This is a genomic window from Halorubrum aethiopicum (assembly GCF_001542905.1).
Taxonomy (GTDB): Archaea; Halobacteriota; Halobacteria; order Halobacteriales; family Haloferacaceae; genus Halorubrum; species Halorubrum aethiopicum.
Genome location: NZ_LOAJ01000001.1, coordinates 2,969,661 through 3,024,579, shown reverse-complemented (window position 1 = coordinate 3,024,579; position 54,919 = coordinate 2,969,661). Strand labels below are relative to the sequence as shown.

Sequence of the window (54,919 nt, the reverse complement as noted above, 5' to 3'; positions counted from 1 at the left end):
GACGCCGTCCGTGGGGATCCGCTCGCCGGGGCGGACCTTCATCCGGTCGCCGACCGCGACGTCCTCGAGGGGGACCTCCTCCTCGTTTCCGTCCTCGTCGACGACCGTGGCGGTGTCAGCCTCCATCTCCAGCAGCTTCCGGAGCGCCTCGCCGGCCTGCCCCTTCGAGCGGGCCTCGAGGTAGTTGCCGAGCGTGATGAACACGAGGATGAACGCCGCCGTGTCGAAGTAGACCTCGCCGGCGATGACCTGGAACAGAACCGCCACGGAGTAGACGTACGCGGTCGACGAGCCCAGCGCGATCAGCACGTCCATGTTGGCGCGGCCGTTCGTGACGAGCGCCTTGTAGGAGTTCTCGTAGAACGGCTTGCCGAGCACCGCCTGGACCGGCGTCGCCAGCGCGAACGCGACCCAGGGAGTCGGGATCCCGGCGACGGAGTCGCCGACGAGTCCGAGCCCCAGCAGGTGGTCGACCATGAACGCCAGAAGCGGGAGGGAGAGCGCGGCCCCGAACAGCGTCAAGCGAAGCTGTCGACGGATCTCGCCCTGGCGAGCGGCCTCGCGGGCGTCGCCCCCCGAGCCGTCGTCGGTTTCGGTCCCGGTTCCGGCGTCCTCCCGAACGGGCGAGTAGCCGGCCTCCTCGATCGCCTCGTAGAGGTCTCGGCGGTTCGCCTCGGCGGGGTTGTACGTCACCTGGGCCTCGTCGGTGGCGTAGTTGGCGTCGGCGTCGACGACCCCCGGCGTCCGCTCGAGCGCGTCCTCGATCGTCTCCGAGCAGTTCGCACACGACATGTCGGTGACCGCGATCGTGACCGACTCCGTCACTGGTTCGTAGCCGGCTTCCTCGATCGCGTCGAACACTTCCCCGAGCGAGACCCTCTCGGGGTCGTACGCGACCGACCCCTCGTCGGTGGCGAAGTTGACGTTCGCCTCCGAGACGCCCTCGAGCGACTCGACGGCCTCGGCGACGGTCTGTGAACAGTTCGCACAGCTCATCCCCTGAATGCTGATCTGGCTTCGATGCTGGCTCATTACCTATACGTACGGGGTCCGTACTTAGTGGAGTTTCCCTTTCGAAGGTTCGGCGATCGACGGTCGAAACTTTCGGATCCGAAGCGTTGCGGGGCGTGGAGTCCGCTCACTCGGTCCCCTCTCGGAGCCGTTCGTACTTCTCCGCGAACCGGCTCTCGCACGACGGACAACAGAACTGGTACAACTCGCCGTCGATGCGGGTCGCCGTCCCCTCGCTGTCGACCGTGTTTCCGCACTGCGCACAGGAGAGGGCGAACTCCGTTCCGCCCAGGTCGGGCGACCAGTCCGCCCCCGCGAGCAGCGTCACCTCGAGGTCGCCGATCGCGTCGTCCACATCCATCCCGTCGTCGACCGCGCCGCCGTCGAGGGTATCCGAGAGCCAGCCGGCGACGTCGTTGTCCGGAACCCTGGCGTAGAGTATCAGGTCGGCCTCGGCCGTGGTGAACGCGTGCTCGACCGCGCTCTCGTCCAGGAGGTGCTCCCTGATCGACGCGACGCTCGCGTCCCCGACGTCGAGCGTGATCAACACCGGGATGCCGCCGCGCAGCTGTGACCGATCGACGTCGAGCGTGAACCGGTTGATGACGCCCGCCTCCCGGAGCCTCGTCACCCGATCCGACACGGCCGGGGCCGAGAGCCCCACGGCGTCCGCGATGTCGCTGTACGGTCGGCGGGCGTTCGACAGCAGGAGCCGGAGGATCTCGAGGTCGGTCTCGTCCAGATCGCGCATGGCGGAGCGTGGAAGCGGAGAGAGTAAAGCACACCGGCGAACCGGCTTTCGATTCCACGGTTCGGATGCCCCTCCGGTCGAACGATCGAAGGCGAAACCCGCTAAAGCGCGGGGGACGTACGGACGCCCGTATGACGACGACCATCGACGTCGAGGGGATGTCCTGCGAGCACTGTGAACGAACGGTCGAGGAGGCGCTTCGGGACGTGTCCGGCGTGACCGACGCGACCGCCGACCGGGAGGGCGGACGGGCGAGCGTCGAGGGCGACGCCGACGCCGCGGCCCTCGTGGCGGCCGTCGAGGACGCCGGCTACACCGCCCACGGCGGGTAGCGGTCGAGGAACGCGACGCGGGGAAGCCACCGGACTTCGGCGGGCCGACCGTCCGTGACGGGCGTCACCCGGTGTTCTTCATCCCGGCGGCGATCCCGTTGACGGTGAGCCGGAGCGTCCGCTCCTCGTCGTCGGTCCGGTCGTCCCGCCCGAGCAGGTCGACCTGGAGCAGGTTGAGCGGGTCAACGTAGGGGTTCCGCCGGTCGAGGCTCTCGGCGAGCCAGTCGCGCCGGATGAGCTCGTCGCGACCGCTGACCGCGAGCACGAGCTCGCGCCCGCGCTCGTACTCCCCGACGAGCCGCGGGAAGAAGCGTTCGCGGAGGTCGTCGTCGGCCAGGTCGGCGTACTCGGCCGCGATCTCCGGCTCGGTCCGCGCGAGCGCGAGCGCGGCGTTGTCGAGGGTCGTCCGGAAGAACGGCCACTCGTCGTACATCTCCCGGAGCGTCGCGAGCCCCGCCTCCTCGCCCGCCTCCTCGAGGTAGGCGTCGAGTCCGGACCCCAGCGCGTACCAGCCGGGGAGGATGAGACGGGTCTGCGTCCACGAGAACACCCACGGGATCGCCCGGAGGTCCTCGACCGTGCGCTCCCCGCTGCGGGAGGCGGGCCGGGAGCCGAGGTTGAGGTCCTCGACGACGGCGATCGGCGTCGCCTGTCCGAAGTACGAGACGAACCCGTCGGCGCTCAACAGGTCGCGGTACTCGCTTCGGGCCGCCGGCACCATCGTCTCCATCGCGTCGACCCACTCCTCCGGGACGTCCTCCGTCGGCTCCTCGTTCGCCTCGTGGCGGGCGCGGATCTGCGCGTCGAGCATCTGCTCGAGCTCGCGCTCGGCGATGCGGCGGTTGGCGTACTTCTCGGCTATCGCCTCGCCCTGCTCCGTGAACTTCACCTGTCCGGTGACGGTCTCGTTCGGGAGCGCGAGCAGCGCCTCGTTCATCGGCCCGCCGCCCCGGGAGATGGAGCCGCCGCGACCGTGGAACAGCCGGAGGGTGACGCCCTCCTCGCGACAGAAGCTCGCGAGCCGGCGCTGGTTCTTGTAGAGGTCCCAGTTGGCCGCGAGGAAGCCGTTCTCCTTGTTCGAGTCGGAGTAGCCGAGCATGACCTCCTGGACCCCGCCGCGGGTCTCGAGGGCCGTCCCGTACGCCTCGTTCTCGAAGAGCGTCCCGAGGATCCGTTCGGCCCCGTTGAGCGCTGACTCGGTCTCGAGTAGGGGGACGACGTCGATCCCGCAGTGATCGGGCAGGGAGACGACGCCGACCTGGTCGGCGAGGAAGAGCACCTCGAGGACGTGGCTCGGCTCCTCGGTCATCGAGATACAGTAGGTGTCTATCGCCTGCGTGCCGTACTCCGCCTGCCAGTCGGCGAGCTCGCGGAAGCGGCGGAACACGCGCTCCGTCGTCTCCGAGACGTCGCCGGGGTCCTCCGCGTCGACGATCGGATCCCCCTGGAGGATCGCCTCGGTGAGGAACTCGGCCCGCGCCGCCTCGTCCATCCCGCGGTAGTCGACGCCCTCGGCCGCGACCGCCTCGGCGACCGCCTCGGTGTGGTTCTCGCGGTGGTCCCGGAGGTCGAGCGACGCGAGGACGAACCCGAACGTGTCGACCTGTCGGCGGAGCGGATCGATGAACGACGTCCGGACCACGTCGTTGCGGTCGACCGAGAGCGACTCGGCGATGACCTCGAGGTCCGCGAGGAACGCGTCGCCGTCGGGATACCCGCCCGGACGTACGTCGTCGACGCGGTCGAGCCGCTCGCGCATCAGCTTCAGCTTCTGGCGGTACGGCTCGTCGGGGTACCGCTCGCGGGCCTCCTCGACCACCGTCGGGAACCGCTCGGCGTCCGCCGCCAGCGACTCCCGGAGGGGACCGTCGACCGCGTACCGCTCGCCGTCCTGGCTCAACACCGCCGAGAGCCGCTTACACCGGTCGCGGTACTTCTCGACGGCTATCTCGCGCTGCCGTTCGAGCGTCTTCGTCGTCACCTCCGGCGTGACGAACGGGTTGCCGTCGCGGTCGGAGCCCGCCCACGAGCGGAACTCGAAGAGCTTGGGACAGTCCGCGTCCGGGTACTCGCTCGAGATGGTCTCCTCGAACTCCTCGTAGGCGTCGCCGACCACGTCGAACAGCGTGTTCTCGAGGTACCACTGGACGTTTCGCGCCTCGTCTTCCGGCTCCGGCCGGCGCTGGCGGACCTGTCTGGTCCCCCAGAGGCTCGTCACCTCGGCGGTGACGTCGCGCCAGACGGCGTTCCGCTCGCGGTCGGTCATGTCGCATTCGTCCAGCTCCTCGAGGTGGGTCGCGATCGACCGGAGCTTCGCCTTGACCGTCGCCCGCCGCGCCTCCGTGGGGTGGGCGGTGAACGTCGGCTCGATGAGCACGTCCGCGAGCAGCTCCTCGAACTCGTCGGCTCCGACGCCGGCCTCGGCCAGCTCCCCGACCGTCTCCTCGAGGGAGTCGTGGAGGGACCCGTCGGCGTCGGCGTTTCTGACGGCGCGGACGCGCTCGCGCTCCTCGGCGAGGTTGATCAGCTCGAAGTACGTCGTGAACGCCCGCGCGACGACGTCCTCGCGGGCGTCCGAGAGCCCCCCGATCGTCTCCTCGAGGGCGTCGCGGCTCGCCGCGTCGCCCCGTCGGTACTCGATCGCGGCGGTCCGGAGGTCCTCGACCGTCTCGTAGGCCGCCGTCGAGGTCTGTGCCGCGAGCACGTCGCCGAGCAGCGCGCCGAGCTCGCGGACGTCCGTCCGCACGCTTCGATTGTGTAACTCCATACCACACACGCTGCGGTGGGTTCCGGTTAAAACCGCCGTATCCCCGAACGTTTGCCTCGGCTCCGAGTGAATGTTCGTGACGGTTCGGGGACGCCGACGCGTCCCGATCGAGCGGGTCGGTGCGTCGACTCGGAGGGAACCGGCGGGTTCGTCACCCTTTTTACCGGTCCATCCCGAACCGATCGTATGAGCATGTCCGACAAGTACCCGGCTGAGTCCGGGCGGCGGCGCTTCGTCAAGGGCGTCGTCGGCGGCGCGGCGCTCGCGGGGGTCGGCGCGACCGGGTCGGTGACGGTAAACACCCTGACGACCGCCGGCGGCGTCGGCGGCGGGCAGACCACGGCGATGACCATCGCCAAGGTGACCGGCCCGGCCCCGCGCGGCCTCCCGCAGATCCCGGTGCGCGTCACCGACGAGGGGTACATCGAGGGGATCTGGCCCGAGGTCCAGACGATCGAACAGGGCGGCCAGGAGATCGAGGTGGCCCAACAGCAGCTCGGCGGACGCACGTACTCGGGCGCGTGGTTCCAGTACTGCGGCGTGGAGTCACAGGAGAACATCGCCCCGAACTTCGAGTCGGACAACCTCTTCCGGGCGGAGACCGGGCAGTACGAGTGGCAGGACAACACCTACTCCGGGGGCGACCGGATCCATATCGACGACTTCCAGAACTACGACACGTGGGGGAACGGCGTCGGCAACGACGGCGTCGGGAAGCCCGCGGCCGTGACGTGGCGCTCGGAGGACGCCGACTCGTCGCTCAACGCGACCGTCATCCGCTCGACGCGGATCGAGGAGGCCGCCCAGGAGGACGAGTGGGTCGAGGCGTCGACCGACCAGGGGTTCATGGCGTACCTCAACGTCTGTACGCACTTCTGTTGTATCCCCGGCTACAAACAGCTCGAGGAGTCCTCCCGCTACGGCGTCGGCGACGGGACCTACTGCGTCTGTCACCAGTCCGGCTACGACCCGTTCACGCTCGAGCAGGCGCTGTTCGTCGCGCGGCCGCGCCCGGAAGACTAGACGGTCGATCCGCCGCGTTCTCTCCCCGACGTGTCACGGTCCTTCACCGATCCGTCGTCGGATCCTCGAACGACGCGGAGCGCGGCGTTTTTCCCTCGTTCACCCGAACTCCGTCCATGAGCAACCACGACGAGCCCTCCGAGGGACGCGACGGCGGGGACGATCGAGACGGCGACGAGCGCGACGAGTTCGCCGTCGAACTCGAGCGCGCCCGCGACCTCCTCGACGACGACGGGATCGAGGCGGTCCACGTCGGCGTCGTCCGCGACGGCGAGGTGGACACAACGTTCGCGCAGCGGACCGCCGACGATCCCGAATCCGAGGGGCTGCGCGCGCTCGCGCTGCTCGCGGCGCACGTCCAACTGGTCGCCGACGAGGCCGGCGTCGAGGCGTCGACCGTCGCCGGCGACGCCGCGACGCTCGCGGGACGGGTCGAACGGATCCCCGCCAGCACCGAGGACCTGCCCGAGGAGTAGCCCGGCCGCCGGTCGCTTACCGGTCGGCGTCCTCCGACGTGTGTCGCCCCTCCGTTCGACTCGGCTCCGGCTCCTCCTCGTCGCCGGCGCGGATCCGACGGAGTTGGTGGGTCACGCCCGCGAGCGCGACGAACAGCACCGCGAGGTTGAACGCCGCGAGCGCGATCGGGTGGTAGGCCGGATCGAGCCACGTCCGGATCGCGCGCCCGGTCTGGCCGTAGAAGCTCCATCCCGCGATCAGCGCGAGCAACACCAGGGCGGCGAGCCCGATCCGGTCGAGCAGCCCGCGGAGGTCATCAGAGGAGAGCCGGGAGAGCCGAGAGTCGCTCTCCTCGGGCGGTTCGGCGTCCTCTCCCGCCGAGCCGTCTCCCGCGGTGCCTCCGTCGGTCGCGGTCGCCGGTTCGGTTGCCGATTCGGTCATCGAAGCGGTCGTGGGGGCGGTCGTCGTCGAGGCGGTTTCCGTTTCGTCCGGTGTGTCGGTCATGGCGTCGGTGTTCCGTGGGTCGACGGTCCGTGGGTCGGTAGTGTCGTTCGTCGCGTTCGTCGCGTCGTCGGCCGGCGTCGAGGGGCGATCGTCGCTCATGACGCCCTCCGTGCGAGAAGCGCCGCGGCGAGGAGTCCGGCGACCGCGACGACGACGCCGAAGCCCGGCGTCGCGTCGTCGGTGCTCCCGTCGCCGCGGTCCGGCGCGCCGCCGTCGCTCCCGCCGTCGAGGTCCTCGCCGGTCTCCTCGGAGAAGTCCTCGACCTCGAAGGCGACGTCCCGAACCGTCTCGTTCGCGCTGATCGTCTCCTGCGGGTCGAGGTTGGCCACGCCCTGCGTCTCGTCTATCAGCACGTCGTCGTCGAAGAGCGCGGCGTCGACGTAGTAGTTGTACCCGTCCGGGGCCTCGAGCGTCGTCGTCACGGTGTCGGTCCGACCGGGCCGCACCGACCCGACCGTCTCGGTCGCCCGATCGGCGATCACGTTGGACTCCGCCTGCCGGAGCAGCAGCCGGAGCTCGATCTCGTCGGAGGCGTCGTCGCCGCGGTTCGTGACCGACACGGAGACCGACAGCGTCGCGGTCTCCTCCGTCGTCTCGGCCACGCTCACGGCGACGGTCGGCCAGACGTTCCCGTCGGCGAACCCGACCGGCGAGTCGGCGTACGACGGCGTGAGCGCCGAGACGCCGGCGACTCGCGTGGTCCGTTCGCTCCGACGCTCGCCGTCGACGTACACCACCGTTTCGAGTCGATACCCGCCCTCGCGTTCCACGTCGAGGCTGCCGTTCACGGTCGTCTCCCCCTCGCGGTCGACGGTGCCGACGTCGACGGTCGTCTCGTCGACGAGCAGCCCGGAGTCCGCGTCGATGGCGCGGTGGCGGACCGTGACGTTCTCCACGGTCGACCCGTGGTGTTCGAGGTCGACGAGCAGGTCGAGCGTCGCCGTCTCCCCGCGGACCTCGCCGGGGGCGACGACGACGTCGACGAGGCCGACCTGTCCGGGACGGTCGGCCTCCGCTCGCGGGTCGTCGACGGCGTCGGGGACCGCGACGATCCCGACCGCGCCCGCGAGCACGACCGCGGCGGCGATCGCCAGGAGGGTGGTTCGCGTGTCCATACGCCGCGATCCTATCCCGGAGGTAAGTGTCTTGTCCGATCCGGACCGGAGCGTCGGCGAGTCACAGCGCCCGGTACCGCCCCTGCGACTCCGACAGCTCCCCGCGACGGGTCAGCTTCTCCAGGAGGTCGCGGGCCGCGTCGGCCGGGACGCCGTGCTCGGTCGCGTACGCGACGATCTCCTCCTCGGTCGGCTCCGCCGCCTCCTCGACCGCGTCCCGGACGATCTCCTCCCGCGACCGCGTCGATCCCGCGTTCCCCTCCGCGCGCGACCCGGCCTCGAACACCGCGTCGGCGTCGAGCCCGGAGGCCTCGAGGTACTCGCAGTCGTCGACGCCGGCGTCCTCGACGGCGCGTTCGAGGTCCGCGACGTGGTCGACCGCCGCGAAGGCCTCCGAGTCGCCGCGCTTCTTCGCGAGCAGGGCCGCCCGCGCCTCGCGGGCCGCGTCGCGGTCCTCGGACTCGAAGAGGCGTTTGAGCTTCGCGGTCCGGTGGGTCCTCTCACACCGCGAACAGCGGGCCGTCTCGCTCGCCCGCGGGTCGCGAACGAGCCAGAGGTTCCCGCACCCGTTACAGCCGACGACCGCGTACATGTCCGCGTGTTCGCCCGGCCCCGATTTGAACCCTCGGCTCCCGGCGTCGACGCCGCTCCGGGATGGGCAGGACGGAACGGGCCGAAACGGGACGGGACGAAACGGAACGGGCGGATCAGGTCCCGTCGCCGTCGGCGGAATCCTCTGAACCGTTCGGACCGTCCGGACCGCTCGCGTCGGACGCGTCGTCGGGCAGCGAGATCAGGTTCTCCCGGCCGAGCCGGAGCTTCTCGACGCGTCCCTCGTCGGCCATCGCCGAGAGGAGCTGGGACACCTTCGCGTCCGACCACCCCGTCTCGGCGACGATGTCCGCCTGGCGCATTCGCCCGCCGTTTCGGCCGAGAAGGCGCTCGACGCGCTCCTCGTCGGACAGCAGCGAGAGGTCCTCCTCGGGCTCGTCGCCCGCGCCGCCGGCGAGGTCGTCGTCGGCCCCCTCCCCAACGGTCTCGTCCTCGTCGACCGTCCGCGTCTCAGAGCCGGTTCCCGGTCCGGGTCGGTCCGGTTCGGTCGCCGTCGTTCCGTCGCCGGACCCGTACCGGCGGTACCCGACGAGTCCGCCGGCGATGACGACGGCCGCGAGGACGATCGCGCCGGCGAGAAGCGTCCACGGCGGCGTCTCCCCGGCCGGCGTGGTCGGTGTCGGCGCGTACACGACCGCCACGCGGTCGCCGTCGGCGAACACGCGCGGCCCCTGGATGACCACGGCGTTGTCCTCCAGTCGCACGTTCGCTCCCGGCGTCCCCGAGATGGAGTACCCATCCGGGGTGGTCACCTCGATCGTCTGACCGGACTCGAGCGATCGGAGCCAAGTCCCGTTGTTCGCCGTCGTCAGCGCGTCACCCAACACGAGGTCCTCGCCGTCCTCCGCCAGGAACTCCGTCCAGACGAAGGTCAATCGAAGCTCCCCCGCGGCGGCTATCTCCCCGGACTCGCCCGTCTCCGCGGCTCCCGCTCCCGACGAGTCGCCGCCGTCCGTGCCGTTTCCCGCGGTTTCGGGGTCCTCGATGACGACGTACTCGCGCTCGACGTTCACCACCGACATCTCGCGGTCGGTGTTCCGGCTCGCCTCCTCGGCGAACCGCTCGAACAGCGCGGGCGTCGGCCCGACCTCCCCCTCCACGAACCGCTCCCCGACCGTCTCGAACGCGGCCGTTCGGTTCGGGTCGGCGAACTCGTACCGGACGACCACTTCCCACCGCGCGTCCCGGTTCGACCGTAAGTCGATCCGGATCCGCGTCTCGCCCGTCGGCACGGCCGTCCCGTCGACCTGCGGTGACGCGGCGGTCCCTATCGAACTCGTCGGCGTCGACTCCGGCGGTGACGGGTGAGTGGAGGGGGCGACCTCCCCGACGGCGACCCCCGCGCCGGCCACGAGGGCAACGGCGAGGAACGCGACGAGGAGAACGCGGATCGCGGGGTTCCGCATGTAGTTCGGGGGCTCTCGCGCCCCGGGCAAAACGCTTTCTATACACCGCCTCTCCGTCCACGAAAGTCTCCGATCGCGACGGACTCGGCGTCGGCGACCGGGATTCCGCGTCGACCGCCGCGGATCCCGCGTCGTCGCCGGCGACACGGCGTTCACCTCCGCGGCCGTCGAGTTGGGGTGGGTTTTTGACCCTTGCCGGAGAAGCGGGCGACGATGAGAGCCCTCTCGGTCTTCGTCGCCGCCCTCCTCCTCGTCTCGCCGGTCGTCGCGGGGATCGGTCCCGCGGGCGCGACGGCCGACGCCCGGTCCGCGTCGTCCGTCCCCGATCCCGTGTCGCAGCCGAGCGTCTCCGATCCCGTCCCGTCCGCGATCGGCTCGGTCGGTCCGGGGACGGGGCCGGCCTCGACGCACGGGGAGAACTTCACCCTCCGCGTGTTGTCGACGCCGCCCGGCGTCGAACCGCGGCTCTCGAGCCACCGGCGCGGCGTCAATCTCGGTACCTCGCTCGGGCTCGCGGTCGGCGATTCGGACGCGGCCCTCCGGACGGAAGCCGCGATACGGCGGATCGAGTCCGCCGAGACGAACGCCGAGCGGCAACGCCGGATCCTCGCCGCGATAAACCAGGTGGAACAGGACGAGGTGAGCCTCGACAGCCGACAGACGGCGGTTATCAACGCGCACGCATCGGGGGAGCTGACCGACCGCGAACTCCTCGACGAGCTGGTCCGGATCGCGGCGATCGCGCGCGAGTACGACGGCCGGCTCGAGACGCTCGCCGAGCTCGCCGAGGAGACGGACGGGTTCAGCACGCCGGACCGCGTCAGCACGCTCCAGGTCCAGCTCCTGGTGTACGAGGGCCCCGTCCGGGAGATCGCCCTCGAGACGGTTCGCGGCGAGCGGATGGGAACCGAGATCCACGTCCAGTCGAGCCCGAACTCGCTGGTCCTCGCGACGATCGTCGACGGCCAGTACGTCAGAGAGTCGCTCCGTCGCGACCGGTGGGACCGCGGTGCCGACGACCTCGGGAGCGAGGCCGCGATAAACGCGACGATCGAGGCGTATCCGGAGACTGCCAACCTCACCGCACCGGACGCGCTCGGCGCGGGGACGGTCCAGCGGATCACCGTCGACCACGACTTCGGAACCCTCCGGACGTTCGTCAGCGGCGGGACCGAACGGGTGTTCCTCGAACACCAGCGGGTGGCGCTCTCGACGTTCCCCGACGCGAACTCCGTCTCCACCTCGGAGGACGGATTCAACGTCACCGTCAACCGGACGTACCCCGGCGGCCCCGTGACCGTCACCGTCCTCGATTCGGCCACCGGCGACCCGCTCGAGGGGATCACGGTGACGAAAAGCGCCGGCGGCACCCCGAGCGAGACCATCGGGACCACCGACGAGAACGGCGTGGTCCGAACGCTCTCGCCGGCCGATCCGTACCGGATCACCGTCGTCGACGAGCCGCGAGTCGCCGTCATCGACGACATCGATCCGATCGCGACGCCTCGAGTGACGACCGACATCGGGGACGAGAGCGGGACGGACGGGGGCGGCTGACCGAGACGAGACCCGCCGATACCCGAGGAACCCGCCGCTGCGACGCGGCGTCGGAGCGCTCCCGTCGGCGATCCCTTTTACCGGATGACGGCCCAGACGGGCCGTGTCGTCACGAACTCCCTCACGCCCGCCGAACGCGTCCGACGCGCCGAACACGCCGATCCCGCGGCGCTCGACGCGTGCGCTCGCCCCGCTCGCCGGTCTGCTGCTCGTCGCGGTGACGGTCCTCCTCGCAGTCGGCGTCACGGCGGCGACGACGCTTGATTCCCCCGCCGAGCCGTCGCCGACCACGATGATATCGATGGAGGTCGAGGGGGACCGGATCACGGTCACCCACGACGGCGGCGACCCGATCCCCGTCGACGAGATGGCGGTCCGCGTCGGGGTGAACGGCGAGCCGCTGGCGCGTCAACCGCCGGTCCCGTTCTTCTCGGCGGCCGGGTTCAAGCCCGGTCCAACCGGCGCGTTCAACGCGGCGAGCGACGGCGAGTGGGTCGTCGGCGGGTCCGCGTCGTTCCGGATCGCGGGGACGAACGAGCCGCTCATCGAGCCGGGCGACCGGGTCGAGCTTCGGCTCTCGGTCCGCGAGCAGCCGATCGCGACGCTGGAGGCGACCGCGCGTCCGGGGTGAAAGCGCCTGGCGTCTCCTCGGCCGCCTCGCGGCCCGTCGCGTCTCCCCGTCCCCCGACTCGACCTACTCCTCGGGGACCCGCGCGACGGTCGTGATGGCCCGCGGGCTCCGCGGGGTCGCACGCTGGATGTGGTGTTCGAACTCCTCGTAGCCCGCCGCCTCGAACATCCGGTCGGCCTCGTCCTCGTCGTAAAAGAGCATGATCGCGTCGGCGACCCGCTGGAGGACGCGGTTGTGCGGGTAGTCCGGGCCGACGACGAGCACCTGCCCGCCCGGCTTCGCGACGCGCCGGAGCTCCCGGAGCCCCTCGACGGGGTTCGGCCAGTACTCGATCGAGCCGGACGACCAGACCACGTCGAACGCGTCGTCGCGGAACGGGAGTCGTTCGGCGTCGCCGCGGTAGAAGTTCACACGGTCGCGTTTCCCGAACTTCTCGAAGGCCTTCTCCATCTGGTGGACGCTCTGATCGAGTCCGTGGACGTCGTCGGCGTGTTCCAACAGTCCCTCCGTCCCGAACCCCGTTCCGCAGCCCACGTCGAGCACGCGGTCGTCCTCGCCGAACTCCAGCCACGAGAGCGCCTCCGCCCGCATCTCGTCGTTCCAGTTGAACCGGTTGACCCGGTCGTACACCTTCGAGAGGTACTTGTAGAACAGCCGGGCGTTCGACTTGTCCTCGAGGATCCCCATTGCTCGTCGGTTGGGGAGCCGACCCCATAACGACACGGATCCGGACCGAACCGTCGGTTTCGGCGACGGGTCCCACGGGCGGACCGGACCGATTCCGACCGCCTTATCCGCCGACCGTCCGTTCCGTCGGTATGAACCCGACGACGACCGGCCGGTTCCGCGTCCACGACCGCCGCCCGCGCCCCGTCGACGGCGGCGACGGCCCCGCCGAGTTCGTCCTCGTCGAACTGCCCGAGGAGCCGATCGACCCGACCGATCCGGACGCCGCGGAGGCGTACGACCCGCTGTACGCGACCGCGACCGGCTACGAGGGGGAACTCGCGGATCGGGTCGCCGGTCTCGATCCCGGAGCCGTCGTCGACGCGACGCTGGAGTGGACGGACGGCACCGCCCGGTTCGCCGAGGTGACGACCGTCCGCGAGAGTCGGTTCCGGTTCGCCGACGGGGTCGAGGGGATGTTCGAGGCCGCCGTCGACGCGTGGCAGGGGATCCGTGCCGAGGGAGAGGCGGTGGGATCGGTCACGACGCGCTCGACCGACGGGGAGCCGAACGGCGCGCTCTACCTGTTCGCCGACGCCCCCGGGACCGACACGTTCGAGGAGCTTCGCGCGGCCCGGATCCCCGTGGAGCCGCTCGTCGATCGGGTCAACGAGACGCGGGGGGACGACGCGCCCCGCGAGGTGTTCGTGCTCCGGCCGGCGGACCACGACTTCGTCGCCGTCTACGTCGTCTTCGAGCGCGACGGGGTGCTCGCGCGCACGATCCGGGACACCTACGGGCTCGGCGACGGGCTGGCCGCGGGACTGGAGTCGGCCGGCGTCGACACGATCGGGACGACCGGGGGCGAGGAGTCCGACGACGACCTCGACGCCGCCGCCGATGGCGAGAGCGACGCCGACGGCGAAAGCGACGCCGACGACGAGTTCGACCTCACCGACCGGCTGTGAGTCCGGCTCACAGCCAGTCCGCGTCGGGATCGACGCGGCCGTCGGGGACCTCGCCGTTGAGGACGGCGGCGACGTCGTCGGCGGCGCTCCGGTTCAGATCCTCGCGAGCGTCCTCGCTGTACCAGGCGGCGTGCGGCGTGACGACCGTGTCGTCGCGGCCGACGAGCGGGTCGTCGTCCGGCGGCTCCTCCGCGAGCACGTCGAGGCCCGCGGCCTTGATCGCGTCCGCCTCCAGCGCCTCCAGCAGCGCGTCGGCGTCGATCACCGGGCCGCGTCCCACGTTCACCACGACGGAGTGAGCCGACAGCCGGGAGAGCGCGTCGGCGTCGACGATCCCCCGGGTCGACTCGGTCAGCGGGGCGTACACCGCGACGTGGTCGCTCCGATCGAACAAGGCCTCGAATCCGACCTTCTCGACGCCGCGGTCGTCCATCCGGTCGCCGTCGACGAACGGGTCGTACGCGAGAAGCTCCGCGCCGAACCCCGAGAGCTGCTCCGCGGCCCGCCTCGCGATGGGTCCGAACGAGAGCAGCCCGACCGTGGACTCGCTCACCCGCCGGATCGGGCGTCCCACCTCCCATCTCCAGCGACCGTCGGCCACCGCGTCGTCGTACTCCGTCACGGACCGGAGGCAGGCGAAGAGCAGCGAGAGCGAGTGCGTCGCGACCTCCTTCGTACAGTACTCCGGCACCCGCGTCACCGTCACCCCGGCGTCGGCCGCGGCCGCGACGTCGACGTCGTCGACCCCGACCGCCGCGCGGACGATCGCGTCGAGGCTCCTCCCGAGCGCGTCGATCGCCTCGGCGGACACGGGGGTGTGTACGTCGACCACGACGGCGTCGAACCCCGAACCGTCCTCGAATCCCGATCCGGCCTCGATCAGTCGCTCCGTCGACCCGAGCCGAGCGACCTCGATCTCGACCGGCTCGTCGACGGCGTCCCTGAGGAGCGCCCGGAACGCGTCGGGATCGATCATCGAGGACGCCGAGAGAAGCACGCGTCTCATACCCCCCGATCGGTCGAGACCGCCTTAGTCCCGTTGGGTACGCGAATCGACACGGAGAAAATAAGACGATCGACGGTGACGTATCCGCCGTCCGGCCGCGGAGGGGTCACCGGCGGTTGGTCTGGATACGAAGTCGGCCGGCGGTCCCGAGCCGACCGGCGGCTCCGAGTCGATCGGCGGTCTCGAGTCAACCGGCGGTCCCGTTCCGACGGCTCTTTGCGAGTGTAGCGGTTACGGGAACGCGTGAGCGACGACACGACGGACAAGCCCCCGATGCTCGTCCTCCTCGAGTCTCTGGCGTTCTACCGGAACGTCCGCGTCGGACTCGCGGTCGGGGCGTCGCTGGCGGTCCTTTTGTACCTCACGCGCGCGCTGGAACTCCTCGGTCCGCTGGTGGAGGTCCGCGAGTACCCGGTGGTCGGGCCCGACGTCTGGTTCGGTCTCCTGGCGTTCGTGTTCGCGGCCACGTCGGCACTTCTGGTCGCGATAGCGCTCACGGCGTTCGAGGCGGTTCGGGGTGCCAGATCGGTCGGGAGGGAGGGGCGGCGTTAATCGGCCGTACAGGAGGCATCCCGCTCCTCGCTCGTGAACTCCTGGGCGGGCTCGGTGAGCTTGTAGAGGTTCTGTCGGGCGTCCGCGAAGTAGACGTCCTCGTCGACGACGTCGATCCCTTCGAGCCGTTCGAGCGCGTAGCGCACGGTCCGGGCCGACAGCATCGACTCCTGAACGATCCCTTTCTGTGTCAGCGGTCCGTTGTATTCGAGCACCTTGAAGACGAGTTTGGCGCTCGGCGGGAGGTCGTCGAGACCCTCCGTTTGGGTTCCAGCCATCGCTATGAACCGAAACCGCACACGGGCATAAATGTTGATACAACACCCCCGATCTCGTCCGTCTTATCGGCGTTTATTGCTGGTTCTCCGTCCAAGATCCGGACATTCATGCCGCAAACCCGCCGATGGACTGACCAGTCAGTCAGCGATCTCGCCTCGCGCGCGCTCGCCGCGCGGTAGGATATCTCCGATCCGACGGGCGGCGACCTCCGGATCGATCCCGGTTCGATCCGGCGTGCTCGTCGTCCCGATCGGAAAGTACGCGATCTGATACGTTCGGGACGGGTGTGGCGACGAACGGGGCGCGAGCGGACGGGCCCCCGGACGGGACGCGGTCGGATCGACGGCCGGAGGGACGTGAGCGGAACGAACGGTTTTTCACTGGCGATCGCGGATCCGTACGTATGAGCGACGAATCGGGGATCTCCGGGCACGCCCGGAGCGTGGTCGTCACCACGATCTGCTGTCTCGCGGGGATCGCCGCGGGCGTGGTGTCGGCCGTCTACGTCGGGACCGATCCCGCCGCCGCCGCCGACACGATGGCGCTCGTGGTGCTCGGCGCGTTCGTGTTCCTCCAGTACCCGGTGTACAGCGTCTTCGGCGTCGACATCGCCGACTTCGGCATCAAGGACAACTTCTACGTGGCGTTCATGACGTTCACGCTGTGGTTCATCAGCTACACGGTGCTTCTCACCTCGACGGTGACGTTCTGAGATGGCCGACGACAGCATCGCGGTCGTGGACCTGGATCGGTGCCAGCCCGACCGATGTAACTACGAGTGTGCGAACTACTGCCCGCCGAACCGGACGGGAAAGGAGTGTATCACCGAGCGCGGCGAGGACGCCGAGGAGGGCGACCCCGACCAGATCCGGATCTCCGAGGAGATCTGTCTCGGCGAGACCTGCGGCATCTGCGTCGAGAAGTGCCCCTTCGACGCGATAGAGATCATCAACCTCCCCTCCGAGCTCGAGGAGGACCCCGTCCACCGGTACGGCGAGAACGCGTTCGCGCTGTACGGGCTCCCGACCCCCGAGCCCGGAAAGGTCACCGGCATCCTGGGCCCCAACGGGATCGGGAAGTCGACGGCGGTCCACGCGCTCGCGGGCGAGCGGGTCCCGAACCTCGGCGACCACGAGACGGAGCCCGACTGGGAGCGCGTCCTCGACCGCTTCCGCGGGACGGGCCTCCAGAACTACCTCGCCGCGCTGGAGGCCGACGACGTGACGGTCTCGCGCAAGCCCCAGTACGTCGACCAGATCCCCAAGCAGTTCGACGGCAACACCCGTGACCTCCTCGAGCGCACCGACGAGCGCGGCGTGCTCGACGACCTCATCGACCGGCTCAACATCCGCCCGGTGATGGACCAGGACATCGACTCGATCTCCGGCGGCGAGCTCCAACGCGTCGCGATCGCGGCGTGTCTGGCGCGCGACGCCGACTTCTACTTCCTCGACGAGATCACGCCGTACCTCGACATCGGCCAGCGGATGGTCGCGGCGCGGCTGATCCAGGAGCTGGCGAACGACCCCGGATCCGAGCGGTCGATGCTCGTGGTCGAACACGACCTGGCGATCCTCGATCTGCTCGCCGACACCCTCCACGTCGCGTACGGGGAGCCGGGTGCGTACGGGGTCATCACGGACCCCAAGTCGGTCCGCAACGGGATCAACGAGTATCTCAAGGGATACCTCGAGAACGAGAACATGCGGATCCGCCCCTCCGCGATCACCTTCGAGGAACACGCCCCGCGCGTCTCCTCGAAGGGGACGCCGCTCGTGGAGTACCCGGACCTCGAGAAGTCCTACGGCGAGGGCGAGTTCGAACTCCACGTCGAGGGCGGAACGATCAACGAAGGGGAAGTGCTCGGGATCGTCGGTCCCAACGGGATCGGGAAGTCGACGCTCGCGAAGCTGTTCGCGGGCTCTCTGGAACCCGATGTCGGAGAGCTCGAGTTCGAACTCGACATCGCGTACAAGCCGCAGTACATCGAGATCGACCAGCCGATGCGGGTCGACGCGTTCCTCTCCTCGATCACCGACGAGTTCGGCAGCTCCTACTGGAACACGGAGGTCGCGGGACCGCTCCAGCTCGACCGGATCATGGAACAGGACCTCGTCGACCTCTCGGGCGGCGAGCGCCAGCGCGTCGCCATCGCGGCGTGTCTCTCGGAGGACGCCGACCTCTACCTGCTCGACGAGCCCTCCGCGCACCTCGACGTCGAACAGCGGGTGCGCGCGACCACCGCGATCCGCCGGTACGCGGAGAACCACGACGCGACCGTGCTGGTGATCGACCACGACATCTACATGATCGACCTGCTCGCGGACCGCCTCATGGTGTTCGACGGCGAGCCCGCCGAGCGCGGTCGCGCGACCCGCCCGCAGGAGATGCGCGAGGGGATGAACGAGTTCCTCGCCGACCTCGACATCACGTTCCGACGCGACGAGCGGACCGGCCGCCCGCGGATCAACAAGCCGGACTCACAGAAGGACCGGCAACAGAAGCGCGACGGCGAGTACTACTACGCGCCCTAGGGACGAGTCCGACCCGGGTCAGCGTTCGTCGTCGACGCCGACCACCAGCGTGGGGACCGAGCTGCCGCGTTGAACCCGCGTCGGGAGCGGTTCGGGGTGAACGAGCCGGTCGAGCCCGGTCCGGCGGGCCGAGCCGAGCACGATGAGATCCACCCCGTGAGCGTCGGCGAAGTCGAGCACCTCCTCGTGGGCGGTGCCGTAGCGGAACCGCTTCTCGACGTCGACGCCGCGTTCGCGACCGCGGGCCTCGGCTGCCTCCACGGCGGCCTCGCCCTCGCGCTCGCGGCGCTCGACCACCATGTCCCACGCCTCGGTCGTGTCGACGACGTACAGCGCGTCCACGGTCGCGCCGTGTGCGGCCGCGAGGTCGATCCCCGCCTCGACGGCCGCCTCGCCGACGTCGGTGCCGTCCGTGACGACCAGCACTCGCTCGAAGAGGCCGACGGCGGCCGGCCCCGCGGTCGGATCCGCGTCGGCGTCCGGCTCGTCGGCGGGGTCCGGGCGGCTCCCGCGCTCGTCGGCGTCGCGGTCGTGGTCGGCCGCGTCGATCCCCGTCCCGTCCGGGGTCCGAACGGTCGGCTCTGCTCCGTGGCGGCTCGCGTCGGGGTCGATGTCTGCTGACATGGTCGGTGGTCGACGGGCCGTCCGATGGACGCTCGCCCGTTCTATCGTAGGATCCGCTCCCGACTCACTTAACGATTTTCGACAGGATAGACGATTATCATTATCTATCCCCTCTCGAGACTGATCGATGATTGTGATCGGGAGATAATTGAACGTGCGATCTCTTTCGATCGCGATCGAACGACTCGTGATCGAACAATATACGACGCGGATACGCGTCGGGCGTCCGCCGCCGGGACGGGGTCGGTCACCCGACGGCGGATCGCTCGTACCGAAGCGATTAAGCGATGAACCCGCCAACCTCGGAGCATGCAACACCTCATCGTCCGCGGTGACCCCGGCATCCGTCGGGACGCGATCATCGAGTACGAGGGCGAGGAGCTGGTCTGTTTCGGGATCAGCACGCAGGGCGGGTGGCACGGCCCCGACGAGCCGCAGCTCTGGTGTACCGTCGGCACCCCCGACGAGCGCGAGGCCTACGAGAAACGCGAGTACGTCCCCCACTGGCTCGACGTCGACACCGTCGACGCCGAGGCGCTCGACGTGATCAAGGCGACGGGCGACCTCTCGGTGTAGCGGGCGGGCCACGCCGTCGATCCCCTTCTCGGCTCCCGTTCCGGTCGTCTCTCCCCCCGATCTCACACCGGCGGGTCCGCGAGCCACGCCTCGACCGCGCCGGCCATCGCGCCGCGTCGGTGTACCTCGCCGCGTTCGGGGTCGACGACCGTGCTCTCGGCGCCCGAGGTCTCGCCGCCGTCGATCACCGCCGCGGCCCGGTCGCGCACTCGCTCGTCGAGGTCCGCGACGCGGGTGACGCTGCCGGATCCGGAGACGTTCGCGCTGGTGGCGGTCAGCGGTCCCGTCTCCTCCAGGAGCGCGCGGGCGATCGGGTGATCGGGGACGCGAACGCCGACGCGGTCTCGGCCGCCGGTCAGCGCGTCGGGGACCGCGGGGTCCCGCTCGACGACGACCGTCACCGGTCCCGGCAGGAACGCCCGCAAGAACGCGGTCGCGAGCGCGGTCGGTCGGGTGTGGCCCAACGCGGCGTCGACGCTCGCGACGCCGAGCGAGAGCGGGTCGTCGCGGTCGCGTCCCTTCGTCTCGAAGACTCGCTCGACCGCGTTCGGGTCGAGGGCGTTCGCGCCCAGCCCGTACACCGTCTCCGTCGGGTAGACGACGAGCTCGCCGGCCGCGACCGCGTCGGCGGCCCGGCGGAGGGACTCGCGGTCCACGTCGGGGGATCCGTCGGCGTCGAGTCGTCGGTCCTCGGCACCCGTGTCGGCGTCGTCGGTCACGGATCGGCGTAGACGTTCGGATCGAAAAAGGATAGCGGGTCGGCTCGTTCGGGGGACTCCCGGAGCCGTGCGGGTCGGCTCTCAGTCGCGGAGGTCGTCGATCGCCGCCTCGACCGCGTCGTAGTCGGGGAAGGAGGGGTGTTCGCTCCCGACCCAGGCGTATCGGACGACGCGGTCGTCGTCGAGCAGGAAGACCGCCGGGCGCGTCTCCGTGATCCCCGCCATCCCGTCGATGTCGTGGGCGACGCCGTACGCCTCGATCACGTCCGCGCTCGGGTCCGAGAAGACTCGAACCCCGTCGCCGCGCTCGGCGAGCAGGTCCTTGTGCTCGTACGGCGAGGAGATCGAGACGCCGTACACGGAGAGCGCGTCGGCCCACCCGCGGTCGTCGATCTCGTTGTAGACGTACGTCGTCTGGAACGCGCCGTCCATCGGGTGGAAGACGAGCAGCGTCGGCCCGTCGACGACCGCCGACAGCGAGCGGTCCTCCCAGAACTCCTCGCCGACGAGCGGCCGGGTGAACTCGGGGGCGGTCTCGCCGGCCGTCACGTGGTCCGCCTCGGGGAGCTCGACGACGTCGAAGTCGGGCATCAGGCACCCCCCGCCGCGCCGGCGCCCTCGTAGGTGCCCTCGAGGTACTCCACGATGTTGGCGCTCTCGGACATGGTCACGCCCGTGTTCCGGTCGACGATCGCGGGAACGCTCCGCGCGCCGGAGACGCGCTTGACGACGTTCCGCTCGGAGTGCATCGGCTCGACGTACCGCGACCGGTACTCGAGGCCGAGGCGGTCGAGCGTTCGCACGACCCGCTCGCAGTACGGACACGCCTGTAGTCGGTACAGGGTGATCTGTGGGTCCGTCATACCACCCGCTTCGGCCGCGGGAGGGGTAATCGTGTCGGCCGCGGCACGCCTGGACGTTCGAAGGTAACCCTTTAACTGCGTGCCGACGGAACTGGGGCGATAATGGGCTTATCGTCAAGCGTGCTGACAGTCGGCCCGCTCCAGCTACCGGTGATGGGAGACACCACTGTGGCTCTCCTCGGCGCGCTCACGATCCTCGTGTTGATCGCGCTGTCGGCGTTCTTCTCCTCCTCGGAGATCGCGCTGTTCTCGCTCCCGCAACACCGGATCGACAGCCTGGTCGAGGACGGCATCCCCGGAGCGGAGACGGTACAGGCGCTGAAAAGCGACCCACACCGCCTGCTCATCACCATCCTCGTCGGGAACAACATGGTCAACGTCGCGATGTCGTCCATCTCGACGGGACTGCTCGTCTATCTCGGGTTCGGCCAGGGACAGGCCGTCACCATCGCCACGTTCGGGATCACGGCGCTCGTCCTCCTGTTCGGCGAGAGCGCACCGAAGTCGTACGCCGTCGAGAACACCGAGTCGTGGTCGCTCCGGATCGCCCGTCCGCTGAAGCTCTCGGAGTACGTCCTCTTCCCGCTCGTCGTCCTCTTCGACTACCTGACGCGCGTCGTCAACAAGGTCACCGGCGGCCGGTCGGCGATCGAGACCTCCTACGTCACCCGCGACGAGATCCAGGACATCATCGAGACGGGCGAGCGCGAGGGCGTCATCGAGGAGGAGGAACGCGAGATGCTCGACCGCATCTTCCGGTTCAACAACACCATCGCCAAGGAGGTGATGACGCCCAGACTCGACGTCACGGCGGTCGCGAAGGAGTCCAGCGTCGAGGAGGCGATCGAGACGTGTATCCACGCCGACCACGAGCGCGTTCCCGTCTTCGAGGGGAACCTCGACAACATCGTCGGCGTCGTCACGGTCCGCGACCTGGTCCGCGAGCTGCGCTACTCCGAGGGGGAGCCGTCGCTCGCGCGCGTCGTGAAGCCCACGCTTCACGTCCCCGAGTCGAAGAACGCCGACGAGCTGCTCGCGGAGATGCAGGAGAACCGCCTCCAGATGGTGACCGTCATCGACGAGTTCGGGACGACGGAGGGGATCATCACCTTGGAGGACATGGCCGAGGAGATCGTCGGCGAGATCCTGGAGGGCGACGAGGACGCCCCCGTCGAGTTCCTCGACGACAACGTCGCGCTCGTTCGGGGCGAGGTCAACATCGACGAGGTCAACGAGATCCTCGGCATCGACCTCCCCGAGGGCGAGGAGTTCGAGACGCTGGCGGGATTCGTGTTCAACCGCGCGGGCCGGCTCGTCGAGGAGGGCGAACAGATCGAGTTCGACGGCGTCCGGATCCGAATCGAACGCGTCGACAACACGCGGATCATGAAGGCCCGAGTCACGGTCCTCGAGGAGACGGACGAGCCGTCGACCGCCGACTCGGACGAGCTACAGGCCGACGAGGCGGACTGACGCGGCCGGCGGCGCGCCGACGCTGCCGAGGAGGTGGGCGTCGACGCGTCAGTCAGTCTCGTCACTCGACGCGTCAGTCAGTCTCGTCACTCGACGCGTCAGTCAGTCTCGTCACTCGACGCGTCAGTCAGTCTCGTCACTCGACGCGTCAGTCAGTCTCGTCACTCGACGCGTCAGTCAGTCTCGTCACTCGACGCGTCAGTCAGTCTCGTCACACGGCGTACGCGCGCGCGGCCGAGACGAGCGCCTTCCGGTAGGCGCTCTCCGTCGGGTCCGGGCCGAGGTCCAGGAACCGCCGTTTGAACCCGTCGACGTCGACGTCCGCGGCGTCGCTCTCGGCCGCACGAGCGAGGTCGTACAGGCGGTGGCTCGGCTCCGCGAGGTCGTGCCGCTCGACGAGCGCCAGCGCGAACGCCGCGTTCACCGCCGTGATGTCCGGGTCGGCCCCGGCGGTCACCGGCGGCGACCCGGCCCGGTCCGGGGCCGGCCGGTCCGCGACGGCCGTCGCCAGCGTGGACTCGAGGAAGCCGACCAGCTTGTCGGCGGGCGCGACCGAGAGCGTGATGTCGTCGGCGTAGATGTCCTTCATGTGATTCGCGATCTGGTAACAGTGCGCGAGCTTGCGCCGCTCGACGGTCTCGCCGGCGAGCCCGAGGTAGAGCGCCTCCTCGGTCGACTGGAGGTGTGAGGCGTGGCCCTCCTCGTACCGGGCCATGTGCGAGAGCTCGTGGACCGCCAGCTCGCGGGCCATCGCGCTCGTGGCGGCGCGTCGGGAGACGTTGAGGACGTGGTGGTCGGCGTAGTGGCCGGCCCACGTCCGCTCGTCGGGATCGTCCCGGACCTTGACGTAGACGGGGTCGTCGAGCGAGAACTCGGTTTCGAACAGGTCGGCGGCGCCGAGAAACGGGTCGGGGGGAACGTCCCCCTGTACGCGGAGATCCATGCTTACCGTTACCACGGTGTGGGGTGGTAAATCCCTTGCGGCGTCCACGCTTATGTTCCCGCCCGCCCTTCTCACGGGCATGAACGCGTACGCGGCCTACGCCGACGGGCTCCGCGTCGTCGATCCCGACACGGGACGCGTCGAGACCCGCCTCGACGGACGACGGGTCGAGTGCGTGACGGTCCACCGGGAGGCTCGAGAGCGCGTGTTCGCGGGGACGTTCGACGACGGTCTCCACCGCTCTCTCGACGCGGGCGAGTCGTTCGAACGGATCGCCGGAGACGCGGTCGGTCCCGAGGGCACCGGCCCGGACGCGGTCACCGCCCTCGCGACGAGCCCGCACGACCCGGAAACGGCGTGGATCGGGACCGAGCCCTCGCGGCTCTACCGGACCGCGGACGGCGGCGGATCGGTCGAGCCGGTCACGGGGATGACCGACGTCCCCTCCGCGTCGGAGTGGTCGTTCCCGCCCCGCCCGGACACCCACCACGTCCGGTGGATCGAGGCCTGTCCCGACGACCCCGAGCGGTGGTACGTCGGGATCGAGGCCGGGGCGCTGCTCGTCACGGCGGACGGCGGCGCGACGTGGACCGACCGTCCGCCGGGATCGCGCCGGGACACCCACACGATCGCGACCCATCCGGACGCCCCGGACCGGGTGTACGTCGCCGCGGGCGACGGCTACGCCGAGAGCGACGACCGCGGACGGTCCTTCGAGGTCGTCGCCGACGGGCTCGATCACGGCTACGTGTGGGGGCTCGCCGTCGACCCCGGCGACCCCGACCGCGTCCTCGTCAGCGCCGCCGCCGGCGCGAATGCCGCCCACCGACGCGGGGAGGCCTATCTGTATCGACGGGAGAGAGGAGGCGGCAACGGAGAGGCCGGCGACGGAGCGGGCCGGAACCCGAACGCGACGGCCTGGGAACGGCTCGACGACCGGGGGATCCCGACCGGCGAGGGGACCTACCGGGCCGTCCTGGCGTCGGGAGCGGTGACCGGCGAACTCTGGGCGCTCACGAACCACGGGCTCTATCGAACCGTCGACGGCGGCGACCGGTTCGATCGGGTCCCGGCCGACCTCCCGGAGGCAGTCCCGCGGGCGCTCGCGGTCGCGTGAGCCGTTTCCGAGCGGACCGCTACTCCCGGACCGCGCCGACGACGAGGTAGACGAACGGGGTGTCGAGCACGGCGATCAGCAGTTTGAGGAGGTACTGGCCGACGATCAGCGCGCCGACCGCGGCGAGCGGCAGCGCGTTCCCGACCCCGAGGAGCGTCGGCGCGACGAGGAACGCGACCGACACGAAGATGACCGTGTCTATCGCCTGGCTCGTCGCCGTCGACGCGAGGTTGCGGAGCCAGAGGTTGGCCGATCCGGTCCGGTCGCGGATCGCGTGAAAGAGCACGACGTCGACGTTCTGGCTGACGACGTACGCCAGCAGGCTGCCGGCGACGACGTTGGTCGTCGGGCCGAGCGCGGTCCCGAAGGCGGCGGCGACCTCGGGGTCGACGCCCGGCGCGGCCAGCGTCGACCACACCAACGCGAGCACGACGAAGTTCATCGCGAACCCGACGTTCACGACGACCTGAGCGGTCCGGCGGCCGTACAGCTCGGCCAGGCAGTCGGACGCGAAGAAGGTGATCGCGTACGCCAGCGCCGCGCCGGGGAGCAGTATCCGCGGGCCGACCACGGGCAGCGCGACCGGGAGCGACAGGGCGAGCACCTTCGCGGCGGTGACCTGCGCGGTCGCGAGCGCGGTGACGAACAGCGCGACGAGCCCCACCGCCGCCACCGCCGGCCGGGAGAAGGGATCGACCGCGAGGAGGCGCTCGGGTCCGGTGTCGGCGGAGCGGCTACTCATCCGAGCCGTCCTCGTCGGTCAGCCGGCCGTGGCGCGCATCTATCTCGTCGAGGGTGTCGAGCGTCTTGCGGATCGACGCCCGGACCGCGTCGCTGCGGTTCACGAACTTCCCGTCGTCGCCGACGTGTTCGTCGAGGTCCGCCAACAGCTCGCCGGGGATCTCGACGCTTATCTTGGGCATACCGAGATATTCTCCGAGGAATATATAAAACGCTGACGAGTGCGCGGTCGGGTCGCGGTTCCGGCACACGCGATCCCGACACACGGAGTTCGGTTCCGCTCCGCCGTGTGAGCCGACGACACGCCCGCCGCGGAGCGAAGCCCTTATGATCGAACGCGCGGAACTGGAGTGTAACTCGTCGGTACGGACGTCCGGCGGGCACTCGCCGCCGGAGCGGGGTCGGTTCGACGGCCTCGCTCCGGGACGAGACGACATGTGGCCGGGTTCCGGCCGAATCGCAAGCGTCCGTGGACACAGAACGATGGCACGAAGCTTCTACTCGCACATCAAGGACGCATGGCGGTCCCCGAAGGAGGGGAAACTCGCGGAACTCCAGTGGCAGCGCAAACAGGAGTGGCGCGACCAGGGCGCGATCGAGCGGATCGACCGCCCCACCCGACTCGACAAGGCCCGCGAGCTGGGCTACAAGGCGAAACAGGGCGTGATCGTCGCCCGCGTGAGCGTCCGCAAGGGCGGCTCGCGCAAGCAGCGACACAAGGCCGGCCGCCGCTCGAAGCGGCAGGGCGTCAACCGGCTCTCGCGGCGCAAGTCGATCCAGCGCATCGCCGAGGAGCGTGCCTCGCGGAAGTACCGCAACCTGCGCGTGCTCAACTCCTACTGGGTCGGCGAGGACGGCTCCCAGAAGTGGCACGAGGTGATCCTGGTCGATCCGGCTCACCCGGCGATCGAGAACGACGAGGAGCTCAACTGGATCTGCTCGGACGACCACAAGGGCCGCGCGTTCCGCGGGCTCACCTCCGCCGGCACCAAGGGCCGCGGTCAGCGCAAACGCGGCAAGGGAACCGAGAAGACCCGCCCGTCGGTCACCGGCAACGACCGGCAGGGCAAGTAACCCCTCCCTCGACGACTTCTCTCGGTTATTCACTCGCCCAGCGGCGCCGCCGTCGGGAAAGCGGTTATACCCGAGCGTCACCCACGTCTCCGCATGAGCCTCTCCCTCGATTCCACGCAGCTCGACCGGTACTCCAGACACATCATCATGGAGGAGGTCGGCCCCGAGGGACAACGGCGTCTCCTCGAGGGCAGCGCGCTCGTCCTCGGGGCGGGCGGGCTCGGCGCGCCCGTCATCCAGTACCTCGCGGCCGCGGGCGTCGGCACGCTCGGGATCGTCGACGACGACGTCGTCGAGCGCTCCAACCTCCAGCGACAGGTGATCCACGGGGACGGCGATGTCGGCGAGCCGAAAGTCGAGTCGGCCGCGCGGTTCGTCGACCGGCTCAACCCCGACGTCGACGTGGAGACCCACGAGACGCGTCTCGACGTGGACAACGCCCGCGAGCTGATCGGCGCGTACGACGTGGTCGTCGACTGCGCGGACAACTTCCGGACGCGGTACGTCGTCAACGACGCCGCCCGGATCGAGGGCGTGCCGGTCGCTCACGGCGCGATCTACAAGTTCGAGGGGCAGGCGACGACGCTCGTCCCCGACGGCCCCTGCTACCGGTGTCTCTTCCCGGAAGCGCCCGAGCCGGGCACCGTCCCCGACTGCGCGACGACCGGCGTGCTCGGCGTGCTCCCCGGCACGCTCGGCTGTATCCAGGCGACGGAGGCGGTCAAGCTCCTCCTCGACGCCGGCGAGCCGCTCGCGGGCCGGCTGCTGTTTTACGACGCGATGGACATGACCTTCGAGACGGTCCCGTACCAACGGGATCCGGACTGCCCGGTGTGTGGCGACGAGGGGATCGAGACGATCGAGGGCGTCGACTACACCGGCGGCTGTCGGATCGACGCGGACTGACGGCCGCCGTCGCCGTCGGATCGACGCGGTCGGGAGTCGACGCGGCCGAGGGTTGACGCGAGCGGGGAGTCGACGCGGACGGCGTCTCGACGAGAAACGATGAACACTCGTTTCGTCACGGATACGCCCCGAACGCCCACGATCGTTCGGTCATTCCACCAGTACGTTTATTGTTTGATGCGAGACGGCACTGTTCACGATGACCTTCGAACCAGACAGAGTCGACACGGTGTTGGTCGACTCCTACAGCACCCTCGTCGACGAGCTCTCCACGCGGAGGGCGCTCGAAAAGCACACGGACAACCCGGAGGCCGTTGCGCGGATCTGGGACCTCCGGGGCAGTCTCTACGGGATCACGTCCGCCCTGTTGGACGACTTCAAGCCGACGCGGGACCGGTATCGGGTGTCGCTGGAGTACGCCCTCCAGACCGCGGGCGTCGAGGTGTCGGCGGCCGAACGCGAGGCGATCCTCGACACCGTGGACGACCTCGACGTGTACGACGACGTCCGGGAGGGGCTCGAACGGCTGATCGACGACGGCTACGAGATCTACATGCTCTCCAACGGCGACCCGGAGATGCTGGACGAGCTGGTCGTCCACGCCGACGTCGACGACCTCCTCAGCGACACCATCAGCGCGGCCGACGCCGGCGTCTGTAAGCCCGGTCGGGAGCTCTACCGACACGCCGCACACAGGGCGGGGACCGCGGTCTCCCGGATCGTCCACGTCACCGCCTCGTGGTACGACGTCCAGGGCGCGCTGTACACCGGGATGCAGGGCGTCTGGATGAACCGCGCCGGGACCGAGTGGGAGGAGATCCTGCGCGACCCGCACCTCGAGATCGAGACGTTCCACGAGCTGGCGGACGAACTGGGGGCGTGAGCGCCGGATCGACCGTGTCCCAGCGAACCGAGTTCGAGACCGTCGTGATCGGCATCGGCGGGATGGGCAGCGCCGCGGTGTGTCACCTCGCCGAACGGGGAGTGGACGTGCTGGGGATCGAGCGGTACGACGTCCCCCACGCGCGGGGGTCCTCCCACGGCGAGACGCGACAGTACAGCCTCACGCAGAAACATCCGGACTACGTCCCGCTCGCGAGGCGCGCGGGCGAACTGTGGCGCGAGCTCGAGGCCGACGCCGGCACCGACCTCTTCACGGAAACGGGGTCGATCTTCGGCGGGGAGCCCGGATCCGCGTCCTTCGAGCACGCCGTGGAGTGCTGTGCGGCGTACGACCTCCCGCACACCGTTCTCACGGGGGCGGAGGTCAACGACCGGTTCCCCGGGTACGAGCTCCCCGAGGAGTACCGCGTCGTCCACCAGCCGGACGGCGGGTTCATCGCCTGTGAGCGCGCGATCACGACGTACGTGACGCGGGCGCAGTCGCTGGGGGCGACCGTGCGGGCCCGCGAGCGCGTGCTGGACTGGCGGCCGACGGAGTCGGGGGTGGTCGTGGAGACCGACCGGAACCGGTACGCGGCCGAGAACCTGGTCGTGACGGCCGGCGCGTGGGCGAGCGAGCACGTTCGGCTCCTCGAGTCCGCGCTCAAGCCGCAGCGACGCGTGATGGCCTGGCTCCAACCGGAGGAGCCCTCCAAGTTCCGCCCCGAGAACTTCCCGGTGTTCACGCTCGACTCCCCGGAGGGGAACAGCTACGGATTTCCGGTCCACGAGCAGCCGGGGTTCAAGTTCGGGCGAGCCCCCGAGCACACGGAGACGATCGATCCGGACGACTGGCGGGACGAGCCCACCCTCCAGGACGAGGAGCTGTTGCGGATGATCCCGGAACGCCTCTTCCCGGACGCGACCGGTCCGACGATGCGGCTCACCTCCTGTATCGTGACCCGGTCGCTGGACGGGGACTTCTACCTCGACACCCACCCGGAGTACCCGCACGTCTCCGTCGCCGCGGGCTTCTCGGGCATCGGGTTCAAGTACGCGAGCGTGGTCGGGGAGATCCTCGCCGACCTGGCCACCCGGCGGGAGACCGACCTGCCGATCGAGCGCTTCCGGCTGGACCGGATCGCCTGATCGGTCGGACCGACCCGCTCGCTCCGCCGATCAGTACGGGGCGGCGCGCTTGTCGAGGCCCGCGGCCGCGATGTCCTCGCCGTCGACGGAGGTCCGGAGCGCGTCCATCCCGTCGTCGCGGTCCACGTCGAAGTTCCGCGCGTACAGCTCCTCGAGCCGGTCGTACTCGGCGTCGGAGATCGGGGGGACCTCGCTCGCGGCGCTCCACTCCGCGATGTCCTCGCCGTCGCGGAACGTCGGCGTCACCGAGGCGACCTCGTCGTGCGCGAGCAGCCACCGGATCGACGCCTGGCTCAGGGTCCGGGTCCCCTCGACGCCCTCGGGCTCCTCGAGGAAGCGGATCGCCTCGACCTTCTCCCACCCGGTCTCGTACCACTGCTTCGGGCGGTGCGAGCGGTGGTCGCCGTCCTCCAGGACGGTGTCGGGCGTCACCTGCTCGTTGAGGAGCCCCGAGGAGTGCGGGACGCGGGCGATGACGGAGGTGTCGGAACCCGTCTCGCGGATCGTGTCGATGAAGTGGCGGCCCGGCTCCTGCTCGAAGAGGTTGAAGACGGTCTGGACCGCGTCGAACTCGTCGTACTCGACGGCGGCGTCCCCCTCCGCGAGCCAGCCGATCGAGGGGCCGAGCGCCCAGCCGAGCGCCCGGACCCGTCCCTCCGATTTCCACTCGCGGAGGAGGTCCCGGACCTCGGGCGTCACCTCGTCGACGTTCGCGTTGTGGAGCTGGATCAGGTCGACGTAGTCGGTGTCGAGCCGGTCGAGCGAGGACTCGAGCGCCTCGCGGAGGTACGCCTCGTTCAGCTCTTTCGGGAGCTCGCCGTGGCCCGCCTGCGGGTTGTCGTAGAAGTCGTAGCCGATCTTCGTCGCCAGCGTGACCTCCTCGCGGCGGTCCGCGATCGCCTCCCCGACGATCCGCTCCGACTCCCCGTGGCCGTACACGTCGCCGGTGTCGACGTAGGTGACGCCCGAATCGAGGGCGTCCCGGACCATCGACACCGCCTGGTCGTCCGAGCGGTCGCCCCACCAGTCCGTCCCGACGACCCACGCGCCGAAGCCGATCTCCGACACCTCGACGCCGGAGGTCCCGAGTTCTCGGTGCTGCATGGAGCGTCGTTGGGCGCGGGGACACTTATCCGCCCCGGTCGTCCCCGGAACCTGGGATCGGCCGACGCGCCGGGGGAGTCCGCGCTCCGGGAGCGCCGGATCCGCGCGAGCGCCGGACCCGCCCCCGTCGTGACGCGTGCCCCCGTCGTGGCGCGTGCGTCGCACAACCGAACCCATTTGAGGATCCCCGCCGAAATCGAGCCGATGACAAAACGACACGTGTCCCTGCCGGACGACGCGGAGGCGTCGGTCCAGGGGTTCATCGACGAGGTCGACGACAGGCTCTCCTCGGCGGAGGACACCTGCGACGTCGTTCGGGACACGCTGATCGACCTCCACGGCGACCGCGAGCGCTGGGAGGCCTGGAAGGCCGGCGAGGACGTCTCGAAGGCCGAGCGCGTCCGCCTCCAGGGGTACGACCCGTGTAACGCCACCCTCGAGTCGGAGTACTACGCCGAGAAGGACGAGGAGCGGTTCCGGCGCTCGAAACACCTCCAGTGGCTCTGGCGGCAGTTCGACGCCACGCCGATGGCCGACAACGTCGAGTTCGCCCTGCGGTTCCGCCGGATGCTCGGCAAACACCTCTTCGCCGACTGTGGCGACGGCTGCCGCTTCTTCAAGGGGATCTCCTTCACCTACGGCCACAACATCGAGGTCGGCGACAACGTCGTGATCCACGACGACGTCCACCTCGACGACCGCGGGAAGCTGACGATCGGCGACCGCGCGTCGATCTCCGACGGCGTCCACGTGTACAGCCACGACCACGACCTCGTCGACCAGACCGAGGTCCGCAACTTCCACACGATCGTCGGCGACGACGCCCGCGTCACCTACGACGCGATGGTGCGGGCCGGCTGTCGGATCGGCGAGAACAGCGTCGTCGGCGCGCGCGCCGTCGTCCAGGGCGACGTTCCCGACCACCACGTCGCCGTCGGGACCCCCGCGCGAAGCATCCGCGTGAAGCCCGGCTGGGAGGACGTCGCCGAGGAGCTCGAGGACGGCCGCCTCCCCGACCGGAGCGACGAGCGCGAGATCCCCTACGATCTGCCCGACGACCTCGACCGCTTCGACGAGTTCGGGCGGGACCTCCACCCGCCGGGGGCGACGGGCAACCCGAACGCGCCGGAGTGACCGGGTCGAACCCGGCTTCCGTTCGGTCGTCCATGCCTCGCGCCGTCGCCGTCAACGTCGCCGCCAACACCAACGAGCCCGGCTTCCGCGGGCCCGTGTACCCCGACGGGTCCTTCGCGTACGTCCCGATCCCCGAGTCGGCGGCGACGCTCCCTCGCGACCGGTTCCCGGTCGACGAGCCGCTCCCGACGTACGCCGACCTCGACCTCCCCTTTTCGCTCCCCGCGTCGCTCCGCGACCGTCCGGTCCACATGGACCCGGAGTTCCCCGGCGTCCACGGCCGCGAGCGCGCGACCTACGGCGATCCCTACGCGATAAAGGCCGCGCCGATCGCCGACCTCGAGCCGGGCGACTGGCTGCTGTTCTACGCCACGCTCTCGCTCCGGCCGGCCGACTGGCCCGGACCGGAACCGGACCGCGACGGCGACGCGGTCGTCGACGCCGGCACCGTCGTCGACGACGACCTCGCGCCCGACTGGGGCGCGTACCTGCTCGCAGGGATCCGGGTCGATCGGGTGATCGAGGACCCCGACCGGGAGATGGCCGCCGGGGCCGCCCCGACGAACGCCCACCTGAAACGCGACCCCTTCGACGCGCGGGTCGTCGTCGCCGGCGATCCGACCGAATCCGGCCTCTTCGAGCGCGCCGTCCCGCTGAGCACCTCGGCGTCGGGAGCGGAGGCGAACGACCTCGTCACCGACCTCTCGAGCGACTCCGGGAAGGGACCGTGGTGGCGGCGACCGATGCGGTTCGACGCGTCCGCGACGGCGACGCTTCTCGACCGGATCCGGTGGGCGTGAGCCGCCGATCACCGTTTCTCCCCGCGCGGATCGCGGGTATCCCCCGGTTTCTTTCCCGTCGACGCCCACGCCCGTCACATGGCCGCGATCTGCTTCGACATGTACGGCACGCTCTGTGACACGGCGAGCGTGACGCGGACGCTGCGCCGGGAGCTGGACGTCGCCGACCGGCTCGTCGACGCGGTGGAGTCGACCTGGCGCTCCAGACAGCTCCGGTACAGCTACCAGCTCGCGCTGATGGAGTCGTACCGCCCGTTCTGGTCGGTGACGCGGGACGCGCTCGACTTCGCGCTCGACCGGTACGACCTCGCGCCCGACGGGGAGACGAGAGACCGGATCCTTCGGTCGTACGAGAGCCTGGAGCCGTTCCCCGGCGCGACGGAGGTCCTGGAGTCCCTCTCGGCCGACGGGCACGCCGTCGCCGTGCTCTCGAACGGGAACCCGGAGATGCTGTCGACGCTGGCGGGGAACGCGGGGCTCGACGGCGCGCTCGACGCGCTCTTAAGCGCCGACGCCGCCGGGACGTTCAAGCCGGCTCCCGCGGTGTACGAGGCCGCGGCCGCCGACCTCGACGCGGCGATCGGCGACTGCTGGCTCGTCTCCGGCAACGCCTGGGACGTCGCGGGCGCGGGGAGCGCGGGGATGGAGACGGTCTGGGTGAACCGGGCGAACGACCCCTTCGAGCGGATCGGGGCCGATCCGATCGAGACCGTCGAGTCGCTCTCCGCGGTCCCGGAGGCGGTGTCGGACGGCCGACCGACCTACTCGTAGTCCTCGTACGTCGGCAGGCTGGAGTCGGGCGGGAACTCCGCGACCGGCGCGGTCGTCTCGTCGCCGCTCGCCATGTCCTTCACCGTCACCTCGCCGTTCGCGAGGTCGCGCTCGCCGACGACGACCACCGTCTCGGCGTTGATCGAGTCGGCGTAGCCGAGCTGTGACCCGAACGACCGGTCCGAGACGTCGGTCTCGACGACCACGTCGTCGCCGAGCGCGCGGAGGTCGCGCGCGATCTCGGCCGCCTTCGCGCGGGTATCGCCGACGGAGAGAACGTAGTAGTCCGTCGAGAGCTCCTCGTCGGGCCAGACGCCGGCGCGCTGACACAGCAGCTTGAGCGTCGCGTGACCGGGCGCGACCCCGACGGCGGGCGTGGGCTGGCCGCCGAAGCTCTCGATCAGGTCGTCGTAGCGGCCGCCGCCGAAGACGGAGCGGGACACCTCGCCGGTGGAGTCGAAACACTCGAAGACGACGCCGGTGTAGTAGTCGAGCCCGCGGGCGGTCGTGAGCGATATCTCACAGAACTCGCCCGCTCCGAAGTCGTCGGCGGCGGCGAGCACGCTCCGGAGGTTCGAGACGGCGGCCTCGACGTCCTCGCCGCCCGCCTCGGCGACCGCGTCGAGGTCGGCGGGGTCGTCGACGCCCGTGATCAGGTCGTCGAACTCGCGGGCGGTCGCGCGGTCGAGCCCGGCGTCGGAGAGGAGGCCGAAGTACTCGCCGTCGTCCACCTTCGCGCGCTTGTCGACCGCGCGGATCGCGGCCTCGACGTCGACGGCCTCGGGGTCGTCGGCGAGCGCGCGGACGAGCCCGCCGAGCACGTCGCGGTGGGAGACGCGGAACTCGAAGTCGTCGCCGGTGAGCCCGAGGTCGGTCAGAGCGTCCGCGGCGACCGCGAGCACCTCCGCGTCGGCCTCCGGTGCCGAGGAGCCGAAGACGTCGATATTGGTCTGGTAGAACTCGCGGAACCGGCCCTGCTGGACCTGCTCGTAGCGCCAGAACGGGCGGGTCGACATCCACTTGATCGGCTTCGAGAGCTCCTGGCCCTTCGCGACGACCATCCGGGCGACCGTCGGCGTGAGCTCGGGCGTGAGCGACACCTTGCGACCGCCCCTGTCCTCGAAGGCGTACAGCTCCTCGACGATCCCCTCCCCGGACTTGTCGACGTACATCTCCGTCCGCTCCAAGGCGGGCGTGGCGACCTCGCGGAAGCCGTACCGCGCGGCCGCCCCCTCGATCGCGTCGGTCACCTCCCGGCGGGCGGACTGCTCGCCGGGATAGAAGTCGCGAAAGCCTTTGAGTCCCTCGTACATGGACGCGGGTTCGGCGAGCGCCCGCTTGAAACCATCCTTTCGGATCCGGCCTCAGTCGGTCCGGTACTCCTTCTGGAACCCGCGGAACTCGGTGCGGTGGGCCTCCTCGTCGGAGAGGAGCGTCACGGCGAGGTCCTCGGTGACCGGGTCGTTCGCGGCCTCCGCGGCGTCGATCAGGTCCCGGTAGGTCGCGATCGCGTCCTCCTCGGCGTCGAGCACGCCCTCGATGACGGCGAGCACGTCCGTCGAGTCCTCGGGCGGCTGAAGCGAGTCCTGACTGGCGGTGAACTCCGCGGAGCCCGGCGGCCGCGCGTCGAGCTGTTTGAGCCGCTGGCCGAGCTGCTCGGCGTGGCCGAGCTCCTCTTGGATGTCCGTCTTGAGGCTCTCCTTGATCTCCTCGGCGCGCACGCCGTCGAGGACGATCGCGTTCGTCTGGTAGTTCATCACGGTCTCGATCTCGTCGGCGTACGCCTTTCGGAGCAGCTCGACGACGCGGTCGGATGCCATGTCTCGACGTAGCCGTCCGGGACCGAAAGCCGTTCCGGCTCCGTAGGCGGGTCGCGGGGTCGGCTCGACGCGGTCCCTGGCGACCGCGCAGTCAGTCGTTCCGCCCGCGGACGTACGTCTGGTCGTGGTCCGGGAACACGTCGGCGACCGTCTCCTCGCCGTGTTCCTCGGCGATGAGCGCCCGCAGCTCGTCCTCGTAGTCGGCCTTCGGGACCTCTTCGCTCGGGCCCTGTTCCACTTCGAAGGTCGCCTCCACGAGCCGGTCGACCGCGTGTCGGCCGAACCCCGAGAGCGGGGAGATGTAGTCGACGCCGTGGCGATCCTCCAGGCTCTGTGCCTGCGCGCGCGAGACCGTCGGCACCCGGTCGTCCCGGCGGCTCCCGTCGGCGATCGCGTCGACGTCGCGCTCGGCGATGGTCTCGAGGGCGTGCTCGTGGACTCGCTGGATCCCGTTTCGGGGGTAGCCGTCGGCGATCATGCGCTCCGCCGCCTCCTCGGCGACCGCGCGGTCGAGGTCGATCCGCTCGAACGGGAAGCCGATCTCCGCGGCCGCGCGCTCGGCGTGCTCCCAGTCGTCGGTGAGCCCGAAGCTGCCCGTCACGCACCGAACGTCGTAAAAGCGGTCGAGCAGGGCGGCGGCGAGCGAGGAGTCCTTCCCCCCGCTGTACAGGAGCGCGAGCTCCATCTACCGCCGCCGGATGTCGAAGCTCTTCTGGTCGGGCTGGAGCTCCTTGAGCAGGTCGCGCATCTGCTCCTCGTCGATGCGTCCCTGGACGCGGCCGCTCTGGGCCAGCGAGGCGACCTGCTGTTTGACCTTCTTCGCGAACTCCGGTTTCGACATCTCGACCGCGTTGAGCCGCTGGCGCGCGCCGTCGGTCAGGTGCTGTTTGAGCACCGCCTCCTGTTGGGCCTCCGCGCGCTGTTGGGCCTCCTGTTGGGCCTCGGCCGCCTCGTCGCCCTGCTGTTGCTCGCGAAGCTCCTCCAGCTTCTGTTCGCGCAGTTCCTCGAGTCGTTCGTCGTCGGGGTTGCCGCTCATGTCCGTGCTTTCTCGGTCCGGGCGAAAAACGATTTCGGAGGATCGGTCGCGCCTCGACGGGCGCGGAGCCTCCCTCGAGGGACGCTTCGGGCCGCTTAAACGGCTCACCGTCGTATCCGCGGCCATGAGCGAGTCGCGGGAGTTCTGTCCCCGGTGTGGCGACGCCGTCCCCGAGCGTCGCGACCCCTTACCCGGCGATCCGGCGGGACGGGACGCGCTGTTGTGTGACGACTGCTACTTCGAGGACTTCGAACTCGTGGACGCCCCGGACCGGATCGAGGTGCTCGTCTGTTCCGGCTGCGGGGCGGTCCGCCGCGGGGAGTCCTGGCGGGACGTGGGCGCGCGCGACTACACCGACGTCGCGGTCGACGAGGTGGCGGAGGCGCTCGGCGTCCACGTCGCCGCCGAGGACGTCGAGTGGGGCGTCGAGCCCGAACAGGTCGACGAGAACACGGTCCGGATGCACTGCCGGTTCTCCGGCGTCGTCCGCGGGACGCTCCGCTCGGCGGAGGCGGTCGTCCCGGTGAAGGTGTCTCGGGGGACCTGCGACCGGTGCGGTCGGATCGCCGGCGGCTACTACGCCGGCGTGATCCAGGTGCGCGCGGACGGCCGCGAGCTGACCGCCGCGGAGCGCGCCGAGGCGCTCGAGATCGCGGAGTCGTACGTCGCCGAACAGGAGGCGAAGGGCGACCGCGAGGCGTTCATCACGGAGGTGAAAGAGACCGACGACGGCCCCGACGTGAAGCTCTCCTCGAACCGGCTCGCCCAGAACGTCGCGACGCGGATCACGGAGGAGCTGGGGGGGAGCTTCGAGTCGTACCCGACGCTCGTCACGGAGGACGGCGACGGCAACGAGGTGTACCGGGTGACGTTCGCGGTTCGGCTCCCGCGCTACGCGGAAGGGGAGATACTCGACCCCGAGGACGGCGACGGCCCCGTGCTCGTCACCGGCGTCTCCGGCCGGATCCGGGGCGTCCGGCTCGCCAGCGGCGAGGAGTACGCCTCTGCGTTCGACGAGGGGGACACGCCGACGGCGACCCGGCTCGGTAGCCGGGAGGAGGCCGAGGAGACCACGGTGGTGACCGTCGAGGACGAGCGCGCGATCCAGGTGCTCGACCCGGAGACGTACGAGGCGCGGACGGTGCCGAACCCCGCGTTCGTCGACGACGACGCGGACGCGGTGTTGGCGTTCAAACACGGCGAGGACGTTCACTTGGTCCCTCGGGAGTAGTCACGGTCTCTCGCGGGTAGTCGTCGCGTGGCCGCGGCTCGCCGGTGGAAAAACGGGAGTGAACGCGAGTTGGCGTGGGGGTACCCGTCAGGTCGGTGCCGACGCCGCTCGGACCGGGGGGTTCAGTCCGCGCGGGCGGTGTGGTCGCTCTCGAACGCTGCCGAGCGCTCGGCCTCGGTTACCTCGATGCCGCGGCGTTCCAGCTGCCGGATGAACTCGGCCTCGCTGACGCCGGCCTGCGTCGCCGCCTGCTCCAGCGTCAGCGTTCGCGCACCGTACAGGGTCAGCGCACTCGACAGCGCGTTCGTTGCCATACCCACCCATCCTGCGTGAACGTTTATGAAGCTTACTAATTCATTCAGGACCATGATACACCTTATATGATATAATGTGTCGCGTCGGTCGCCGCGATGTATATAATGGAACATCATCACACGGCAGCCGCGTCGGGGGATACTCGAAGGAATTATCGGTCTCTGCCGTCGAGACGGGGTATGGACAGACAGCAGGTCATCGCGCTGTTCTTCGCGTTCCTCATGGTGAGCTCCATGGTCGCCTGGGGGATCAGCTTCCTCTAAGTCGGTTCGGCTGCTACGCGGGGCGGTCCCGCCCGCGGGTTCCGGACACGCCTAGCCGTCGCCCCAGACGTCGGAGAGCGGGTGGTCCTTTCGCCGCTCCGCGTCGGCCTCCGACCGGGTCCGCGTCGTCCCGTCCCCGCCGGTCGCTCCGTTCGAGCCGCTTCCCCCGGTCGACCCGGAGCCGCCCGCCGCCCTCCCGCCGGCGGCCCCGTTGCTGTCGTTCGCTCCCTCCGACCGCCCGGACGGCGTGGATCGCGATCCTCCCCGCCGGCGGCCGGCGCGACCGGGCCCCGACGGATCGGCGTCGATCCCGGCGAGCGCGGCCGCCGGGTCGAACGCGGGGAGGTCGGGCGTCGTCATCGCGTCGACCTGGTCGCGGAACCACGGCGGGGTGTCCGCCGCCGCGCGGTCGAACAGGTCGAGGAGCGAGTCGTCCGCGAGGTAGGTCGCGCCGTAGTCGTCGGGCGCGCGGACGACGCGCCCGCACGCCTGTATCACGGTTCGCAGGGCGGTCCGGTGGTACCACGCCCACTGGCCGTCGGCCAGCCGCCGGGCGACCCGCGAGTCGTTGGTGTTGCGGTAGGGTGCCTTACACACCACCTGCCAGCGGCACAGATCCCCCTCCAGGTCGAGCGCCTCCTCCATCTTCACGGAGACGAACACCTCGGGGTCCGAACTCGCCTTCCACGCCTCCAGTTCGGCGTCGCGGTTCGCCCGCGCGTGCCGGCGGACGCGCGAGGCCACGCCGAACTCGCCCAGCCTCTCCACGAGCCGCCCGGCGATGTCGTAGGAGTGCGCGTGGATCAGCCCCTTCTCGTCCGGGTGTTCCGCCATCAGCCGGACGATCAGCCGGGCGATCTTCGGCACCGTCTCGTCGCGGTGTTCGTACGTCATCGACCCCTGCGTCACGTCGTACAGCGGGCGGTTCGAGAGCGGAAAGGTGTGTTCGACGTCGACGAGCGCCACGTTCGCGGGGTCGAGCCCGACCCCCCGACAGAACGCGTCCTTCGAGAGGATCGTCGCCGACAGCAGCGCGAACTTCTCGCCGCGGTCCCAGACGGTGTGTCTGAGGTACCGCGCGGGGTCGAGCGGCTTGATCGCTATCGCCGACCCCTCGCCGTCGGGCTGGTCGACGACCCACGTCGTCGGCGAGTCGAGGTCGCGGTAGTCCTCGAGGAACCAGCCGAGCTCCGAGATCAGCTCCTGGAGCCGGTCGCGTCTCGCGACCTCCTCGCGGCTCAGCTCGGGCCGTCCGACCAGCTCGTCCTTCGCGCGTTTCGCCACGTCGCGGAGGCTCTCGACGAACCGGGCGGTGCGGTCGAGCGCGTCCTCGTCGTCGCCGGCGTCCCGTTCCACGTCCGGGACGCCCACGTCGTCCCAGACGGGGACCCGCTCGGGCGAGAGGTCGATCGTCGCGTACATCTCCGCCCACTCCGCGAGCCCGTGGGCCTCGTCGATCACGACGACGTCGCGCTTGCGGAAGGTCTCGGAGCCCGCGGTCCGCATGAAGTACGCGAGCGTCATGGCGGCGAAGCGACCCGACGAGGCGATCGCCCGGTCCGAGAAGTACGGACAGCGGTGTTTGATCGAGCAGTCGAACCCCTGCTCGCGGGCGCAGGGCGCGCGGTCGACCGGCGTGTCGTGCTCGCCGGGGAGGACGCAGTCGTAGTTCGACTTCCCGCGGATCACCTTCAGGTCGGAGAGGAGGTCGTCTCCCGCGACGTCGTCGAGCTGGGAGATCTGCGGGGTGGTGTAGTAGGCGTCGGTCGGCTGGCTCGGGGCCGCGTCGGCGACCTCGCGGGCCGCGCCCATCACGGCCCGCGCGAGCAGGGACTTGCCGCTGCCGGTCGGCGCGCGCACCAACACCACGTCGTTGCCGGCGGCGAAGGCGTCCCGGACGTCCGCGAGCGCGCGTTCCTGTGCGCCGCGGAAGCCCGGGGCCGGGAACTCGGCGGGGATCCGGTCGGGGTCCACACGACCCCCTCGCGCGCTCCGGGAATTAAACCCTCGGAGACCCCTTGAAAGCCCCTCGACCGGGGCGCTCGAACAAAGAAACGAACAACCACCGGATCGTTTATTATACTCCCGCGAGTCTCGGCCATATGAGTTGGCAGGAAGCCGAGCGGCGGTTCGCGGACGAGGTCGTCGCCCGCGAGACCCTCCCTCGAACGTTCGAGCGCTCCGCCGCCCGCAACGCCGACCGCGTCGCCCAGCGGTACAAGGGCGGGGTGTACGACCGGTCGCTCGTCGCCGCCGACGTCGTCGACCGCGCGCCGGCCGGCGACTACGCCGACCTCACCTACGCGGAGATGCGGTCGGTCGTTCGGACCCTCGCGGCGGGGCTCCGCGAGGTCGGCGTCGACGACGACACGCGACTCGCGGTCTACGCCGGAACCCGCATGGAGTGGGCGCAGGTCGACTTCGCGGCGCTCGCGGCCGGCGCGGTCGTCACGACGGTGTACGCCTCCTCGTCGCCGTCGCAGGTCCGCTACCTGCTCTCCGATCCCGAGGCGACGGTCGTCGTCGTCGAGAACCGGGCGCTCCTCGAGGAGGTGCTCGACGCCCGCGACGACCTCGAACACGACCTGGACGCCATCGTGACGATGGACGAAGTCGATCCCGAATCGGACGAGCACGGCGGAGCGGACCTCGAGACCGTCTACACCCTCGGCGAGGTCCACGAACTCGGCGCGGCCGCGTTCGACGCGGAGACCTACGAGTCGTGGCTCGACGCGACCGCCGTCGACGACCTCGCGAGCCTCATCTACACCTCCGGGACGACCGGGAAGCCGAAGGGGGTCCGGCTCACCCACGACAACTTCCGGTCGAACGTGAACCAGTGTTACAAGCGTTTTGCGGACCGGCCCGACCGCGACGCCGGGGTACCGGGGATCGGCGCGGGCTCGACGACCCTCTCGTTTCTCCCGCTCGCGCACGTCTTCGAGCGGCTCGCCGGCCACTACATGATGTTCGCGGCGGGCGCGACCGTCGGGTACGCGGAGAGCCCGGACACGCTCCGGGAGGACTTCGGGCTCGTCCGGCCGACGACGACCACCAGCGTCCCGCGGGTCTACGAGAAGCTCTACGACGCGATCCGCGACCGGGCGTCGGAGTCGGCGGTGAAACGGCGGATCTTCGAGTGGGCCGTCGAGGTGGGTCGGCGACACCACGCGGCCGACGATCCGGGACCGCTGCTCGGCGCGAAGCGTGCGCTCGCCGACCGGCTGGTCTTCTCGTCGGTGCGGGAGGCGCTCGGCGGCAATGTCGACTTCTTCATCTCCGGCGGCGGGTCGCTCTCGGCGGAGCTGTGCGCGCTGTATCACGCGATGGACCTCCCGATCCTCGAGGGGTACGGGCTCACCGAGACGTCGCCGGTGGTCTGCGTCAACCCGCCCGAGGAGCCGAAGGTGGGCACCATCGGCCCGCCGGTCGTCGACACCGAAGTCGCGATCGACGGCCGCGTCGTCGGCGAGGAGGTCGCGGACGTCCCGGGCGCGGTCGGCGAACTGCTGGTCCGCGGTCCGCAGGTGACGGCGGGGTACTGGAACCGCCCGGACGCGACCCGTGAGGCGTTCTCGGAACACGACGCGCTTCCCGCGGATGCGACCGTGGCGGGCACGCCGCCGGGCGAGCGCGACGGCGACCCCGAGGAGCCGTGGTTCCACACCGGCGACATCGTCCAGCTCCGTCCCGACGGGTACGTCGCCTTCCGCGAGCGGGCCAAACAGCTGCTCGTGCTCTCGACCGGCAAGAACGTCGCGCCCGGCCCGATCGAGGACCGCTTCGCCGCCAACGGGCTCGTCGAGCAGTGCGTCGTGCTCGGCGACGGACGCAAGTTCGTCTCGGCGCTCCTCGTTCCGAACTTCGATGCGGTCGAGGCGTGGGCCGACGCGGAGGGGTTCGACCTCCCCGACGATCGACGGGAGATCTGCCGGGACGAGCGCGTCCGCGACCGGTTCCGGACCGAGGTCGACTCGGTGAACGAGGCGTTCGAGCCCTACGAGCGGATCAAGCGGTTCCGGCTGCTCCCCGAGGAGTTCTCCGAGGAGAACGACCTGCTCACGCCGACGATGAAGAAGAAGCGCCGGAACATCTTAGACCGGTTCGCCGACGAGATCGAGATGATCTACGCCGACGCGTAGCGATTCGACCGCCGAGAGCGCCGTCGCCCGACGTTTCGGGCCGTTCACCTCGACAGCGAGCAAGTTTTTCGCACTGATTCTATAGTTTATTCTTAGCATACATACCTAAATTTATCACACTTTCATAAGACTTGAACCGCTACGTCGCCGACGATGCCTGCGATCCGAAACGCCGTCGATTCGGTTCGGCGCACCGTGTCGACAGTTACGACCCGCGTCGTCGAGGTGGCGACCACGCTGTTGGCGGGACTCGTCCTCGCCGGCTGGTCGCTGTTCTGGTCGCGGGTCGGTCGGATGCACTACGCCCAGGGTGATCTCGTCTCCGCGGCGTTCACGACGACCGTCTTCGTCCTCCCCGCGATCGGAGCCGCGCTCTGGTACGCCGGCAAGTCGCTCGACGTCGACGTGGTGCCGACGCGGATCGACGTGAACCCGATCGGGGGCTGACGCCCGCACGAGGCCGGGACTCGACGGAGAGCGGAAACGACGCCGACGTCGGTCCTACCCGGTCCTACCCCGGTCGTCGGATCCGCTGACGGCAGATTCAACCGTTGGGCCCGCGGAGCACCTCCCAGTGAGCCGGGAACTCCTCGTGGCGCTGTTCGGCGACCCCTTCGCGGTGATGAACACGGTCGGGCTCGTCGCGTTCGCGCTCGTCGGGTCGACGAAGGCGATCCGCGAGGAGTTCGACCTGTTCGGGATCGCCATCGTCGGGCTGGCCATGGCGTTCGCCGGCGGGGCGACGCGGGACCTCCTCGTGATGCGAACGCCGCTGGCGCTCCAGTCGCCGGTCGAGATCGCGCTCGGACTGTTCGGCGTCGCCCTGGCGATCGGGTCGCGGTCCGTGCTCGCCGCGCCCGACACCCACCCGATCACGCTCGTCGCCGACGCGATCGGGCTCGCCGCGTTCGCCACCACGGGGGCGATCGTCGCCACCGACGCGGGCGTCTCCGCGTTCGGCGTCGTCGCGATCGCGACGATCAACGCGGTCGGCGGCGGCGCGTTCGCCGACCTGCTTCTCGACCGCGCGCCGTTCATCCTCTTCGAGGACTTCTACGCCAGCTGTGCCGTGTTGGGCGGGCTGGCCTACGTCGCGGCCGGGGTCGTCGGGATCGCCGGCGGCACCGCCGCCGCGCTCTGTGCGGCCGTCACCGTCGCCACGCGGCTCGCGGCCGTCGCCTACGGATGGGAGCTTCCCGCGGCCGGCGAACTGGAACCGCCGACGCGCTGACTCGCACGCCGCGGGGACCGCCGCCGCGGACGGGGGACCCGAACTCAATTTTAAATAGTTATAGATTCCTGTTAGCACGTACCATGTCGATCGATCCCAATTTCGAGGAGAACAGGGAGGTCGTCGACGAGCACGCGGGTCACGACGTCTGGGGCCCCGTGGACGAACCGGAGGAACTGGGCATCCACGGCACGCACGTCGCGGTCGACTTCGACATCTGCCTGGCCGACGGAGCCTGTATCGAGGACTGTCCCGTCGACGTGTTCGAGTGGGTCGACACGCCCGGCCATCCCGAGAGCGAGATAAAGGCCGACCCGGCTAACGAGTCGCAGTGTATCGACTGTATGATCTGTGTCGACGTCTGTCCCGTCGACGCCATCGACGTCGACGCGGGACGGGCGGGGCGGACCTGAGACCGCCGAACGGAGGTCGGTCCCGCCGAAACCAACACGAAAAACAATTAAGGAACTACCCGTCGGATGCGAACACGAGAGGATGTAACAATGAACACGGTCGTTCTAACGAAAGGCGTCCCGGACTTCCGGGAGGGACAGGTCTCCTTCGACGAGGACGGACACCTCGAACGGGGAGAGACGCCGACGGTGATGAACCCCAACGACGAGCACGCGCTCGAGGCCGCGCTCCAGACGAAGGTGCGGCGGGGCGGCACCGTGAGCGTGATGAGCATGGGTCCGCCGGGCTACGGGGACGTCCTCCGGGAGGCGATGGAGTCGGTGTACGCCGACGACCTCTACCTGCTGTCGGACCGCGAGATGGCCGCCGCGGACACGTGGGCGACGGCGATCACGATCTCGACGGCCCTCGAGAAGATGGAGCCCTCGCCCGACCTCGTCTTCGCGGGCTTCAAGACCGCCGACGGCGAGACCGGCCACACCGGGCCACAGACCTGCTGGGCGTACGGGATGCCGATCGTCACCCACGTCGTCTCCCTGGAGATCGACCCCGACGCGGAACGGTTGCGGGCGAAGCGGCTCGTCGAGGGCGACATCGAGGAGATAGAGACCGTCGAGACGACGCTGCCGGCGTTCGTCGTCGCGGACCCGGAGTTCGAACCCACCTACCGCCGGGCCGAACACCGCCTGCGCCACCGGGACCTCCGCGAGGAGACCGAAGAGCGCGCCGAGGATCACGAGGAGCACATGACGGTGTGGGACCACGCCGACCTCAACCTCGACCCCGACTACATCGGGCTCGACGGCTCGCCGACGGTCGTCTCCTCGGTAGACCCCATCCCGAAGGCCCCCGCCGAGCGCGACGCGACGATGGTCGATCCGGAGAACCAGGAGGAGATGGCGGACGTCGTCGACGCGATGGCTCCGCTCGCGGGGGGTGAGTGAGCATGGCGGACGCACCGATGGACCCCGGCGAGTACACGATCCAGGAGCTCGGCCCCGAGATCCAGAGCATCGAGGACGTCGACGCGCTGCGGGCGATCCTCGAGGCCGAGGAGGCCGGCGAGGACCGCGCGGGCGCGAAGACGGTCATCGAGAGCCGGCTCGAGAAGTTCACCGAGGAGGAAGAAGCGACCGGCGAGGTCGATCCCGCGGAGATGACGGCCGCCGAGGTGGGCAACGCGCTCCAGGACGTCGACGACCCCGAGGAACTGGAGCGGATCCGCGAGGCCGAGGAGGCGGGAGAGAACCGCGACAGCGTGCTCACGCTCGTCGACAACCGCCTCGACTCGGTGCGCGGAAGCGACGCGGAGGCTGCCGAGGTCGTCCCGCCCGAGGAGAAACACCCCGACCTCGACCACCCGACCGCGGACAAGCGACACGTCCGCGCGCTGGAGGGGGGCACTTACGGCGACGTGTGGGTGTACTGCGAGACCCAGGCCGGCGACCTGATCGACGTCTCCCTGGAGATGCTCGGGAAGGCGCGCGAGCTGATGGACGACTACAACGACGCCTACGACGCCGAGGAGAAGGTCGTGGCCGTCCTGATCGGCGACGAGGTCGCGGGACACGCCGAGACGTGTATCGCGCACGGCGCGGACGTCGTCGTCCACCACGAGGACCCGCGACTGGACCGGTTCCGTCACGAGCCCTACACCCGCGTGTTCTGCGACATGGCGCGCTGGGGCGGCGATCCGGGCGCGGGCAACCCCGACCCCGCGGCGTGGCGCGACTACGACGAGCCGCGCTACGTCCTGTTCCCGGCGACGCACAACGGCCGCGACCTCTCCGCGCAGGTACAGGCCGAACTCGACTCCGGGCTCGCGAGCGACTGCTCCGGGCTCTACATCGAGAACGCGGTCATCTCGAACCCCGCGAAGACCGGCGGCGAGGACCGCGAGTTCGAGCGCGTCCTCCACATGAAGCGGCCGGACTTCAGCGGCTTCGAGTACTCGACCATCCTCTGTCTCGACAACCCGAGCCGCGAGTTCCATCCGCAGGGCGCGTCGGTCATCCCCGGGAGCTTCGAGGTGCCCGATCCCGACCCCGATCGGGAGGGCGAGGTCGTCGAACACGAGTTCGACCTCGACGACGACTGGTTCCGCGTCGACGTCGAGGAGTTCGACCGGCTGGAGGGCGGCGTCGACCTGACCGGCCACGAGGTGATCGTCGCGCTCGGGCGGGGCATCGGCGACGACCCCACGCGCGGGATGGAGCTCGGCCTCGAGTTGGTCGACGCGTTCGAGGACGCCGCCCTCGGGATCTCGCGGGGGATCGTCACCTCCTCCTACGAGTTCGAGGGCCACGTCGAGGAGTACGCCGCGGAGGAGCGACAGATCGGCGAGACCGGCCAGGAGGTGGAGCCGGACCTCTACGTCGCGGCCGGCATCAGCGGCGCGATCCAGCACAAGGTCGGGATGGACGAGTCCGACACCATCGTCGCGGTCAACACCGATCCCGAGGCGGACGTCCGGGACTTCTCCGATTACTTCATCGAGGGCGACCTCTTCGAGGTGCTGCCGCGGCTGACCGAGGCGCTGGAGAGCGGTGACCTGGAGACCGCCGTCGCCGACGGGGGTGAGACGGAATGACCGAACGCGAACGCTACGAGGCCGTCGTCGTCGGCGCGGGGCCGGGCGGCGCGGCGGCCGCCGCGGCGCTCGCCCGGAACGGCGTGGAGACCCTCGTCTTGGAGCGCGGCGTCGAGGCCGGATCGAAGAACGTCTCCGGGGGGATCCTCTACGCCGAGGAGTCCGCGCCGTACGCGATCGACGACCTGTTCCCCGGCTTCCGGGACGCCGCCGCGGAGCGCCCCGTCACGGACTACTACCTCCACAACCTCGCGGGCGATCGGGTCAAGACCTTCGACGTCACCGACCTCCACGACCACGACACCGAGTGGGCCGACGCCGTCCTCCGCCGGGAGATGGACTCGTGGCTCGCCGAGCGGGTCCACGAGGTGACCCGCGAGACCGGCGGCGGCCTGCTCACCGACGTGCGGGTGAACGGCCTGCTCCGCGAGGACGGGGAGATCGTCGGCGTCACCTGCGACGAGCTCGACCCGATCGAGGCCGACTTCGTCGTCGCCGCCGACGGCGTGAACAGCGAGCTCGCCCGCGACGCCGGATTGATGGACTGGGACGAGCCCGAGGAGTGGTTCCAGGGCGTGAAGGCGGTCGTGGACATGCCCGACGGCGCGGTCGAGGAGCGCTTCGACCTCGACGACGACGAGGGCGAGGCCCACCTGTTCTCCGGCGACCTCTTCGAGGGCGTCCGCGGCGGCGGGTTCCTCTACACCAACGAGGACACCCTCTCGATCGGGACGGTGTTTCACCTCGACAGCCTCGTCGCCGAGGAGGCCGAGCCCCACGAGCTGCTGGACGCGCTGCTCACCCACCCCCTCCTTGCCCGCTGGCTCGACGACGGGTACGAGGAGCTGGAGTACGCCGCGAAGCTCGTCCCCGACTCGAAGAAGGTGGCTCACCCGTCGCCCCACCGGGGCCGTCTGGCGCTCGTCGGCGACGCCGCCGGGCAGATGCAGGCGCAGGGGCCGATCATCAAGGGGATGAACCACGCCGTCACCGCCGGCGCGCTCGCGGCCGAGGCGTTCGTGGAGGCGCGCTCGCGGAGCGACCCGGACGCCGCGGGCGACCTCTACGAGCGGAAGCTCCGCGAGGAGGGCGTGATGGAGAAGCTCCGTCCCAGGCGGTACCGCGCGGTGCGAGCGCTCGCCGAACACGACCCGCTCACGGACGCCCTGGACGCGGTCCTGAAGTCGCCGGTCGGGCGGTTCGGCGTGCGGGCGCTCGGCGACGGCCTCGAATCGCTGTACGGCTCGCCGTTCCTCTCGACGATGGTGCCGGACACCCGGACGCCGTACGTCACCCTGCCGACGGTCATCGCGGAGGAGCTCGGCGACCCCGTCGAGACGGAGAACGGCGTGACGCCGCCGGACCTGGTCGATCGGATCGGCGACCTCACCTACGACGTCGACGTGGGCAACCCGCACATCGAACTCGTCGACGACTCCGTCGGGGCCAGCGGCGACGCCGTGACCGCCTGTCCGGTCAGCGCCCGCGACTTCGGCGGCGGCTGCTACCGCGAGGAGACGGTCCGGACGAACGGCGACGAGCGACGCGTCGTGAGCCTCGACACCCAGCCCTGCGTCGAGTGCGGGACCTGCGCCGTCGTCGCGGACACCGACTGGGAACACCCCCGCGGCGGGAAGGGCGTCGAGTTCCGGCAGGGATGAGATGACGACCTCGCCGTACGCCGAGCGGATCGCCGACCTGGCCGACCGGGCCCGCGAGGAGCGGGAGTCGTTCGAGCCGCCGGCGTCGCCGCCGGCCGAAGAGCGCGGTCTCGAGTACCTCCGCGAGGGGTTCGGTCCGACCGTCGCGGTGTACCTCCGGGGCCGCACGGGCGACGAGCACGTCCGGTTCTCCGAGGTCGAACTGTCGATGCTCCAGGCGGCGGTAAACGACTGGCTGGCGCTGTACCTCCGGTGTCACGGCTCCTCTCGCGACCCCGCCGTGACCGTTCGAGAGGCGGCGGAGCTGCTGGTCGAGACCCACAACGTCCGCGACACCGCACAACTGCTCACCGGCATCCCGCCCCGCACCGATCGGTGACGCCGCCAGTCGTACATGAACGATAATTAAACATAAGTGATAGTGCGTGGTAGTCACAGGCATGATCCAGCAGGTGGAACACAAGGACAGGCGAGACATCTACGAGTACGTCCAGGAACGCGATCGGGTGGCGTACGAGACGGCCCGGGCGGATCTGGGCTTCGATCCGACGCAGTTCGGACACCACGTCACGATCCTGCGGCGTGACGGGCTGTTGCGGCGGGAGGGCGACGACCTGGTGGTCGGCATCGAGGACGACTTCGGGGGCGGAGTCGAGGAGGAGTTCGCCGGCGAGGACGTGTCGTTCAGCATCCGACCGGCGCGACAGTCCGATCTCTCGGGGCTCCTCGGGGTGATACGCGACGCCGTCGAGGACGGCAACGACGTCGTCGCGGAGAACATCGCGGACATCATCGACGAGGAACAGGTGCTCTTCCGGCAGGACGGGGTGAAGTCCCGCGTGTTCTTCGTCGCGACCGTGAACGACGACGTGGTCGGCTGGGTCAACATCAGCCATCCGGAACTGGAGAAGCTGAGCCACACGGCGGAGCTCACCGTCGGCGTCCTCCCCGAGTACCGCCGACACGGGATCGGGAGCCACCTCCTCGAACGCGGTCTCGAGTGGGCCGGCGAGGAGGGGTACGAGCGGATCTACAACAGCGTCCCCTCGACGAACGAGGAGGCGATCGCGTTCCTCGAAACGCACGGCTGGGAGGAGGAGGCGACCCGCGAGGACCACTACCGCATCGACGGCGAGTACGTCGACGAGGTGATGATGGCGGTCACGCTCTAGCCGGCCCCGCCGGCGTTTCCGGTTCCGGCGACCCCTCCGGTCCCGTCGCCGTCTCCGGTCCCGTCGCGGTCGCCGGCCCCGCGGTTTCGGTTCGTCCGACGATCGCCGCACGCCACCGGTGAACTGATTGGGATGCTTCCCCGACGACGAGGCGTGACGGCCGTCGTCAGAGCCTTCGTCCGCCATCGCGCCGCGGTCTGCTGTGTCCAGCGCCGCAACGCTGCCGCCGACCCGGGAGCCGACCGGCTCGATGTCGTCTCCGGGGATGTGCGCCCGGAGACGACGGACCCGATCGCGGACGCCCGGCGGATCCTCGGTGCGGCGATGCCGGACGCCGACCTCGAACTCCGCCGCCGCGGTGAGCCGCTGTCCGTGTCCGACGGGGGGACCGATCGGACGGTCCACCCGGTCCTGTTCGAGGCGGCGGGCCGCGACCCGCCCGCCCACCGGTCGCCGGACGCGGTCGAGTGGCTCCGCCCGACGGCGTTTCTCACGGGCCGGACCGTCCCCGGCCTGTGGGAGAGCTACCGCCGCGTCGCCCCCGACGTCGACGCGATCCGCACCGACGGGACCCACGGGGCCGCGTGGCTCTCCCTCCGCGCGCTGGAGGTCCTCCGCGACGCGGCGGGCGCGGTCGCGTTCGGGGCGCAGGGAGACGAGACGGGCGAAAACGGGGGAGACGAGAACCGGGAGGAGGACGAGAGCGGCGGAGAGGACGAGAACGGGGAGGTGGATGAGAACGAGATCGACCGCGTCCGGACCGTCGCCCGAGACCTGCGCGACGCCCGGCCGAGCATGGTCGTCGTCCGGAACCGGATCGATCGCGTGATGGACGCGGCGGACGGGACCCCTCGGGCGGTCCACGACCGCGCGATCGACGCCCTCGACGACGCGCTCGACGCGGATCGCCTGGCGGCGGAGCGGGCCGCGGGCCTGATCGCCGACGAGTCCGGTCGGGTCGCCACCCTGTCGCGGTCGGGGACCGTCGCCGAGGCGATCCGGGCGGCCGGCCGCGCGGCGGTCGTCGGCGAGTCGCGGCCGGCGCGCGAGGGCGTGACCGCGGCGGAGCGGCTGGCCGCCGCCGGCGTCGACGTCGCGCTCACGACCGACGCCGCGCTCCCCGGACGCGTCCGCGACGACGACGCGGGCTGCGTCCTGCTCGGCGCGGACCGGATCCTCCCGTCCGGCGACGCCGTGAACAAGGTGGGATCCTATCCCCTTGCGCTGGCGGCGGCCGACGCCGGCGTCCCGGCGTACGTCGTCGCCGCCGCGGACAAGGTCGCGGCTGAGGACGAGGTCGTCGTCGAGGCGGGGGACCCGTCGACGGTGTACGACGGCGACGCCCCCGTCTCGGTCGAAAACCCCGTCTTCGAACGCGTTCCGGGCGACCTGCTCTCCGGGGTCGTGACCGAGGAAGGGACCCTCGACCGGGAGGCGATCGCGGCGCGCGCCCGCGGCCACGAGGAACGCGCCTCGTGGGTCGAGTGCGCCGGATCCGACGGCGGGACCGAGTGAGCGAGTCGTCCTCGATTCGTCGTTCCCCTGCGGCTCGCCGCGGACGGGCGACCGCGGTCGGTTCGCCGGGCGGTGCCGGCTACGCCGACGACGCGGTCGACTCGGGGGCCTCGTCGCGTTCGGGTGACTCGTGCTCGGGCGACTCGCTCCCGTCGGTTCCTGGCTCGGCCGTCGGCTCGCCGAACGCGTAGACGGTGTTGTGGCCGGTCACCTCGACGGTGAGGAGGTCGCCGACCGCGATCCCGCGATCCGTCGCGTTCCGGACGATTATCTGCCGGTAGGCGGAGTCCCGGCACTTCACGGAGTCGCCGGTTCCCTCCTCGACGACGAGCACCTCGAACTCCTCGCCGACCATCGACTCGTACGCCTCGCCGACGACCGCCATCTTCAGCTCGGACATTTCCTTCGAGCGCTCCTTTTTGACCGTGCCGCCGAGCCCCTTCATGTCGGCGGCGTCGGTGCCGGGCCGCTTCGAGAAGCGGGTGACGTTGACCTTCTCGGGGCGGACCTCCCGCAGGAGCTCCATCGACTTCTCGTGGTCCGCGTCGCTCTCGGTCGGGAAGCCGACGATGAAGTCGGTCGAGAGCGTCCAGTGGTCGAGCCGGTCGTCGAACGTCTCGACGACCTCCCGGAACTTGCCGACGCGGTGTTGCCGGCGCATGTCCTCGAGCACGTCGTCGGAGCCGGACTGGACCGGCGCGTGGATGAAGTCGTACAGCTTCTCGTTTTCCGCGAACACGTCCGCGAGCTCCTCGTGGATGCCGTGGATCCCGCCGGGGTTCGCCATCCCCAGCCGCACCCGGAACTCGCCGTCGATGTCGCAGATCCGGTCGAGCAGCTCGGGGAGCTTCCGCTCGCCCGTGTCCCAGCCGTAGACGCCGGTGTCCTGGCCGGTGACGCGGATCTCCTTCGCGCCGGCGTGGACCAGCGCGCGCGCCTTCTCGACGTTCTCCTCGACCGACGGGGAGTCGACGCGGCCGGTCGCGAACTTGGTGATACAGTACGAGCAGTTGCTCATACAGCCGCGGGCGACGGGGAGAATGCCGATGGCGCCGTCGAGTATCGGCTCCGTGTCCGGAGTGTGGGTGGGACACTCGCCGTTGAGCACGTGTTCGGGGACCTCGTCCCAGTGGAGCACCTCGGCGTCGATGCCGGCCTCGCGGAACTCCTCGCCCTGCGCGAGCGCCATACAGCCGGTGACGACGAGCTCCGCCGTCTCCTCGGCCAGCTCCTCGGCCCGTCGGAGCATGTTGCGCTCGGTCTTCTCGACGACCGTACAGCTGTTGAGGATGGCGACGTCGGCGTCCTCGGGGCCGTCCGCGGGGCGGTGACCGCCGTCTCGGAGGGCGCGTTCGATCGCGCGGCTCTCGCCCCGGTTGGACGTACAGCCGTACGTCTCGATGTGGTACGTCGCCATCGGTTACCCGTCATACCCGGCGGGCGGGCAAAAGGGCGACGGATCGACGGGTGAGACGGGACGCCGGCGGCGCGTCCGGGCGACGCTCAGTCCTCGGCGGCGACCGCGGAGGGCGTGGGACCGCTGGCGGGCTCCGAGTCCGCGGGGTCCGCGGGTTCGTACACCGACCGGCGCGCGTCGGTGGGACAGAACCCCTCCTCGACGAGGTCGGCCTCGGCGAGCTTCTCGATCGCGAACCGGACCGTGCGCGTCGAGAGTCGGGTCTCCTCGGCGAGCCCGGTCTGGTCGAACCGCCCCTCGGCGTCGAGCACGTAGTACACGAGCTTGGCGCTCGGCGGGAGGGATTCGAGGCGTTCGCGCGCGTCTTCGTCCATACCGATCGGTGGGGCGAGTCGGCCATAACCGTGGTCCGGGTGTGCGCGGACCGCGCACGCCCGCGGTCGCGGTTCCGGGTCCGGGCTGCGTCCGGCTCGCCGACGCTACCCGTCGGTTCGGAACTCGAAGCGCGCCCCGGTCTCGGTCCCGTCTCCGTTCCCCTCCGCACCCTGATCGACCGCGATCCGCCAGCCGTGCGCGTCGGCGATCTCCCTGACGATCGCCAGCCCGAGCCCGGAGCCGCGGTCCGCACTCGAGATGCCGTACTCCATCGCCTGCTCGGGGTCCACCTCGTCGAACCCCGGCCCGTCGTCGGCGACGAAGAACCCTTCCGACAGCGTTCCGACGGTCACGGTGACCCCCGGATCGGCGTCCGATCCCGGCGAGATCCTGCCGTCCGTGGAGTGGCTCGAACACGCTGATGCGGAGTCTTCGTCGTCAGGAGAGACGGCGACGCCGTCTCTCGAACGATCGTGCTCGACGCTGTCGCCGGACTCCGCCGGAGTCCGGCTGCTCGTGGAACCGTGTTCCACGCTGTCGTCGGCCGTAGGCCGACTGCCCGTCGAGCCGTGTTCGACGCTGTCGCCGGACGCAGTCCGGCTGCTCGTGGAACCGTGTTCCACGCTGTTCCGAAACAGGTTCTCGAACAGCGTCCGGAGTCGCTCGGGGTCGGCGTGAACGGTCGCGGCCTCCGCCTCGATCTCGAGGGCGGCGCCGTCCGTGTCGACGGTCCCCCACGCCTCCCGCGCGGCGTCGGCGACCGTGACCGGCTCCGGGTCGTCGACCGTCCGTCCCTCCCTGGCGAGCGCGAGGAGGTCGTCGATCAGCTCGCCCATCCGAGCGTGGGCCTCCTCGACCCGGTCGAGCTGCTCGTGGGCGTCCTCGCCGTCGATCAGCGGGCGGAGGAGTTCGACGCGCCCGCTCGCGACCGTGAGGGGGTTCCGGAGGTCGTGTGAGACCACGCCCGCGAACTTCTCGAGGCGGTCGAGCTCCCGCTGGAGCGCGGCGTCGCGCTCGCGGAGCTGCTCGGTGCGCTCGGCGCGGTCCAGCGCGGCGGTCACGTTCGCGGCCAACACCCGCGCGAGCTGGACGTCCGTGTCGTCGAAGAAGTTCGGGTCGGGCGATCCGAGCGGCATCACGCCGTGGCTTCCGAGGGGCACGACGAGCAGGCTTCGGAGGTCGCCGTACTCCACGGCCGTCTCCGTCGCCGTGAGGTCGTCGACGACGACCGTCTCCTCGCGGTCGAACGCGTCCCACATCAGCCCGGCGTCCGGTCCGAACGGCGGGCGCTCGCCGAGCGCCGCCGTCGCCTCCTCGCTTATCACCGTGGGCTGAAGCGTTCCCGCGTCGGGGTCGTACAGCCGGACCCCGCTGCTCGGGAACCCGAGGATGTCGATCGCGGTTCGCGTCGCGACCTCGGCGACCTCCTCGCGGTCCTCGCCGGCGAACATCTCTCGGGTCGCCTCGTGGAGCCGACGGAGGGTCCGTTCGACCCGCTTCTGCTCGTCGATGTCGGCGTACACCAGGTGGACGAGGACCTCCCCGTCGGTCTCCGTCGGGATGGCGTGGAGGATGAAGTCGCGCACCCCCGAGACGGTTCGACGCTCGACCTCCGTCCGCACCGTCTCCATGTCGGTGTCGAACCAGTCCGGCTCGATCGACGCGACGTCCGCGGGGACGATCCTCGCGCACATCTCCTCGTAGGTGACCTCGCCGGCGACGCAGCCGAACGTCTCCTCGAACGCCTCGTTCGTCGCGTCGAGCCGGCGCTCGCCCGCCTCGTCGATCGCGAGCCGCGCCACCGGCGACGGGACGTTGTCGAACAGCGCCGCGAGCCGGTCGCGTTCGGCCCGGAGCGCCGCCTCCGTCTCGATCTGCTCTATCGCCTCGGCGGCGTGGGCGGCGACCAGTTCGGCGAACTCCACGTCCCGCTCGTCGAAGGTGGCTCGTCCGCTCGAGATCGCCTGAATCAGCCCGTATCCGCCGATCGGGACGCTGATCGCGGACTCGATGTCGTCGGCGACGGGGTCGGCCTTCGCGGAGGTGTCGACCTCCTCGACGAGGAACGTCCGCTCATCGGCCACGGTTCGACCGGCGATCCCCTCCCCGAGTTCGAACCGGCGCACGTCGTCCTCGGTGACGCTCTCCGAGAGCGCCGCCGGATAGACGTAGTCACCCTCGCGTCGAGCGGTGAGACAGCGGTCGAACTCGAGGACCTCGGAGGCGACGTCGACGACCCGCTCGAACACCTCTCCGACGCTGTCGACACAGGAGAGCCCGGTCGCGAACTCGTGGATCGCGGTCACCTTCCGGTTCACCTCTTGGAGGTCGGACTCGGCCTGTCGCCGGCAGAGCGCGTTGTCCACGCGGTTCGCGAGCATCTCGTACTGGTCGGCCCCGCCGCCCTTCTGGAGGTAGTCCGTGACGCCCGCGGAGATCGCCTCGCTCGCGATCTCCTCGGATCCCTTCCCCGTGAAAAGCAGGAACGGAAGCTCGCCGATCTCGGAACGAACCGTCTCGAGCAGCTCCAGTCCGGTCGACTCCGGCATGTCGTGGTCGCTGACGACGCAGTCGATCGGCCGCTCGCGGAGCCGATCGAGCGCCGCGCCCGGCGACGTCACCGCGATCGTCTCGATCCCGTCGAGGAGCCGCTCGAGATACGTCGCGACGAGATCCGCCGCGCCCGGCTCG

Annotated in this window: 57 protein-coding genes (2 of these 57 only partly in view); 30 read left to right on the top strand and 27 right to left on the bottom strand. The window is 70.2% G+C overall.

What is annotated here, in order from left to right:
• Both AXA68_RS14515 and AXA68_RS14510 read right to left on the bottom strand, forming a co-directional pair.
• A protein-coding gene (locus AXA68_RS14515) for a heavy metal translocating P-type ATPase (RefSeq protein ID WP_066418215.1) crosses the window boundary here: on the bottom strand, positions 1-1,032 show its 5' end (the start). Its footprint begins 1,713 nt before the window's first position; 1,032 of the gene's 2,745 nt are visible here — the first part of the coding sequence; the start codon lies at positions 1,030-1,032; its stop codon lies beyond the left edge, outside the window.
• Between the two features lie 106 nt (positions 1,033-1,138).
• A complete protein-coding gene (locus AXA68_RS14510; protein ID WP_066418213.1) occupies positions 1,139-1,762 on the bottom strand; it encodes an AsnC family transcriptional regulator in 624 nt (207 codons plus the stop codon).
• Positions 1,763-1,893: 131 nt separating this feature from the next.
• Between AXA68_RS14510 and AXA68_RS14505 the strand changes: the two genes are divergently transcribed.
• Entirely contained in the window at positions 1,894-2,094 is a 201-nt protein-coding gene (locus AXA68_RS14505; protein ID WP_066418211.1) for a CopZ family metallochaperone, read from the top strand.
• A 64-nt stretch (positions 2,095-2,158) separates the two neighbouring features.
• Here the strand turns inward: AXA68_RS14505 and ppc are convergent, their stop codons facing one another.
• Complete coding sequence (gene ppc, locus AXA68_RS14500) at positions 2,159-4,861, bottom strand: phosphoenolpyruvate carboxylase (RefSeq protein WP_066418209.1); 2,703 nt, start codon at positions 4,859-4,861, stop codon at positions 2,159-2,161.
• A 186-nt stretch (positions 4,862-5,047) separates the two neighbouring features.
• Here ppc and AXA68_RS14495 point away from each other — a divergent pair, with 186 nt between their 5' ends.
• Both AXA68_RS14495 and AXA68_RS14490 read left to right on the top strand, forming a co-directional pair.
• A complete protein-coding gene (locus AXA68_RS14495) occupies positions 5,048-5,884 on the top strand; it encodes a cytochrome B (protein WP_066418207.1) in 837 nt (278 codons plus the stop codon).
• A gap of 116 nt (positions 5,885-6,000) precedes the next feature.
• Positions 6,001-6,360: a hypothetical protein gene (locus tag AXA68_RS14490; protein ID WP_066418205.1), complete on the top strand. Its 360-nt coding sequence runs from the start codon at positions 6,001-6,003 to the stop codon at positions 6,358-6,360.
• 16 nt (positions 6,361-6,376) lie between these two features.
• Here the strand turns inward: AXA68_RS14490 and AXA68_RS14485 are convergent, their stop codons facing one another.
• From AXA68_RS14485 to AXA68_RS14470, 4 genes are all read right to left on the bottom strand, one after another.
• The gene (locus tag AXA68_RS14485; RefSeq protein WP_232745125.1) at positions 6,377-6,943 is read right to left on the bottom strand and encodes a hypothetical protein; all 567 of its coding nucleotides are present in this window, start codon (positions 6,941-6,943) and stop codon (positions 6,377-6,379) included.
• The gene (locus tag AXA68_RS14480; RefSeq protein ID WP_066418203.1) at positions 6,940-7,959 is read right to left on the bottom strand and encodes a DUF7490 domain-containing protein; all 1,020 of its coding nucleotides are present in this window, start codon (positions 7,957-7,959) and stop codon (positions 6,940-6,942) included. The genes AXA68_RS14485 and AXA68_RS14480 overlap by 4 nt, the downstream gene beginning before the upstream one ends.
• A 61-nt stretch (positions 7,960-8,020) precedes the next feature.
• Entirely contained in the window at positions 8,021-8,551 is a 531-nt protein-coding gene (locus AXA68_RS14475; RefSeq protein ID WP_066418202.1) for a DUF5817 family protein, read from the bottom strand.
• A gap of 115 nt (positions 8,552-8,666) precedes the next feature.
• Positions 8,667-9,977, bottom strand: coding sequence for a helix-turn-helix transcriptional regulator (locus AXA68_RS14470; RefSeq protein WP_066418201.1), 1,311 nt, complete (start codon positions 9,975-9,977; stop codon positions 8,667-8,669).
• Between the two features lie 213 nt (positions 9,978-10,190).
• Between AXA68_RS14470 and AXA68_RS14465 the strand changes: the two genes are divergently transcribed.
• On the top strand, positions 10,191-11,534 hold the full coding sequence (locus tag AXA68_RS14465; protein ID WP_066418199.1) for a DUF7094 domain-containing protein: 1,344 nt from the start codon (positions 10,191-10,193) through the stop codon (positions 11,532-11,534).
• Between the two features lie 103 nt (positions 11,535-11,637).
• Positions 11,638-12,165: a type IV pilin gene (locus AXA68_RS14460; protein WP_232745124.1), complete on the top strand. Its 528-nt coding sequence runs from the start codon at positions 11,638-11,640 to the stop codon at positions 12,163-12,165.
• A 63-nt stretch (positions 12,166-12,228) separates the two neighbouring features.
• Here AXA68_RS14460 and AXA68_RS14455 read toward each other — a convergent pair whose 3' ends face one another.
• Positions 12,229-12,852 carry a methyltransferase domain-containing protein gene (locus tag AXA68_RS14455; protein ID WP_066418198.1) on the bottom strand — a complete coding sequence of 208 codons (624 nt, stop codon included), beginning with the start codon at positions 12,850-12,852 and terminating at the stop codon, positions 12,229-12,231.
• Between the two features lie 131 nt (positions 12,853-12,983).
• Between AXA68_RS14455 and AXA68_RS14450 the strand changes: the two genes are divergently transcribed.
• Positions 12,984-13,799 carry a DUF6663 family protein gene (locus AXA68_RS14450; protein WP_066418196.1) on the top strand — a complete coding sequence of 272 codons (816 nt, stop codon included), beginning with the start codon at positions 12,984-12,986 and terminating at the stop codon, positions 13,797-13,799.
• 7 nt (positions 13,800-13,806) lie between these two features.
• On the opposite strand, the gene AXA68_RS14445 is transcribed toward AXA68_RS14450, so the two are convergent.
• Positions 13,807-14,805 carry an NAD(P)-dependent oxidoreductase gene (locus tag AXA68_RS14445; RefSeq protein ID WP_066418192.1) on the bottom strand — a complete coding sequence of 333 codons (999 nt, stop codon included), beginning with the start codon at positions 14,803-14,805 and terminating at the stop codon, positions 13,807-13,809.
• Between the two features lie 243 nt (positions 14,806-15,048).
• Here AXA68_RS14445 and AXA68_RS14440 point away from each other — a divergent pair, with 243 nt between their 5' ends.
• Positions 15,049-15,357 (top strand): DUF7536 family protein, encoded by a 309-nt coding sequence (locus AXA68_RS14440; protein WP_449272153.1) that lies wholly within the window; start codon positions 15,049-15,051, stop codon positions 15,355-15,357.
• Here AXA68_RS14440 and AXA68_RS14435 read toward each other — a convergent pair.
• On the bottom strand, positions 15,354-15,635 hold the full coding sequence (locus tag AXA68_RS14435) for a MarR family transcriptional regulator (protein ID WP_066418190.1): 282 nt from the start codon (positions 15,633-15,635) through the stop codon (positions 15,354-15,356). The genes AXA68_RS14440 and AXA68_RS14435 overlap by 4 nt on opposite strands.
• A 404-nt stretch (positions 15,636-16,039) precedes the next feature.
• Here AXA68_RS14435 and AXA68_RS14430 point away from each other — a divergent pair, with 404 nt between their 5' ends.
• Together AXA68_RS14430 and AXA68_RS14425 are read left to right on the top strand one after the other, a co-directional pair.
• Positions 16,040-16,348 carry an EMC6-like membrane protein gene (locus tag AXA68_RS14430; RefSeq protein WP_066418189.1) on the top strand — a complete coding sequence of 103 codons (309 nt, stop codon included), beginning with the start codon at positions 16,040-16,042 and terminating at the stop codon, positions 16,346-16,348.
• Position 16,349: 1 nt separating this feature from the next.
• A complete protein-coding gene (locus tag AXA68_RS14425) occupies positions 16,350-18,170 on the top strand; it encodes a ribosome biogenesis/translation initiation ATPase RLI (RefSeq protein ID WP_066418184.1) in 1,821 nt (606 codons plus the stop codon).
• 18 nt (positions 18,171-18,188) lie between these two features.
• On the opposite strand, the gene AXA68_RS14420 is transcribed toward AXA68_RS14425, so the two are convergent.
• Positions 18,189-18,794, bottom strand: a complete 606-nt coding sequence (locus AXA68_RS14420; protein ID WP_066418182.1) for a universal stress protein — start codon at positions 18,792-18,794, stop codon at positions 18,189-18,191.
• A gap of 309 nt (positions 18,795-19,103) precedes the next feature.
• Here AXA68_RS14420 and AXA68_RS14415 point away from each other — a divergent pair, with 309 nt between their 5' ends.
• Positions 19,104-19,370, top strand: coding sequence for an HAH_0734 family protein (locus tag AXA68_RS14415; RefSeq protein WP_066418181.1), 267 nt, complete (start codon positions 19,104-19,106; stop codon positions 19,368-19,370).
• 62 nt (positions 19,371-19,432) lie between these two features.
• Here AXA68_RS14415 and AXA68_RS14410 read toward each other — a convergent pair whose 3' ends face one another.
• The 3 genes from AXA68_RS14410 to AXA68_RS14400 form a co-directional block, all read right to left on the bottom strand.
• Positions 19,433-20,089, bottom strand: coding sequence for an L-threonylcarbamoyladenylate synthase (locus AXA68_RS14410; RefSeq protein ID WP_080505272.1), 657 nt, complete (start codon positions 20,087-20,089; stop codon positions 19,433-19,435).
• Positions 20,090-20,170: 81 nt separating this feature from the next.
• On the bottom strand, positions 20,171-20,680 hold the full coding sequence (locus tag AXA68_RS14405; RefSeq protein WP_066418175.1) for a redoxin domain-containing protein: 510 nt from the start codon (positions 20,678-20,680) through the stop codon (positions 20,171-20,173).
• Positions 20,680-20,952 carry a glutaredoxin family protein gene (locus AXA68_RS14400; RefSeq protein WP_066418173.1) on the bottom strand — a complete coding sequence of 91 codons (273 nt, stop codon included), beginning with the start codon at positions 20,950-20,952 and terminating at the stop codon, positions 20,680-20,682. Before AXA68_RS14400 ends, AXA68_RS14405 begins: the two co-directional genes overlap by 1 nt.
• A 102-nt stretch (positions 20,953-21,054) precedes the next feature.
• Here AXA68_RS14400 and AXA68_RS14395 point away from each other — a divergent pair, with 102 nt between their 5' ends.
• Positions 21,055-22,425, top strand: a complete 1,371-nt coding sequence (locus tag AXA68_RS14395) for a hemolysin family protein (protein WP_066418171.1) — start codon at positions 21,055-21,057, stop codon at positions 22,423-22,425.
• A gap of 211 nt (positions 22,426-22,636) precedes the next feature.
• Here the strand turns inward: AXA68_RS14395 and AXA68_RS14390 are convergent, their stop codons facing one another.
• Complete coding sequence (locus AXA68_RS14390) at positions 22,637-23,368, bottom strand: DUF5781 family protein (protein ID WP_066418168.1); 732 nt, start codon at positions 23,366-23,368, stop codon at positions 22,637-22,639.
• A 79-nt stretch (positions 23,369-23,447) separates the two neighbouring features.
• On the opposite strand from AXA68_RS14390, the gene AXA68_RS14385 reads away from it, so the two are divergent.
• Positions 23,448-24,485, top strand: a complete 1,038-nt coding sequence (locus tag AXA68_RS14385) for a WD40/YVTN/BNR-like repeat-containing protein (protein WP_066418166.1) — start codon at positions 23,448-23,450, stop codon at positions 24,483-24,485.
• A 19-nt stretch (positions 24,486-24,504) separates the two neighbouring features.
• Here AXA68_RS14385 and AXA68_RS14380 read toward each other — a convergent pair whose 3' ends face one another.
• Positions 24,505-25,227, bottom strand: coding sequence for a queuosine precursor transporter (locus AXA68_RS14380; protein ID WP_066418163.1), 723 nt, complete (start codon positions 25,225-25,227; stop codon positions 24,505-24,507).
• Positions 25,220-25,408: a ribbon-helix-helix domain-containing protein gene (locus AXA68_RS14375; RefSeq protein WP_066418160.1), complete on the bottom strand. Its 189-nt coding sequence runs from the start codon at positions 25,406-25,408 to the stop codon at positions 25,220-25,222. The genes AXA68_RS14380 and AXA68_RS14375 overlap by 8 nt, the downstream gene beginning before the upstream one ends.
• 301 nt (positions 25,409-25,709) lie before the next feature.
• Here AXA68_RS14375 and AXA68_RS14370 point away from each other — a divergent pair, with 301 nt between their 5' ends.
• From AXA68_RS14370 to solA, 4 genes are all read left to right on the top strand, one after another.
• On the top strand, positions 25,710-26,300 hold the full coding sequence (locus AXA68_RS14370; RefSeq protein ID WP_066418158.1) for a 50S ribosomal protein L15e: 591 nt from the start codon (positions 25,710-25,712) through the stop codon (positions 26,298-26,300).
• 93 nt (positions 26,301-26,393) lie between these two features.
• The gene (gene ubaA, locus AXA68_RS14365) at positions 26,394-27,206 is read left to right on the top strand and encodes an SAMP-activating enzyme E1 (RefSeq protein WP_066418156.1); all 813 of its coding nucleotides are present in this window, start codon (positions 26,394-26,396) and stop codon (positions 27,204-27,206) included.
• 199 nt (positions 27,207-27,405) lie between these two features.
• Entirely contained in the window at positions 27,406-28,089 is a 684-nt protein-coding gene (locus AXA68_RS14360) for an HAD-IA family hydrolase (RefSeq protein ID WP_066418154.1), read from the top strand.
• Entirely contained in the window at positions 28,086-29,237 is a 1,152-nt protein-coding gene (gene solA, locus AXA68_RS14355) for an N-methyl-L-tryptophan oxidase (protein WP_232745123.1), read from the top strand. The genes AXA68_RS14360 and solA overlap by 4 nt, the downstream gene beginning before the upstream one ends.
• 30 nt (positions 29,238-29,267) lie before the next feature.
• On the opposite strand, the gene AXA68_RS14350 is transcribed toward solA, so the two are convergent.
• Positions 29,268-30,341 (bottom strand): aldo/keto reductase, encoded by a 1,074-nt coding sequence (locus AXA68_RS14350; RefSeq protein ID WP_066418152.1) that lies wholly within the window; start codon positions 30,339-30,341, stop codon positions 29,268-29,270.
• Positions 30,342-30,545: 204 nt separating this feature from the next.
• Between AXA68_RS14350 and AXA68_RS14345 the strand changes: the two genes are divergently transcribed.
• The 3 genes from AXA68_RS14345 (at position 30,546) to AXA68_RS14335 (ending at position 33,046) form a co-directional block, all read left to right on the top strand.
• Positions 30,546-31,475 (top strand): acyltransferase, encoded by a 930-nt coding sequence (locus AXA68_RS14345; RefSeq protein ID WP_066418149.1) that lies wholly within the window; start codon positions 30,546-30,548, stop codon positions 31,473-31,475.
• Between the two features lie 32 nt (positions 31,476-31,507).
• Complete coding sequence (locus AXA68_RS14340; RefSeq protein WP_066418147.1) at positions 31,508-32,275, top strand: Nmad3 family putative nucleotide modification protein; 768 nt, start codon at positions 31,508-31,510, stop codon at positions 32,273-32,275.
• A gap of 78 nt (positions 32,276-32,353) precedes the next feature.
• Positions 32,354-33,046 (top strand): haloacid dehalogenase type II, encoded by a 693-nt coding sequence (locus tag AXA68_RS14335; protein WP_066418144.1) that lies wholly within the window; start codon positions 32,354-32,356, stop codon positions 33,044-33,046.
• On the opposite strand, the gene hisS is transcribed toward AXA68_RS14335, so the two are convergent.
• The 4 genes from hisS to AXA68_RS14315 form a co-directional block, all read right to left on the bottom strand.
• Entirely contained in the window at positions 33,037-34,359 is a 1,323-nt protein-coding gene (gene hisS, locus AXA68_RS14330) for a histidine--tRNA ligase (protein ID WP_066418141.1), read from the bottom strand. The two genes, AXA68_RS14335 and hisS, sit on opposite strands and share 10 nt — an antisense overlap.
• A gap of 51 nt (positions 34,360-34,410) precedes the next feature.
• A complete protein-coding gene (locus AXA68_RS14325; RefSeq protein WP_066418139.1) occupies positions 34,411-34,866 on the bottom strand; it encodes a ferritin-like domain-containing protein in 456 nt (151 codons plus the stop codon).
• A gap of 91 nt (positions 34,867-34,957) precedes the next feature.
• A complete protein-coding gene (locus AXA68_RS14320; protein WP_066418137.1) occupies positions 34,958-35,551 on the bottom strand; it encodes a DUF7411 family protein in 594 nt (197 codons plus the stop codon).
• Positions 35,552-35,902 (bottom strand): DNA-binding protein, encoded by a 351-nt coding sequence (locus AXA68_RS14315; protein ID WP_066418135.1) that lies wholly within the window; start codon positions 35,900-35,902, stop codon positions 35,552-35,554.
• 124 nt (positions 35,903-36,026) lie between these two features.
• On the opposite strand from AXA68_RS14315, the gene AXA68_RS14310 reads away from it, so the two are divergent.
• The gene (locus AXA68_RS14310; RefSeq protein WP_066418133.1) at positions 36,027-37,133 is read left to right on the top strand and encodes a 60S ribosomal export protein NMD3; all 1,107 of its coding nucleotides are present in this window, start codon (positions 36,027-36,029) and stop codon (positions 37,131-37,133) included.
• Between the two features lie 122 nt (positions 37,134-37,255).
• Here AXA68_RS14310 and AXA68_RS14305 read toward each other — a convergent pair whose 3' ends face one another.
• A complete protein-coding gene (locus tag AXA68_RS14305) occupies positions 37,256-37,447 on the bottom strand; it encodes a UPF0175 family protein (protein WP_066418126.1) in 192 nt (63 codons plus the stop codon).
• A gap of 315 nt (positions 37,448-37,762) precedes the next feature.
• Positions 37,763-39,685, bottom strand: coding sequence for a helicase C-terminal domain-containing protein (locus AXA68_RS14300; protein WP_066418125.1), 1,923 nt, complete (start codon positions 39,683-39,685; stop codon positions 37,763-37,765).
• A gap of 128 nt (positions 39,686-39,813) precedes the next feature.
• Here AXA68_RS14300 and AXA68_RS14295 point away from each other — a divergent pair, with 128 nt between their 5' ends.
• From AXA68_RS14295 to AXA68_RS14250, 10 genes are all read left to right on the top strand, one after another.
• Complete coding sequence (locus tag AXA68_RS14295; RefSeq protein ID WP_066418123.1) at positions 39,814-41,853, top strand: AMP-dependent synthetase/ligase; 2,040 nt, start codon at positions 39,814-39,816, stop codon at positions 41,851-41,853.
• 153 nt (positions 41,854-42,006) lie between these two features.
• On the top strand, positions 42,007-42,300 hold the full coding sequence (locus AXA68_RS14290; RefSeq protein ID WP_066418121.1) for a hypothetical protein: 294 nt from the start codon (positions 42,007-42,009) through the stop codon (positions 42,298-42,300).
• A 175-nt stretch (positions 42,301-42,475) separates the two neighbouring features.
• Positions 42,476-43,084 (top strand): trimeric intracellular cation channel family protein, encoded by a 609-nt coding sequence (locus AXA68_RS14285; RefSeq protein WP_106388672.1) that lies wholly within the window; start codon positions 42,476-42,478, stop codon positions 43,082-43,084.
• A gap of 83 nt (positions 43,085-43,167) precedes the next feature.
• Positions 43,168-43,497 (top strand): 4Fe-4S dicluster domain-containing protein, encoded by a 330-nt coding sequence (locus tag AXA68_RS14280; protein WP_066418117.1) that lies wholly within the window; start codon positions 43,168-43,170, stop codon positions 43,495-43,497.
• 90 nt (positions 43,498-43,587) lie between these two features.
• Positions 43,588-44,442, top strand: a complete 855-nt coding sequence (locus tag AXA68_RS14275) for an electron transfer flavoprotein subunit beta/FixA family protein (RefSeq protein WP_066418115.1) — start codon at positions 43,588-43,590, stop codon at positions 44,440-44,442.
• A 2-nt stretch (positions 44,443-44,444) separates the two neighbouring features.
• Complete coding sequence (locus tag AXA68_RS14270; RefSeq protein WP_066418112.1) at positions 44,445-46,088, top strand: electron transfer flavoprotein subunit alpha/FixB family protein; 1,644 nt, start codon at positions 44,445-44,447, stop codon at positions 46,086-46,088.
• Positions 46,085-47,749 (top strand): FAD-dependent monooxygenase, encoded by a 1,665-nt coding sequence (locus tag AXA68_RS14265; RefSeq protein WP_066418108.1) that lies wholly within the window; start codon positions 46,085-46,087, stop codon positions 47,747-47,749. The genes AXA68_RS14270 and AXA68_RS14265 overlap by 4 nt, the downstream gene beginning before the upstream one ends.
• Position 47,750: 1 nt before the next feature.
• A complete protein-coding gene (locus AXA68_RS14260) occupies positions 47,751-48,128 on the top strand; it encodes a hypothetical protein (protein WP_066418106.1) in 378 nt (125 codons plus the stop codon).
• Between the two features lie 61 nt (positions 48,129-48,189).
• Positions 48,190-48,921: a GNAT family N-acetyltransferase gene (locus tag AXA68_RS14255; protein ID WP_066418105.1), complete on the top strand. Its 732-nt coding sequence runs from the start codon at positions 48,190-48,192 to the stop codon at positions 48,919-48,921.
• A 153-nt stretch (positions 48,922-49,074) separates the two neighbouring features.
• On the top strand, positions 49,075-50,436 hold the full coding sequence (locus tag AXA68_RS14250) for a hypothetical protein (protein WP_066418103.1): 1,362 nt from the start codon (positions 49,075-49,077) through the stop codon (positions 50,434-50,436).
• 79 nt (positions 50,437-50,515) lie between these two features.
• Here AXA68_RS14250 and AXA68_RS14245 read toward each other — a convergent pair whose 3' ends face one another.
• The 3 genes from AXA68_RS14245 to AXA68_RS14235 form a co-directional block, all read right to left on the bottom strand.
• Positions 50,516-51,853, bottom strand: a complete 1,338-nt coding sequence (locus tag AXA68_RS14245; protein ID WP_066418101.1) for a tRNA (N(6)-L-threonylcarbamoyladenosine(37)-C(2))-methylthiotransferase — start codon at positions 51,851-51,853, stop codon at positions 50,516-50,518.
• A gap of 86 nt (positions 51,854-51,939) precedes the next feature.
• Entirely contained in the window at positions 51,940-52,227 is a 288-nt protein-coding gene (locus AXA68_RS14240; protein ID WP_066418099.1) for an ArsR family transcriptional regulator, read from the bottom strand.
• A gap of 105 nt (positions 52,228-52,332) precedes the next feature.
• A protein-coding gene (locus tag AXA68_RS14235; RefSeq protein ID WP_066418647.1) for a GAF domain-containing protein crosses the window boundary here: on the bottom strand, positions 52,333-54,919 show its 3' portion. Its footprint extends 50 nt past the window's final position; the window shows 2,587 of its 2,637 coding nt (coding positions 51-2,637); its start codon lies beyond the right edge, outside the window — the gene reads right to left on this strand; the stop codon is at positions 52,333-52,335.

Excerpts from the sequence above, each read along its gene's own strand:
- AXA68_RS14510 (WP_066418213.1), bottom strand. The coding sequence starts at position 1,762 with ATGCGCGATCTGGACGAGACCGACCTCGAGATCCTCCGGCTCCTGCTG.
- AXA68_RS14505 (WP_066418211.1), top strand. The coding sequence starts at position 1,894 with ATGACGACGACCATCGACGTCGAGGGGATGTCCTGCGAGCACTGTGAA.
- ppc (WP_066418209.1), bottom strand. The coding sequence starts at position 4,861 with ATGGAGTTACACAATCGAAGCGTGCGGACGGACGTCCGCGAGCTCGGC.
- AXA68_RS14495 (WP_066418207.1), top strand. The coding sequence starts at position 5,048 with ATGAGCATGTCCGACAAGTACCCGGCTGAGTCCGGGCGGCGGCGCTTC.
- AXA68_RS14490 (WP_066418205.1), top strand. The coding sequence starts at position 6,001 with ATGAGCAACCACGACGAGCCCTCCGAGGGACGCGACGGCGGGGACGAT.
- AXA68_RS14485 (WP_232745125.1), bottom strand. The coding sequence starts at position 6,943 with ATGAGCGACGATCGCCCCTCGACGCCGGCCGACGACGCGACGAACGCG.
- AXA68_RS14480 (WP_066418203.1), bottom strand. The coding sequence starts at position 7,959 with ATGGACACGCGAACCACCCTCCTGGCGATCGCCGCCGCGGTCGTGCTC.
- AXA68_RS14475 (WP_066418202.1), bottom strand. The coding sequence starts at position 8,551 with ATGTACGCGGTCGTCGGCTGTAACGGGTGCGGGAACCTCTGGCTCGTT.
- AXA68_RS14470 (WP_066418201.1), bottom strand. The coding sequence starts at position 9,977 with ATGCGGAACCCCGCGATCCGCGTTCTCCTCGTCGCGTTCCTCGCCGTT.
- AXA68_RS14465 (WP_066418199.1), top strand. The coding sequence starts at position 10,191 with ATGAGAGCCCTCTCGGTCTTCGTCGCCGCCCTCCTCCTCGTCTCGCCG.
- AXA68_RS14455 (WP_066418198.1), bottom strand. The coding sequence starts at position 12,852 with ATGGGGATCCTCGAGGACAAGTCGAACGCCCGGCTGTTCTACAAGTAC.
- AXA68_RS14450 (WP_066418196.1), top strand. The coding sequence starts at position 12,984 with ATGAACCCGACGACGACCGGCCGGTTCCGCGTCCACGACCGCCGCCCG.
- AXA68_RS14445 (WP_066418192.1), bottom strand. The coding sequence starts at position 14,805 with ATGAGACGCGTGCTTCTCTCGGCGTCCTCGATGATCGATCCCGACGCG.
- AXA68_RS14435 (WP_066418190.1), bottom strand. The coding sequence starts at position 15,635 with ATGGCTGGAACCCAAACGGAGGGTCTCGACGACCTCCCGCCGAGCGCC.
- AXA68_RS14430 (WP_066418189.1), top strand. The coding sequence starts at position 16,040 with ATGAGCGACGAATCGGGGATCTCCGGGCACGCCCGGAGCGTGGTCGTC.
- AXA68_RS14425 (WP_066418184.1), top strand. The coding sequence starts at position 16,350 with ATGGCCGACGACAGCATCGCGGTCGTGGACCTGGATCGGTGCCAGCCC.
- AXA68_RS14420 (WP_066418182.1), bottom strand. The coding sequence starts at position 18,794 with ATGTCAGCAGACATCGACCCCGACGCGAGCCGCCACGGAGCAGAGCCG.
- AXA68_RS14415 (WP_066418181.1), top strand. The coding sequence starts at position 19,104 with ATGCAACACCTCATCGTCCGCGGTGACCCCGGCATCCGTCGGGACGCG.
- AXA68_RS14405 (WP_066418175.1), bottom strand. The coding sequence starts at position 20,680 with ATGCCCGACTTCGACGTCGTCGAGCTCCCCGAGGCGGACCACGTGACG.
- AXA68_RS14400 (WP_066418173.1), bottom strand. The coding sequence starts at position 20,952 with ATGACGGACCCACAGATCACCCTGTACCGACTACAGGCGTGTCCGTAC.
- AXA68_RS14395 (WP_066418171.1), top strand. The coding sequence starts at position 21,055 with ATGGGCTTATCGTCAAGCGTGCTGACAGTCGGCCCGCTCCAGCTACCG.
- AXA68_RS14390 (WP_066418168.1), bottom strand. The coding sequence starts at position 23,368 with ATGGATCTCCGCGTACAGGGGGACGTTCCCCCCGACCCGTTTCTCGGC.
- AXA68_RS14385 (WP_066418166.1), top strand. The coding sequence starts at position 23,448 with ATGAACGCGTACGCGGCCTACGCCGACGGGCTCCGCGTCGTCGATCCC.
- AXA68_RS14380 (WP_066418163.1), bottom strand. The coding sequence starts at position 25,227 with ATGAGTAGCCGCTCCGCCGACACCGGACCCGAGCGCCTCCTCGCGGTC.
- AXA68_RS14375 (WP_066418160.1), bottom strand. The coding sequence starts at position 25,408 with ATGCCCAAGATAAGCGTCGAGATCCCCGGCGAGCTGTTGGCGGACCTC.
- AXA68_RS14370 (WP_066418158.1), top strand. The coding sequence starts at position 25,710 with ATGGCACGAAGCTTCTACTCGCACATCAAGGACGCATGGCGGTCCCCG.
- ubaA (WP_066418156.1), top strand. The coding sequence starts at position 26,394 with ATGAGCCTCTCCCTCGATTCCACGCAGCTCGACCGGTACTCCAGACAC.
- AXA68_RS14360 (WP_066418154.1), top strand. The coding sequence starts at position 27,406 with ATGACCTTCGAACCAGACAGAGTCGACACGGTGTTGGTCGACTCCTAC.
- AXA68_RS14350 (WP_066418152.1), bottom strand. The coding sequence starts at position 30,341 with ATGCAGCACCGAGAACTCGGGACCTCCGGCGTCGAGGTGTCGGAGATC.
- AXA68_RS14345 (WP_066418149.1), top strand. The coding sequence starts at position 30,546 with ATGACAAAACGACACGTGTCCCTGCCGGACGACGCGGAGGCGTCGGTC.
- AXA68_RS14340 (WP_066418147.1), top strand. The coding sequence starts at position 31,508 with ATGCCTCGCGCCGTCGCCGTCAACGTCGCCGCCAACACCAACGAGCCC.
- AXA68_RS14335 (WP_066418144.1), top strand. The coding sequence starts at position 32,354 with ATGGCCGCGATCTGCTTCGACATGTACGGCACGCTCTGTGACACGGCG.
- hisS (WP_066418141.1), bottom strand. The coding sequence starts at position 34,359 with ATGTACGAGGGACTCAAAGGCTTTCGCGACTTCTATCCCGGCGAGCAG.
- AXA68_RS14325 (WP_066418139.1), bottom strand. The coding sequence starts at position 34,866 with ATGGCATCCGACCGCGTCGTCGAGCTGCTCCGAAAGGCGTACGCCGAC.
- AXA68_RS14320 (WP_066418137.1), bottom strand. The coding sequence starts at position 35,551 with ATGGAGCTCGCGCTCCTGTACAGCGGGGGGAAGGACTCCTCGCTCGCC.
- AXA68_RS14315 (WP_066418135.1), bottom strand. The coding sequence starts at position 35,902 with ATGAGCGGCAACCCCGACGACGAACGACTCGAGGAACTGCGCGAACAG.
- AXA68_RS14310 (WP_066418133.1), top strand. The coding sequence starts at position 36,027 with ATGAGCGAGTCGCGGGAGTTCTGTCCCCGGTGTGGCGACGCCGTCCCC.
- AXA68_RS14305 (WP_066418126.1), bottom strand. The coding sequence starts at position 37,447 with ATGGCAACGAACGCGCTGTCGAGTGCGCTGACCCTGTACGGTGCGCGA.
- AXA68_RS14295 (WP_066418123.1), top strand. The coding sequence starts at position 39,814 with ATGAGTTGGCAGGAAGCCGAGCGGCGGTTCGCGGACGAGGTCGTCGCC.
- AXA68_RS14290 (WP_066418121.1), top strand. The coding sequence starts at position 42,007 with ATGCCTGCGATCCGAAACGCCGTCGATTCGGTTCGGCGCACCGTGTCG.
- AXA68_RS14285 (WP_106388672.1), top strand. The coding sequence starts at position 42,476 with ATGAACACGGTCGGGCTCGTCGCGTTCGCGCTCGTCGGGTCGACGAAG.
- AXA68_RS14280 (WP_066418117.1), top strand. The coding sequence starts at position 43,168 with ATGTCGATCGATCCCAATTTCGAGGAGAACAGGGAGGTCGTCGACGAG.
- AXA68_RS14275 (WP_066418115.1), top strand. The coding sequence starts at position 43,588 with ATGAACACGGTCGTTCTAACGAAAGGCGTCCCGGACTTCCGGGAGGGA.
- AXA68_RS14270 (WP_066418112.1), top strand. The coding sequence starts at position 44,445 with ATGGCGGACGCACCGATGGACCCCGGCGAGTACACGATCCAGGAGCTC.
- AXA68_RS14265 (WP_066418108.1), top strand. The coding sequence starts at position 46,085 with ATGACCGAACGCGAACGCTACGAGGCCGTCGTCGTCGGCGCGGGGCCG.
- AXA68_RS14260 (WP_066418106.1), top strand. The coding sequence starts at position 47,751 with ATGACGACCTCGCCGTACGCCGAGCGGATCGCCGACCTGGCCGACCGG.
- AXA68_RS14255 (WP_066418105.1), top strand. The coding sequence starts at position 48,190 with ATGATCCAGCAGGTGGAACACAAGGACAGGCGAGACATCTACGAGTAC.
- AXA68_RS14245 (WP_066418101.1), bottom strand. The coding sequence starts at position 51,853 with ATGGCGACGTACCACATCGAGACGTACGGCTGTACGTCCAACCGGGGC.
- AXA68_RS14240 (WP_066418099.1), bottom strand. The coding sequence starts at position 52,227 with ATGGACGAAGACGCGCGCGAACGCCTCGAATCCCTCCCGCCGAGCGCC.